Annotated in this window: 54 protein-coding genes and 1 riboswitch (2 of these 55 cut by a window edge); of the genes, 20 read left to right on the top strand and 34 right to left on the bottom strand. The window is 60.9% G+C overall.

Annotated features, from left to right (window positions below; all coding sequences use genetic code 11):
• Positions 1–591, bottom strand: the 5' end (the start) of a protein-coding gene (locus BG841_RS07255) for a substrate-binding domain-containing protein (protein ID WP_070057046.1). 618 nt of this gene lie to the left of the window's left edge; the window shows 591 of its 1,209 coding nt (coding positions 1–591); its start codon is at positions 589–591; the stop codon falls past the left edge of the window.
• Positions 592–877: 286 nt separating this feature from the next.
• Between BG841_RS07255 and BG841_RS07250 the strand changes: the two genes are divergently transcribed.
• The 6 genes from BG841_RS07250 to BG841_RS07225 are packed head-to-tail and all read left to right on the top strand — an operon-like array spanning position 878 to position 5,576.
• Positions 878–1,507 (top strand): TetR/AcrR family transcriptional regulator, encoded by a 630-nt coding sequence (locus BG841_RS07250; protein ID WP_070057045.1) that lies wholly within the window; start codon positions 878–880, stop codon positions 1,505–1,507.
• A gap of 17 nt (positions 1,508–1,524) precedes the next feature.
• Positions 1,525–2,292, top strand: a complete 768-nt coding sequence (locus BG841_RS07245) for an enoyl-CoA hydratase/isomerase family protein (protein ID WP_070057044.1) — start codon at positions 1,525–1,527, stop codon at positions 2,290–2,292.
• A gap of 51 nt (positions 2,293–2,343) precedes the next feature.
• The gene (locus tag BG841_RS07240; protein WP_198929168.1) at positions 2,344–3,852 is read left to right on the top strand and encodes an AMP-binding protein; all 1,509 of its coding nucleotides are present in this window, start codon (positions 2,344–2,346) and stop codon (positions 3,850–3,852) included.
• Position 3,853: 1 nt separating this feature from the next.
• Complete coding sequence (locus BG841_RS07235; protein ID WP_070057042.1) at positions 3,854–4,249, top strand: MaoC/PaaZ C-terminal domain-containing protein; 396 nt, start codon at positions 3,854–3,856, stop codon at positions 4,247–4,249.
• Complete coding sequence (locus BG841_RS07230) at positions 4,246–4,629, top strand: hypothetical protein (RefSeq protein ID WP_070057041.1); 384 nt, start codon at positions 4,246–4,248, stop codon at positions 4,627–4,629. Before BG841_RS07235 ends, BG841_RS07230 begins: the two co-directional genes overlap by 4 nt.
• On the top strand, positions 4,623–5,576 hold the full coding sequence (locus tag BG841_RS07225; protein WP_070057040.1) for an alpha/beta hydrolase: 954 nt from the start codon (positions 4,623–4,625) through the stop codon (positions 5,574–5,576). The genes BG841_RS07230 and BG841_RS07225 overlap by 7 nt, the downstream gene beginning before the upstream one ends.
• Before the next feature lie 372 nt (positions 5,577–5,948).
• On the opposite strand, the gene BG841_RS07220 is transcribed toward BG841_RS07225, so the two are convergent.
• From BG841_RS07220 to BG841_RS07170, 11 genes are all read right to left on the bottom strand, one after another.
• A complete protein-coding gene (locus tag BG841_RS07220; protein ID WP_070057039.1) occupies positions 5,949–6,899 on the bottom strand; it encodes an energy transducer TonB in 951 nt (316 codons plus the stop codon).
• Positions 6,896–7,321, bottom strand: a complete 426-nt coding sequence (locus BG841_RS07215) for an ExbD/TolR family protein (RefSeq protein WP_070057038.1) — start codon at positions 7,319–7,321, stop codon at positions 6,896–6,898. The genes BG841_RS07220 and BG841_RS07215 overlap by 4 nt, the downstream gene beginning before the upstream one ends.
• A complete protein-coding gene (locus BG841_RS07210) occupies positions 7,321–7,668 on the bottom strand; it encodes an ExbD/TolR family protein (protein WP_070057037.1) in 348 nt (115 codons plus the stop codon). Before BG841_RS07210 ends, BG841_RS07215 begins: the two co-directional genes overlap by 1 nt.
• Before the next feature lie 34 nt (positions 7,669–7,702).
• Entirely contained in the window at positions 7,703–8,353 is a 651-nt protein-coding gene (locus BG841_RS07205; protein ID WP_070057036.1) for a MotA/TolQ/ExbB proton channel family protein, read from the bottom strand.
• 223 nt (positions 8,354–8,576) lie between these two features.
• Complete coding sequence (locus tag BG841_RS07200) at positions 8,577–9,656, bottom strand: TRAP transporter substrate-binding protein (RefSeq protein ID WP_083260207.1); 1,080 nt, start codon at positions 9,654–9,656, stop codon at positions 8,577–8,579.
• Between the two features lie 112 nt (positions 9,657–9,768).
• Positions 9,769–11,451: a methyl-accepting chemotaxis protein gene (locus tag BG841_RS07195; RefSeq protein WP_070057034.1), complete on the bottom strand. Its 1,683-nt coding sequence runs from the start codon at positions 11,449–11,451 to the stop codon at positions 9,769–9,771.
• Positions 11,452–11,602: 151 nt separating this feature from the next.
• The gene (locus BG841_RS07190) at positions 11,603–12,979 is read right to left on the bottom strand and encodes a sigma-54-dependent transcriptional regulator (protein WP_070057033.1); all 1,377 of its coding nucleotides are present in this window, start codon (positions 12,977–12,979) and stop codon (positions 11,603–11,605) included.
• Positions 12,976–14,799, bottom strand: coding sequence for a sensor histidine kinase (locus tag BG841_RS07185; RefSeq protein WP_070057032.1), 1,824 nt, complete (start codon positions 14,797–14,799; stop codon positions 12,976–12,978). Before BG841_RS07185 ends, BG841_RS07190 begins: the two co-directional genes overlap by 4 nt.
• A 94-nt stretch (positions 14,800–14,893) precedes the next feature.
• A complete protein-coding gene (locus BG841_RS07180) occupies positions 14,894–17,032 on the bottom strand; it encodes a TRAP transporter permease (RefSeq protein ID WP_416202627.1) in 2,139 nt (712 codons plus the stop codon).
• A gap of 129 nt (positions 17,033–17,161) precedes the next feature.
• Entirely contained in the window at positions 17,162–18,136 is a 975-nt protein-coding gene (locus BG841_RS07175) for a TAXI family TRAP transporter solute-binding subunit (RefSeq protein ID WP_070058729.1), read from the bottom strand.
• Positions 18,137–18,408: 272 nt separating this feature from the next.
• Positions 18,409–20,649 (bottom strand): YgiQ family radical SAM protein, encoded by a 2,241-nt coding sequence (locus BG841_RS07170; protein ID WP_074454307.1) that lies wholly within the window; start codon positions 20,647–20,649, stop codon positions 18,409–18,411.
• A 193-nt stretch (positions 20,650–20,842) separates the two neighbouring features.
• Here BG841_RS07170 and BG841_RS07165 point away from each other — a divergent pair, with 193 nt between their 5' ends.
• Positions 20,843–21,250, top strand: coding sequence for a YkvA family protein (locus tag BG841_RS07165; RefSeq protein WP_070057030.1), 408 nt, complete (start codon positions 20,843–20,845; stop codon positions 21,248–21,250).
• 29 nt (positions 21,251–21,279) lie between these two features.
• Here BG841_RS07165 and BG841_RS07160 read toward each other — a convergent pair whose 3' ends face one another.
• The gene (locus tag BG841_RS07160; protein WP_070057029.1) at positions 21,280–21,939 is read right to left on the bottom strand and encodes an energy-coupling factor ABC transporter permease; all 660 of its coding nucleotides are present in this window, start codon (positions 21,937–21,939) and stop codon (positions 21,280–21,282) included.
• Positions 21,940–22,126: 187 nt separating this feature from the next.
• On the opposite strand from BG841_RS07160, the gene gdhA reads away from it, so the two are divergent.
• Positions 22,127–23,476: an NADP-specific glutamate dehydrogenase gene (gene gdhA, locus BG841_RS07155; protein ID WP_070057028.1), complete on the top strand. Its 1,350-nt coding sequence runs from the start codon at positions 22,127–22,129 to the stop codon at positions 23,474–23,476.
• A 60-nt stretch (positions 23,477–23,536) separates the two neighbouring features.
• Here gdhA and BG841_RS07150 read toward each other — a convergent pair whose 3' ends face one another.
• Entirely contained in the window at positions 23,537–25,240 is a 1,704-nt protein-coding gene (locus BG841_RS07150) for a SulP family inorganic anion transporter (protein ID WP_070057027.1), read from the bottom strand.
• Positions 25,241–25,265: 25 nt separating this feature from the next.
• Positions 25,266–26,138, bottom strand: a complete 873-nt coding sequence (locus BG841_RS07145) for an MBL fold metallo-hydrolase (RefSeq protein ID WP_070057026.1) — start codon at positions 26,136–26,138, stop codon at positions 25,266–25,268.
• A gap of 214 nt (positions 26,139–26,352) precedes the next feature.
• Between BG841_RS07145 and ehuC the strand changes: the two genes are divergently transcribed.
• From ehuC to ehuA, 3 genes are read left to right on the top strand one after another with little or no spacing between them, the layout of a single operon-like run.
• Positions 26,353–27,018, top strand: coding sequence for an ectoine/hydroxyectoine ABC transporter permease subunit EhuC (gene ehuC, locus BG841_RS07140; protein WP_070057025.1), 666 nt, complete (start codon positions 26,353–26,355; stop codon positions 27,016–27,018).
• Positions 27,019–27,021: 3 nt separating this feature from the next.
• Complete coding sequence (gene ehuD / locus BG841_RS07135; protein ID WP_070057024.1) at positions 27,022–27,693, top strand: ectoine/hydroxyectoine ABC transporter permease subunit EhuD; 672 nt, start codon at positions 27,022–27,024, stop codon at positions 27,691–27,693.
• Positions 27,694–27,701: 8 nt separating this feature from the next.
• Complete coding sequence (ehuA, locus tag BG841_RS07130) at positions 27,702–28,508, top strand: ectoine/hydroxyectoine ABC transporter ATP-binding protein EhuA (protein WP_228141619.1); 807 nt, start codon at positions 27,702–27,704, stop codon at positions 28,506–28,508.
• Positions 28,509–28,595: 87 nt separating this feature from the next.
• Here the strand turns inward: ehuA and BG841_RS07125 are convergent, their stop codons facing one another.
• The gene (locus tag BG841_RS07125; RefSeq protein WP_070057022.1) at positions 28,596–29,441 is read right to left on the bottom strand and encodes a transporter substrate-binding domain-containing protein; all 846 of its coding nucleotides are present in this window, start codon (positions 29,439–29,441) and stop codon (positions 28,596–28,598) included.
• Positions 29,442–29,621: 180 nt separating this feature from the next.
• On the opposite strand from BG841_RS07125, the gene cobS reads away from it, so the two are divergent.
• From cobS to BG841_RS07110, 3 genes are all read left to right on the top strand, one after another.
• Positions 29,622–30,392, top strand: a complete 771-nt coding sequence (gene cobS / locus BG841_RS07120) for an adenosylcobinamide-GDP ribazoletransferase (RefSeq protein WP_070057021.1) — start codon at positions 29,622–29,624, stop codon at positions 30,390–30,392.
• Between the two features lie 93 nt (positions 30,393–30,485).
• Positions 30,486–30,776, top strand: coding sequence for a type VI secretion system PAAR protein (locus BG841_RS07115; RefSeq protein WP_070057020.1), 291 nt, complete (start codon positions 30,486–30,488; stop codon positions 30,774–30,776).
• Positions 30,777–30,807: 31 nt separating this feature from the next.
• On the top strand, positions 30,808–31,086 hold the full coding sequence (locus BG841_RS07110; RefSeq protein ID WP_070057019.1) for an acylphosphatase: 279 nt from the start codon (positions 30,808–30,810) through the stop codon (positions 31,084–31,086).
• Between the two features lie 56 nt (positions 31,087–31,142).
• Here BG841_RS07110 and BG841_RS07105 read toward each other — a convergent pair whose 3' ends face one another.
• From BG841_RS07105 to cbiB, 11 genes are all read right to left on the bottom strand, one after another.
• Positions 31,143–31,703, bottom strand: a complete 561-nt coding sequence (locus BG841_RS07105) for a YSC84-related protein (RefSeq protein WP_070057018.1) — start codon at positions 31,701–31,703, stop codon at positions 31,143–31,145.
• Between the two features lie 103 nt (positions 31,704–31,806).
• Positions 31,807–32,475, bottom strand: a complete 669-nt coding sequence (locus BG841_RS07100) for a DNA-3-methyladenine glycosylase I (protein WP_070057017.1) — start codon at positions 32,473–32,475, stop codon at positions 31,807–31,809.
• A 27-nt stretch (positions 32,476–32,502) separates the two neighbouring features.
• Positions 32,503–33,201, bottom strand: a complete 699-nt coding sequence (bluB, locus tag BG841_RS07095) for a 5,6-dimethylbenzimidazole synthase (RefSeq protein ID WP_070057016.1) — start codon at positions 33,199–33,201, stop codon at positions 32,503–32,505.
• A 29-nt stretch (positions 33,202–33,230) separates the two neighbouring features.
• Positions 33,231–34,709 (bottom strand): cobyric acid synthase, encoded by a 1,479-nt coding sequence (locus BG841_RS07090; protein WP_070057015.1) that lies wholly within the window; start codon positions 34,707–34,709, stop codon positions 33,231–33,233.
• A gap of 5 nt (positions 34,710–34,714) precedes the next feature.
• Complete coding sequence (gene cobO, locus BG841_RS07085; RefSeq protein ID WP_070057014.1) at positions 34,715–35,326, bottom strand: cob(I)yrinic acid a,c-diamide adenosyltransferase; 612 nt, start codon at positions 35,324–35,326, stop codon at positions 34,715–34,717.
• 54 nt (positions 35,327–35,380) lie between these two features.
• On the bottom strand, positions 35,381–36,148 hold the full coding sequence (locus BG841_RS07080) for an ABC transporter ATP-binding protein (protein WP_070057013.1): 768 nt from the start codon (positions 36,146–36,148) through the stop codon (positions 35,381–35,383).
• Positions 36,145–37,107: a FecCD family ABC transporter permease gene (locus BG841_RS07075; RefSeq protein ID WP_070057012.1), complete on the bottom strand. Its 963-nt coding sequence runs from the start codon at positions 37,105–37,107 to the stop codon at positions 36,145–36,147. Before BG841_RS07075 ends, BG841_RS07080 begins: the two co-directional genes overlap by 4 nt.
• A gap of 33 nt (positions 37,108–37,140) precedes the next feature.
• A complete protein-coding gene (locus BG841_RS07070; protein WP_070057011.1) occupies positions 37,141–38,040 on the bottom strand; it encodes a cobalamin-binding protein in 900 nt (299 codons plus the stop codon).
• Positions 38,041–38,063: 23 nt separating this feature from the next.
• Positions 38,064–39,884 (bottom strand): TonB-dependent receptor domain-containing protein, encoded by a 1,821-nt coding sequence (locus BG841_RS07065; protein WP_070057010.1) that lies wholly within the window; start codon positions 39,882–39,884, stop codon positions 38,064–38,066.
• Positions 39,885–40,039: 155 nt separating this feature from the next.
• Positions 40,040–40,237: riboswitch (cobalamin riboswitch) on the bottom strand.
• 39 nt (positions 40,238–40,276) lie between these two features.
• The gene (cobD, locus tag BG841_RS07060; protein WP_070057009.1) at positions 40,277–41,299 is read right to left on the bottom strand and encodes a threonine-phosphate decarboxylase CobD; all 1,023 of its coding nucleotides are present in this window, start codon (positions 41,297–41,299) and stop codon (positions 40,277–40,279) included.
• Positions 41,296–42,246: an adenosylcobinamide-phosphate synthase CbiB gene (gene cbiB, locus BG841_RS07055; protein ID WP_228141618.1), complete on the bottom strand. Its 951-nt coding sequence runs from the start codon at positions 42,244–42,246 to the stop codon at positions 41,296–41,298. Before cbiB ends, cobD begins: the two co-directional genes overlap by 4 nt.
• 154 nt (positions 42,247–42,400) lie before the next feature.
• On the opposite strand from cbiB, the gene cobT reads away from it, so the two are divergent.
• Both cobT and BG841_RS07045 read left to right on the top strand, forming a co-directional pair.
• Positions 42,401–43,468 (top strand): nicotinate-nucleotide--dimethylbenzimidazole phosphoribosyltransferase, encoded by a 1,068-nt coding sequence (cobT, locus tag BG841_RS07050; RefSeq protein ID WP_070057008.1) that lies wholly within the window; start codon positions 42,401–42,403, stop codon positions 43,466–43,468.
• Entirely contained in the window at positions 43,458–44,078 is a 621-nt protein-coding gene (locus tag BG841_RS07045; protein ID WP_070057007.1) for a histidine phosphatase family protein, read from the top strand. Before cobT ends, BG841_RS07045 begins: the two co-directional genes overlap by 11 nt.
• Here the strand turns inward: BG841_RS07045 and BG841_RS07040 are convergent.
• Together BG841_RS07040 and cobU are read right to left on the bottom strand one after the other, a co-directional pair.
• A complete protein-coding gene (locus BG841_RS07040; RefSeq protein WP_070057006.1) occupies positions 44,075–46,759 on the bottom strand; it encodes a mechanosensitive ion channel domain-containing protein in 2,685 nt (894 codons plus the stop codon). The two genes, BG841_RS07045 and BG841_RS07040, sit on opposite strands and share 4 nt — an antisense overlap.
• Positions 46,760–46,827: 68 nt before the next feature.
• A complete protein-coding gene (gene cobU / locus BG841_RS07035) occupies positions 46,828–47,379 on the bottom strand; it encodes a bifunctional adenosylcobinamide kinase/adenosylcobinamide-phosphate guanylyltransferase (protein ID WP_070057005.1) in 552 nt (183 codons plus the stop codon).
• A 99-nt stretch (positions 47,380–47,478) separates the two neighbouring features.
• Between cobU and BG841_RS07030 the strand changes: the two genes are divergently transcribed.
• On the top strand, positions 47,479–49,356 hold the full coding sequence (locus tag BG841_RS07030) for a DUF294 nucleotidyltransferase-like domain-containing protein (RefSeq protein ID WP_070057004.1): 1,878 nt from the start codon (positions 47,479–47,481) through the stop codon (positions 49,354–49,356).
• A gap of 9 nt (positions 49,357–49,365) precedes the next feature.
• Entirely contained in the window at positions 49,366–50,106 is a 741-nt protein-coding gene (locus tag BG841_RS07025) for a 3'-5' exonuclease (RefSeq protein WP_070057003.1), read from the top strand.
• A gap of 13 nt (positions 50,107–50,119) precedes the next feature.
• Here BG841_RS07025 and msrB read toward each other — a convergent pair whose 3' ends face one another.
• Complete coding sequence (gene msrB / locus BG841_RS07020) at positions 50,120–51,280, bottom strand: peptide-methionine (R)-S-oxide reductase MsrB (RefSeq protein ID WP_070057002.1); 1,161 nt, start codon at positions 51,278–51,280, stop codon at positions 50,120–50,122.
• Between the two features lie 173 nt (positions 51,281–51,453).
• Between msrB and BG841_RS07015 the strand changes: the two genes are divergently transcribed.
• Positions 51,454–52,032: a hypothetical protein gene (locus tag BG841_RS07015; protein ID WP_070057001.1), complete on the top strand. Its 579-nt coding sequence runs from the start codon at positions 51,454–51,456 to the stop codon at positions 52,030–52,032.
• A gap of 51 nt (positions 52,033–52,083) precedes the next feature.
• Here the strand turns inward: BG841_RS07015 and BG841_RS07010 are convergent, their stop codons facing one another.
• The 4 genes from BG841_RS07010 to folE all read right to left on the bottom strand — a co-directional run bounded on the left by BG841_RS07010 (position 52,084) and on the right by folE (position 56,845).
• Positions 52,084–53,496: a sodium-dependent transporter gene (locus BG841_RS07010; protein WP_070057000.1), complete on the bottom strand. Its 1,413-nt coding sequence runs from the start codon at positions 53,494–53,496 to the stop codon at positions 52,084–52,086.
• A 160-nt stretch (positions 53,497–53,656) separates the two neighbouring features.
• Positions 53,657–55,228 (bottom strand): PAS domain-containing methyl-accepting chemotaxis protein, encoded by a 1,572-nt coding sequence (locus BG841_RS07005; RefSeq protein WP_070056999.1) that lies wholly within the window; start codon positions 55,226–55,228, stop codon positions 53,657–53,659.
• A 106-nt stretch (positions 55,229–55,334) separates the two neighbouring features.
• Complete coding sequence (locus BG841_RS07000) at positions 55,335–56,201, bottom strand: carboxylate/amino acid/amine transporter (protein ID WP_070056998.1); 867 nt, start codon at positions 56,199–56,201, stop codon at positions 55,335–55,337.
• Positions 56,202–56,206: 5 nt separating this feature from the next.
• Positions 56,207–56,845, bottom strand: a complete 639-nt coding sequence (gene folE, locus BG841_RS06995; protein ID WP_070058727.1) for a GTP cyclohydrolase I FolE — start codon at positions 56,843–56,845, stop codon at positions 56,207–56,209.
• Between the two features lie 178 nt (positions 56,846–57,023).
• On the opposite strand from folE, the gene BG841_RS06990 reads away from it, so the two are divergent.
• Positions 57,024–57,671 carry the start of an MATE family efflux transporter gene (locus BG841_RS06990; protein ID WP_070056997.1) on the top strand. The gene runs 792 nt beyond the window's last position, so the window shows 648 of its 1,440 coding nt (coding positions 1–648); the start codon lies at positions 57,024–57,026; the stop codon falls past the right edge of the window.

Here is a 57,671-nt window from a genome sequence, read left to right as displayed (position 1 = left end):
GGGCAGGTACTCTTCATGCACCACGCTGCCACCGGCAGCTTCCATGGACTCCCGATAGGCGGCAACGCCATCACGGCCGAAGGCATAATCCTGAGCGATGGTCGCCACGCAAATTCCCGGTTCACCCAGGGCAACCGCATTGGAGACCGCGTCCTGTGACGAATTGCGGCCAATCCGCACCACATAACGGTTCCAGCTGCTGCCGGTAATGGCATCGGCCACTCCTTCGGGAATGATGATGCGCTCGTATTCCTCTGCCAGCGGCAGTGTGGCCAGGGCTACGCCAGAGGACACCGGCCCCACAACTATGTGGGCGTCGTCCTCGCCATACGCTTCTTCCACCAGCGTGCGGGCCCGGGCGGGGTCCAGCTGTGAATCCTTGCGCGACATCTCGATCTGACGTCCGGAGACGGTCATGGTGCCGTCCGTTGCGTACTCAAACCCCAACTTCATGCCGATGTGCAACTGCTCCGCATAGGGGGCCAGCGCTCCGGTAAAATCGGTCACATGAGCGATACGCACGGTATCAGCGGCGTGTCCCGGGGACACCACCGCCAGCGAGATGGCGGCAGCAAAAAGTGCGCGTTTCATATGGGCATCACTCCCTTGTAGTTATTGTTGCAGGTATCAGGCGCTCCAGGCTTTCAGGTTGGCAGTGCCCAACAACTTGAATCAAAATATGACAACTGATTCAGGTTTCGTCAACTATCGCGACAAAAATAACGGGCCTATTGTTTGCTCAAACCACCTTTCGCTAACAAAATAGCAATAAAAACAGCAAATTAACCTCATTAAAGCGTCAAGACCGATTGATCTTGATCGCAATACAACTCAATTTAGTTGACAATCAGTTCATGTTTGAACTTAAATCGACAGCATGAACACAATCAAACACAACACCAAAAGCCCTGCCCGGGAGGCGCCCAAAACGGCGCGGGGCGCCCGGACCCGGGCCAAGATCCTGAAAGCCGCTGAAGACGCCTTTGGCAGCCTCGGCTATCACCAGGCCGGCGTTAGCGATATCACCCGGCTGGCCGGCGTTGCCCAGGGCACGTTCTACACCTATTTCGCAACCAAGGAAGACACCTTGCGGGAACTGGTGCGCGACATGGGGCATAAGGTTCGCGCCCACCTGGCCGCCGCAGTGAAAGATGCCGACGGTCGCCTTGCCGCAGAAACCCTGGGGCTGAAGGCATTTCTGCAATACGTGGCTGACAACCCCTCGCTGTATCGGGTACTGCAGGAAGCCCAGTTTGTTGATGAGTCCATCTACCGGGAATATTACGAAGCCTTCGGCCGCGGCTACTTGCGCATGCTGGCAGATGCCACCCGCAAAGGTGAGATTCGCCCGGGCAATGATGAAATACGCGTCTGGGCGCTGATGGGGCTGTCCAACTTTTTGGGTCTGCGATTCGCCCTGTGGGAACAGGATGTACCGGTGGACGACATAATCGCCACGGTATCGGATCTGCTGCAACACGGTTTGGCCCTGGACCCGAAGTCCTGACTGAACAAGGATCTGGCATGACCGACACATGCGTACGCTACCGCCTGGATGGCCAGGTTGCCCGTATTACGCTGGACCGTCCCGAGCGCCATAACGCGTTGACACCCGCGCTGCTGGGCCAGCTGCTCAGTGCGCTGGCTGCCTGCCGCCGCGCCAACCCACGGGCGCTGATCCTGGACGCCGAAGGAAGATCGTTTTCCTCCGGGGGTGATGTGAGCGCTTTCTTTGACACGCCACAGCGTGCGCGCCAGGCCTATGCCAGTGAGGTCGTCGGCCGCTTGAACCGGGTGATTTTGGCGCTGCTCGACCTGCCCTTCCCCACCGTTGCCGCAGTGCACGGTCTGGTCACCGGTGGCTCGGTGGGTCTGGTACTGGCGGCCGACATTGTGGTGGTTGCCGAGCAAGCGAGTTTCGCGCCCTGGTACACAGTGGTCGGTTTCAGCCCGGATGGTGGCTGGACCGGGCTCATGGGGCAAAAAATCGGCGCCTCCAGAGCGCTGGAGATGCAACTGACCAACCGCACCCTTACCGCTCAGAAAGCCGTGGATTACGGTCTGGCCCACTATCTGGTCGACAACGACCAGCTGCCGGCCAAAGTCGCCAACTTGTGTCAGACCCTGCTGCGTAAACAACCCGACAGTGTGCGCCGGACGTTAAGCCTGAACCGCCCCGATCTGGCGATCACCGCGCGCCAGCTCGACCAGGAATTCCGCCAATTCCTTGAGCAGATTCACTCCGACGAAGCGCACCAGGGCATGGCCGCGTTCTTGAAGCGGGCAACCTGACAATCCCTGGTAACTAAAGCAACAAAAACAACAGCGAGGTATTCCATGGAGATGTTCGATCTACTCGCGCAACGGGCACAGGCGACGCCGGAGCGCCCGGCGCTGGAAGACACGCACGATGGCGTCACCTACAACTATCGAGAGCTCAACGCCCGGGCTGCCCGCTTCGCCGCAGCAGCGCGTCAACATTGGCGGCTGGCTCCCGGCGACCGGGTCGCCTACCTGGGACACAACCGCGCCGAATTTTTTGTCATGTTGTTCGGCTGTGCCAAAGCCGGCCTGATTTTGGTGCCGCTGAATTGGCGTCTGGCACGACCGGAGCTGCAGATGCTGATGGCAGACGCGGAACCCGGTGCCCTGATTTACGGGGAGGAGTTTGCAGAAACAGCGCACCACCTGACCACTGCCGGTGTGCTGGGGATCGCTCTGGAAGATACCTGCATTGCCGACAACCACACTTGCTACCAACAGGATCTGGCCAACGCCACCCCTGACCTGAGCCCTCATCCGGTGCGCAGCCCGGATCGTCCCTGGTACCTTCTGTATACCTCCGGTACCACGGGACGCCCCAAGGGGGTGATTCAGACCTTCCGGATGATGGAATCCAACTATTTCAACATCGGCGTGGCCGTCGGCCTGACTCAGGACGACGTGTTGCTGAACGTACTCCCTCTGTTTCATACCGCTGGTATCAATCTTTACTCCAGCGCCGTGCTCCTGGCGGGCGGTTGTGTGCTGGTCTCCCGTACATTCGATGCAGGGCACACCCTGACACTATTGGCTGAGCGTGCCACGGTATTTTTTGCCGTGCCCGCAATCTACCAGGCTTTACGGGAGGTGCCTGCATTTGATGCCCGGACTCTGGCAAACGTCCGCTCCTGGGGATGTGGTGGGGCCCCACTGCCGCTTTCGGTAGCTAAACAGTACGCCGACGACGGCATTCGAATACGCACCGGCATGGGCATGACAGAGACCGGACCCACGGTGTTTTTACTGGATGAAGACGCGGTTCTCAACAAGCCCGGGTCTGTCGGCAAGCCTCAGCTGCTGGTGGAAGTGCGTATCGTGGATACCCATGGCAAAGATGTGGTCAGAGGCGCTGCCGGTGAATTACTGATACGAGGGCCTGGCGTTACACCAGGTTACTGGAATCGCCCGAAGGCAACGGCCGATGCCTTCAGTTCCGAGGGCTGGTTTCACAGCGGCGACGTAGCCCGCTGTGACAGCGACGGCTGCTATTACATTGTTGACCGCTGGAAAGACATGTTTATTTCCGGTGGTGAGAATGTCTATCCCGCCGAGGTTGAGAACGTTCTCCGGGAACACCCGGCGATTGCAGACGTTGCGGTTATTGGCATCGCCGACGATCACTGGGGAGAAGTGGGCAAGGCGTACTTTTCCCTCGCCGGCCAGACCCGGGCACCGGATACGGAAGAGCTAAAGGCCTTCTGCCGCGCACGCCTGGCCGGCTACAAGGTCCCCAGGGTCTTTGAGTGTCTGCAGCAACTTCCTCGTAACGCCGTGGGTAAAATCACCAAGCAATCATTGCGGAAGAGCTGACATGACCAATCTGACCCCGATCAAGGAAGCATTCCGGCTCAGCCAGGACGACTTCAACCGCTTTGCACATCTGAGCGGTGACCATAACCCGATTCACGTCGACCCGGACTTCTCCGCGCGGACTCGCTTCGGCGCCACGGTATCCCACGGCATGCTGCTGTTTACCGTGCTGCGAGGGTGCCTGCTGCGTACCTTCCCAACGTATACCCTGGCCACACAAGAACTGGTGTTCCCTGCCCCGGCATTCGCGGACGAAGCGTTGACACTGCGGATCGACGTGACCAGGGCGGCCAGCAGCTCAGCTCTTATCCTGAATACTCAGGTTCTCAAAAACGACGGCACCGCCTGCCTGCAAGGTCAATGCTATTTGGAACCGAACACGGGAACGGCATCATGAACCAGAACACCTTCCCCCGTTTTCAACAACTGGTTCTGAGCCAGCAAGCCAGTATCCGTCGCCGTTTCAGTCCCGACGACCTCGATTTATGGGGTCAACTGGCGCAGCTGGAGCAGCCGCCGACCAGCGTACCAGAGCCGTTGATCGCCGGTCTGTTTTCCTGCCTGTTGGGCATGGAGTTGCCGGGACATGGCACCAACTACCTGAAACAATGGCTGGCATTCGAGCAGCACGCCCGCGCCGATGAAGAACTCACCGCCACCGTCACCGTATCGCGGCTGCGGCCAGACAAGGCCCTGGTTAATCTCACCACCATCTGCACGGGCGAAGGTGATCGCTTCATCTGTCGCGGCGAAGCCCTGGTGCTGTTCCAATGCTGAGCACTGACAAGCTGGACCCCAAATTGGCGGAGTGGCTCGTGGCGGCGAATCAGCTGAGCTCACGGCAGCGCGCCAACAACACCCGGGTCACGCCCGAAATGATGCGCAGCGGCCTGGCCCGCATGACTGAGTCTTTCGTCACCAGGCAATCGCGAGTCGCCTCAATTACCGATACGGTGTTGACCAGCGAAAGCCACTCGGTCCCCCTGCGGGTTTACGACCCGGCGCCGGATCACCCCACGCCAGTGGTGCTGTTTATTCATGGTGGCGGCCACATGTGCGGCAGTATTTCGGTGTACGACCCCATCTGTCGCCGGCTTGCGGCTGCATCCGGCCAGCTGATCGTGGCAGTAGAGTACCGACTGGCACCGGAATGGCCGTATCCCGCCGCTCTGGAAGATTGTCTTGCCGTCATCCGCGGGCTTTGGTCGCGGCTGGATCAGCTGCCGCTGCGCTTTTTGCCGGCGTTAAGCCTGGTAGGGGATTCTGGCGGTGGCGCACTCTGCGCCACCCTCAGCGCCTTGAGCCAGCAGGACAACAGCTTACCGATCCAGCGCCAGGCGCTGATATACCCGAGTCTCGACTACACCCTGTCCTGCCCCTCGGTGAGGCAACGGGCTCGCGGTTACCTGCTGGAACAAGACCGTATCGAATGGTACTTCGATCACTACCTGCAACAGAACGAACCCCGCCGCGAGGTCTCACCCCTGTTTATGCCCATTTCCGCGCGACATCCGGCCACCTGGCTGGCTACCGCAGGGTTTTGTCCACTGCGGGATGAAGGGGTTGCGTACATCGATCGACTGCAGCGGGCTGGCGTAAACGCTCAACGCCATCACGAAGACACCATGATTCACGCCTACCTGAATCTGGAAGATCTGGCAGCGGACGCCTGCGCACGCACCTACCAAAGCCTCTCCCGTTTCCTCGCAGCAGTACTGTCCTGACGTGACAATTTTGCAGCAATCATCTACCAGGTGGCCCTATCCACATCGCTGTCACTGGTGTACCGACCACGTTCGGCCCGGGTCGGGCTTGTCACTCTTTTTATCTTCATTTACCGCTCGTTGGAGTCGCTTCCACGCCTTCAACAGGGAACGGGTAGAACCGGCCATCTGAACCGCTGAGTCACTCATGTTTGCCTCCGGGTTTATCACCTTGGTGTATCTGCGTTCGGTCCCGTCTGACTATGGTTCACCACTCGCACAAACGCAAACAATTCTCATTGCCATTCGCCCCCCCCCCTCCTCCCGGAGAGCCTCTCTTGCATCAGTTTTACTCACGATCAACGACAGCTGAGTGATTCTGACTGACGTTGGTCAGCGCCGGTCACTCAAGCGGAACGCCACCGGAATTGAGACGCTCAGAGTTTGCCCAGCGAGATCATCCGGGAACGGTGGTAGCGGGGCCGCGTTCTTCAGCATGCGCAGCACCGCCTTGTCCAACTCGGGATGGCCGGACGAGGTGGTAACGCTCGACTGCACAATACGCCCCTGGCGGTCCACCACAAAGCTGAGCTCGGTTACACCTTCCTGCCCGCGGCGGCGCGACATCATCGGATAGCGTTTATAACGCGCCAGTTTGGCCGCCACCCTTGTTAAATAGGAGCTGCGCGCACCCGGATGACCACCCGATGCATTCGACTGGCCGCTGCCCGTACTGGTCTTGCGGGCAGATTGGGGGTTGGTGCCCTGAGCAGCAGCGTCCACGGTGTTACTGGCGGCCTTGGCCGGTTCTGCGGTAACCTCTGGCTCCGGTTTTGGCTCCGGTTTTGGCTCCGGTTTTGGCTCCGGTTTTGGCTCCGGTTTTGGCTCCGGTTTTGGCTCCGGTTTTGGCTCCGGTTCTGGCTCCGGTTCTGGCTCCGGTTCTGGCTCCGGTTCTGGCTCCGGTTCTGGCTCAGGTTCTGGCTCAGGTTCTGGCTCAGGCTCCGGCTTCGGCTCTGGCGGGTCTTTCTTTACCCTCACTTCCGCTGTTTGTACCGGCGGTACCGGCTTGGCGATAACCGGGGCCGGCCTGGCGGGGGGTGTCTCGGGTTTCGGCGGCTCTGCCGATGCGGGCTCAACAACTTTCTGTGGCGCTGTTTTTACCTCGACGGTCTCGGCCTCGGTGCCCAAGTCGCCAAGCATGCCCAACCCGATCTCCACACCCTGTTGCCCCGGTGCTGCTGCGCCTTCTTGCTCATTGGCGGTGCGCGCCATGGCTGCAAACACCAGCGCGTGCAGCGCCAGTGCCATCACCCCCGCACTGAGCCAGTGGTGTTTGGCAATCATCCGGTATCACCCTGACGGGCAAGCAACGCGACCCGCAACAAGCCGGAGTTCCTGATATGGCGCAACACCTGGTGCAGCTCGTCCACCGGCAGTTCCGCGTCCGCCTTGACCAGCACTGAGACATCATCGGGGTCAGCGGCTGCATCCAGCCGAACACCCAGTGCTGACACCAGTTGCTCCGCGGTCACCTCATCATCATCCAGGTACATGGCACCCGTCGCAGTCACCAGGAGCGTCACCGGGTGCTCTTTCGCTTGGGCGGCTGTCAGGGATTCAGGCGGCTGAACCAGTGCCGCATCGGACGCGGTGATTTGTCCGGCCACCATGAAGAAAATCAGCATCAGAAATACGATATTGATCAACGGCACCAGGTTGTCATCCGCAGCCAGGTCTTTCTTCGGCGGCGTCGCGGAAAATCTCATTACGGCCCCTCCACCAGCGACACATGGGCTGCGCCGGCGTGTTTCAACCGGTCCAGCAAGCTGATAATGGCCTGGGTATGCAGCCGGCCATCCGCCTGGATGGCAAACACGGCCTCCGGCGCGGCGGCCACCAATGCAGCCAGGTCCTGGTCACTGGCCGGTGCATAGATGCGCCCGTCGTGTTCCAGGCGCCCCTGGTTCGAGGTCAGGCGAATAATCTGCACCTCTGCGGGGGAGTCGGCACTGGTCGTCGGCGACACCACCTCCAACTGCCGCCAGCTGACGAAGCTGGAGGTCAGCATGAAGAACAGCAACAAAATAAACACCACGTCAATCAATGGCGTCATGCTGATGCCCCTGGCGCGCCTTACCGGTGCGGCATCAAGCTGCACTCTGCAATGCCTCCGCAGACCCGGCGGCCTGCACGGACACCGGTGGGCAGGTAAATACCCGGGTCACGGCGTCACTCATGCTGGCGGACACCCGATCAACCTTGCGCTCCAGCCAGGCATGCGCCGCGACTACCGGAATGGCCACGGCCAACCCCACGGCGGTGGTCAACAGGGCCTGCCAGATCCCCCCGGACAGCACCGACGGATCCACCTGACTGCCGGCGGTTTCCATTTGCTGAAACGCAACAATCATCCCCATGACGGTACCCAGCAGGCCCAGCAGTGGACTCAATGAGCCAATGACTTCAAGCGGGCGGAAAAAGCTGCGCAACCCGTTCAGGTATCCGGTAGCGATGCGCTCAGTTTCTTCCCGCAGCAGGGCATCGTTGGCCGCCTCCAGGTGGCCCTGCATTGCATGCGCCACCACCGCAGAAACGGGACGCTGCGTATCCAGTGCCTTGACCGCATCGGCGCCCTTACCCTGGCGCCACATCGACAACGCCGCACTGACATCGGCGGTACTCTCGGCCCGTGCCTGAGAGAACTGCCATAATTTCACCAGAATAATGGTCAGGGCGACAACCGAAAATACCGCCAGAATCCAGACCACCGGGCCACCGGCAACCAATACCGTTTGCATCCGGTCAACTTTGGAAGTGACAGCGACAGAAAGAGCAGCGTCCACAAGAATCCCCACCAAATCAGCAGCAACAAGAATCGCAATGATAATTATTATCGTTTGATGAGGCAAGACTAATCTGGCGGTCTGCCTGATTTTGGAGTTAGTGAGGAAAGACGTGAGCGGGTTGGAGAGCGCTGGAGAGCCCGCCGCGGCGGTGCTCTCCAGACACAGGGAGTGGCGGTCAGTCTTCTTCGGGAGCCACCGTGTTCAGGTAGGCACGATCCGAAATATTGGTCCACTTCCGCACAATGTTCAGATAGTTCATGTGCGAATCAATGATCTCTTTCGCCAGAGCATTGTTTTCGGCTTCTTTCCGCAACAACCGTTCGTTGGCTTCCTGCAGAGCCTCAATCACCGCCGGCGGGAAGGTCTTGTGGGTGACGTTCGGATAATCTTCCTTCATTTTGTCCCAGGCCATACCGTTGGCGTGGGTGCTTTGACTGTACATGTCATAGGCCGCCGTGCGGATGGCCACGCGCAGAATTTCCTGCAGATCTTCCGGAAGTTTGTTCCAGGTTTTGAGGTTGATCAGGAACTGCACTTCAGCTCCGGGTTCCTGCCAGCCGGAATAGTAGTAATCGGCAATTTGGTGGAAGCCCATGGGCAGATCCAGCCCCGGAGACACCCACTCGAGGGCATCAATGGTGCCCCGCTCCAGCGAAGTGTACAACTCGCCTGGTGGGATGTTGGTCACCGCCACACCGAGTTCGGCCATCACTTCGCCGGCAAAGCCCGGAATCCGCATTTTCAACCCTTTCAGGTCGTCGACGCTTTCGATCTCTTTACGGAACCAGCCACCCATCTGGTTGCCGGTGTTACCACCCGGGAAGGACAACATTCCATGGGGCTCGTACACCTTCTGCATCAATTCCATGCCACCGCCGTGGTAAAACCAGGCGTACTGTTCCTGCGCCATCAGGCCGAACGGGATGGTGGTGAAATACATGGCGTTGGGGATTTTGCCTTTGTAATAGTAAGAAGCAGTGTGGCCCATGTCGTACTGGCCCGCTTTTACCATGTCAAAAATGCCGAACGGCGCTTTGTGCCGGTTGCTCGAATCAATGCGGATCTTCAGCCGGCCACCGGACATTTTTTCGGCCATGGCCGCCATGTTCTTGGTGGTATCCCCCAGAATCGGGTAATTTGGTCCCCAGGTTTCCGCCAGCTTCAGAGTGTAGGTTTTCTCTGCCAGGGCGGGGGCACTCGCCAGCGTCAACAACGCCAGCACACCCGCCGCGACCGTTAGTCGTAATGATTTCATATCAATCTAGCCATCCCTTTATTATCAATTATGTAACTGCATAACCGAGTTGTTACCCGAGCATCATAACCGCCCTCTGCAGCGATAAAAAGCCACGGGCCCGTTTTCCGGGTCAAACCTTGAACTGTCCCACCAGCGATCGCAAGCTTTCACCCAGCCGTGCCAGTTCCTGACTGGCGGCGGTGGTCTGGGATACCCCGGCGTCACTGCGCTGCGCGGCGTCCACAATGCCTACAATGTGCTGGTTGATTTCTTCCGCCACCTGACCTTGCTGCTCGGCGGCAGCGGCGATCTGGGTGACCTGCTCGTGAATATGGCCGACGGATGTTTCGATGGTGGTGAGTGCCCCGGTGGCGTGATCAATCCGCTCAACGGTTGCCCCCGAATGCTGCTGTGCGGCTTCCATACGGGCGACCGCGGTGCGGGATTCGGTCACGAAGCCATCGATCATCTCGCGAATCTGGTCGGCGGATTCGGCACTGCGGTGTGCCAACTGGCGCACCTCGTCGGCAACCACCGAGAACCCCCGGCCATGCTCACCGGCCCGGGCGGCTTCGATGGCGGCATTCAATGCCAGCAGGTTGGTCTGATCAGTAACCGAATGAATCACGTCCAGCACCTGCTGGATCGAGTCGGAACGCTCCGCCAATGAGGCGATGCTCTGCGCACTCTGTTCAATTTCAGCGGACAGCTGGTTCACCGCGGTCTGGGCGTTACCGATGGTTTCACCGCCCTCCCGGGCGAGGCGATCCGCGTCGGACGCGGCACTTTCCACGGAGTTGGCGTTGCCGGCAATTTGCTGAATGGTTGCGGCCATTTCGTTGATGGCCGACGCAATCTGGTCGGTTTGCGACCCTTGCTCCTGGACCGACTGGCTGGTTTCCACCGCCACGCTGCTGAGCTCTTCCGCAGCTGAAGCCAGCTGATGGGTGGTCGTGCCCACCTCCTGCATGGCGTGTTGTATCTTGCCGACAAAGGCGTTGAACCGGCGCCCCAGTTCGGCCAGCTCATCCGAGCCGCGATCCGGCAAGCGCTGGCGCAAGTCGCCGTCACCTTCGGCAATTTCCCGCATCAGGCCGGTCACACGATTCAGTGGTCGGGTCACCGTACGAATCACCAGACTGCCCACCACCAGCGAGGCGACCACCACCACCAGGGTCGCCATCAGAATAACACCGAGGGTGGACGCAATTTGCCGGTCGATATTGGCTGCCGCCTCCGCAACCACCGCATCAATGTCGGTAGTGTACACACCGGCCCCCAGCATCCAGTCCCATTTGTCGATGATCGCGGAGTAGGCGATTTTCGGCTCAACCTTACCCCCGGACGCCAGGTTGGCCCATTCGTAGGCGAGGGGCTCACCGCTTCTGGCGACACTGAACAGGTCGCGGATCAAATTCTGAACCTTGGGGTTGGTTACGATGGAGCCTTCACTGGCGGGATTGGTGCGCAGCGCCAGGGTGCGAAAATCACGCTCGTAGGCAAAGACGTAGTTGTTGTCGCCAAAATCGATTGCCCGGATCCGTCGCAGGGCTTCCTGCCTGGCCTCGGCATCGCTCAATGAGGGATCCTGACTCACCGCTTCGACCACGCTGCGCGCAGTTTCCACCACGTTCTTCAAGCCTTCCTGGCGGGCCCCCAGCAACGTTTCGTGCAGGCGCTGCAGTTCGGCGTCGCCGTTACTGCGGATTTCATTGACGGATACGGCCGCCCCGACCAGGGCCGTTAACGTCACCGGCACGAGAATCGCCAACAACAGCCGCATGCGAATACTTAATTGACTCAATACACTCACGATCCACCCTCCAAGCTGGCCAACAACGCCGGGGCAGGCTACCAAAACCGGCGCCTGCCGTTCGGTTCTGTAGGGGCTTAACGGCCGCGCAGTGGATTTCTTGAGCGGAACACCTTGCTGATGTGGGCGTCTGCGCGCCGGTGCGCTCAGGTCAGGGCTGATCGCCGTCTTTGAATTCGGCTTTGTCCAGACGGTAGCGTTTCATCTTGTCGTACAGGGTCTTCCGGGCCAGACCCAGCTCCACCATGGTGTCCTTGATGCTGCCACCACAGCGATGCAAGGCCGCGGCAATGGCCGATCGCTCAAACGCCTCCACCATCTCCGCCAGCGTCTGCCGACCGGCCGCCTTGGTCAGCGGACCGCCCGCGCCCCGGCTGTCATTGTCCATCAGCGTGGCAGGTCCCAGCAGCACATAGCGTTCAGCCAGATTGCGCAACTCCCGGACGTTACCGGGCCAGCTCTGCTGCATCAGATGCGCCGCCTGAGCGGCATTGAGGGGTATGCTTTCTCGGCCATAGCGGGCTGCGGCGATCAAGGCAAAGTGATGAAACAGGACCGGGATGTCTTCTTTGCGCTCCCGCAACGGAGGGATGCTGACGCCGACCACATTGAGCCGGTAATACAGATCGAGGCGAAACCGGCCTTCATCGCTCAGCGCCTTGAGATCCGCTTTGGTGGCCGCAATCACGCGCACATCCACCGCCTGCGGACTATTGCTGCCCAGCCGCTCGACACTGCGCTCTTCCAGCACCCGCAGCAGTTTGATCTGCAGCGCCAACGGCATGCTTTCCACTTCGTCCAGAAACAGGGTGCCCCCATGGGCGTGCTCGAATTTGCCGATCCGGCGCTGGTCGGCACCGGTGAAGGCCCCCGCTTCGTGGCCGAACAACTCCGATTCAATCAGGTTTTCCGGCACCGCACCGCAGTTGATGGCGACAAAATTATGGGCGTTGCGGGCACTGTTTTCATGAATATATCGGGCCACAGCGTCTTTGCCGACACCGGTTTCCCCCCACAACAGCACATTCGCCGGGATTTCTACTATGGGGTTGATGGTGGCGATCACTTTCTGCATGGCATCCGAACTGCCCAGCAATTTGGGACCGGGCCGGGCCAGCATCTTCACTTGCATTTTGAGCCGCCGGTTTTCCAGCTCCAGCTGACGCTTTTCCCGGGCGTGGCGCAACAACTCGATCAAGGCGTCGTGGTCGAACGGCTTTTCAATAAAATCGTAAGCGCCCTGATGCATGGCGGTCACCGCGGTACTGATATCACCTTCGCCGGTGAGCAGAATCACCGGAATGCCAGGGTCCATGGCCTGGATGGCGCCCAGTACCGCCAGGCCGTCCATTTCCGGCATGTTGTAATCGCACAACACCACGCCGGAGAAGGTTTCATCGAGGGTCGCCAGCGCGCTGGCGCCATCGGCAAAGCATGCCACGGAGATGTCATCCAGCATCAGCGTTTGCGCAATCACCTGGCGAATATCCGGGTCATCATCAATAAAAACGACCATGGGTTCTGTCATTCTGCGAGGTCCTTTTTTTGTAGCGTCAGCACAAAGCGGGCACCGGGGCCGTCATCCCGATTACACCCGGTGAGTTGTCCGCCCAATGCGTCCACAATCTGGCGAGAAATGGACAACCCCAACCCCAGCCCCTGCTTCACCGATTTGGTGGTAAAGAAGGGCTCGAAAATCTGTTCGGTATTGGCCGGAAGCCCCGGGCCATTGTCGGTAATCTGGCACTGCCATACCGCTCCCCGGTCAATGATCACAATGGTTATTTGCGGTTTATCGGTTTGTTCAACCGCCTGTCTGGCATTGCTTAACAGGTTAATAAGTACTTGCTCGATACGAATCAGATCACCGTGGCACCAGACCGGCTGCGTCGGTCGATCCCAATGCAAATCAATGTTGCGGGTGTCGTCACCCTGGGCCCACATGATCTTCAGCGCCGCATCCACCGCCATGCGCAGATCCACCGTCGCCGGCCGGCCCTCGGATTTGCGGGCAAACACTCTGAACTGCCGGGTAAGATCCGCCATTTTGTCACACAAGCTGATGATTTCCTTGAGATTGGCATCAACCATGGTGTGCTCGTTGCGCTGCAAGAACCGTTGGCTGTTCCGGGCGTACGACTGGATCGCGGTGAGTGGCTGGTTCATTTCGTGATTCAGCCCCGCCGACATTTGCCCCAGCACTGCCAGCTTGGCGGCCTGTATCAGTTCCTGCTGGGTTTCCCGCAACTCGGCCTCGGCCTGTTCCCGCTGATCGATCTCCGTCAGCAGCCGCTGGTTGGAGGCTTCCAGCGCCGCGGTGCGTTCCCGGACCCGTAACTCCAGCTGTTCGCCCCGTTGCGCCAGTTCGGCTTCGCGGCGATAACGCTCACGCAGATACAGCCAGGCCAGCACACACCCCAGAAACAACCCCGCCCCGGCCAGCACAAAGCGCAATCGGGTCCACAGTACCGCTTCGGTTGCCACCATCACCCGCAGCGACCAATCCAGTTGCGGCAGCGGCGTACGCACCGACAGGTATTCCCGGCTCTGATGCTGATCATCGGTTATCAGCAGACGCTGAGTGCGCGCCGACACCCCCCCGGGCCGCCCCAGGCGGGTAATGGAGATCGGCCGGGTATCCTGCCGGGGGTACCGCAGGCCGGTACGTGCGCGCTTGCCGTCATCCATCCGCCCGGCCTCAAAATCCCGGTACAACCATTGCGCCCGGCTCGCCATAAAACTGATGCCGTCTTCATCCAGCACCACCATTTCGGCGTTATTGAGAGACACGGGCCGACGCCACTGGGACTCCAGCCCTTCCACTTGTACTTTGACCGACAGCACTCCGAGGAGGTCGCCCACGTCGTTGTTGACCGGACTGGAAAAAAACAGCCCACGGACATTCGAAGCGGCGCCGAGGGCAAAGTAAAACGCTGAAGTGCCCGAGGCGATGACCTCGCTGAAGTAAGGCCGGTAGCTGAAGTTGCCGCCGATGAAACTGTCGGGCGACTGGTAGTTGCTGGCCCCGATGGTCAACCCCGTGCGATCCATCAGGTAGACGTCGGAACTGCCCACAATGTGCGCCATGCGCTTCATTTCGATGTTGGCCTGGAGCAGCAAAGAGGGGTCGGTGGGGGTTTCCAGCACCTGCAACATTAACGGGTGTTCGGCCATCAGTTCGGGAATGGCCCGATAGCGCTTCAGTTCGTTGGCTATCAGCTGGCTGTAGCGGAAAGAGTCTTCCAGACTCTCCCGCTCCACCTGCTGGTAACCGGCCCACCCCCCCAGCTGCCATGCCACTAGCAGGGTCAGCAGGAAGGCGGCACCGGCCCATAATCGATATATCATAGTGGTCGGGCTCGTGCAGACAGCCCTCAGACTAGTCACTGCAGTCGACCAGGACAACCCGCTCAGGGTTTTCAACGGGCTGTCCTGGCGATTATCAGGAGGCCGCCGGCTGCTGGCCACCAAACTGCTTTTGCAGCAAAAAGGCAACCACCGCGGCACCGATGCCCAACAGGTCGGTCATCAGGCCGCCCTCGATCATCAGCAGTGCAGACGCCAGCAACAACAGGCGTACCAGCACTCCGGCCAGACGATTCACAAACCAGCCCTGCACCGCGGCAGACAGCAGGTAGACCCCAAACAGAGCGGTTACCAGGGCCTGCACAATGGCTCCGGCGCCGGCTTCCATCAGCAAGGCTCCGTTGTAGAAGAACATAAAGGGCACGATGAACGCCGCCAGCCCCATGCGGAAGGAGGCCACCGAGGTTTCCATCGCATTGGCCCCCGAGATCCCCGCTGCGGCATACGACGCCAGTGCCACCGGAGGTGTTATCGCCGATACCACCGCGAAATAGAACACGAAAAAGTGCGCGGTCAGCGGATCAATGCCCAGCTTCACCAGCCCCGGTGCCACCACCGACGCCGCCACTGCATAGGCCGCTGTGGTGGGCATGCCCATGCCCAGCAGGATGGAGATCAGCATCGCGAATATCAGCGCCAGCAACTGGCTCGCTTCCGCCACGCCCAGCAGCAGGGATGAAAAGCGCGCGCCTACCCCGGTAAGCGATATCACCCCGACAATGACCCCGGCACAGGCACACACCACGATGATCTGAATCGACATGATGCTGGCCAGATTCAGCGCCCGGAGGATTGCGCGGAGGCCCATTTTGTGGGGCGACAACCAACTGACCACCACCGCCGAGACGGTCGCCAGGGTGCCGGCACGAATGACCGAATAGCCCATGAACAAGGCCACGATCAGGATCAGGATGGGGGCAAACAGATAGGCCTGCTTTACCAGTTTACGCAGCACCGGCAGCTCGTCCTTGCGCATGCCGCGCATACCGGTGCGCGCAGCTTCCAGGTCCACCATGAAGTAGATCGAGGCAAAGTAGAGAATCGCCGGAATGATGGCGGCGATGGCGATGTCGGTGTAGGGAATGCCGGTAATTTCCGCCATGATGAACGCGCCGGCCCCCATGATCGGAGGCATGATCTGGCCACCGGTGGAAGCCGCCGCTTCCACCGCACCCGCTGATTTGCGGCTGTAACCGACCCTGTTCATCAGCGGTATGGTGAGCGATCCGGTCGACACCACGTTACCGGCACTGGTGCCGTTGATCATACCCATGAGTCCGGACGCAAAGATGGAGACCTTGGCCGGTCCGCCCCGGGAGCGCCCCGCAGCCGCAAACGCAAAATTGACGAAGTAATCGCCGACTTTGGAGGCCTGCAAAAACGCGGCGAAGATAATGAACAGAATGATATAGGTTGAGGAGACCGCGGTGGTGGGCCCCAACACGCCCGCGTCGGTGTACACCTGACTGAAGAAGCGCTGCACCGACAACCCCGGGTATCCCAAAAAGCCCGGCAGGTAGGGTCCGAGGAATACGTAGGCCAGAAACACCAGAGAAATAACCACCAACGCCATGCCGGTCAGGCGGCGGGTCATTTCCATGATCAATGCGGTTCCCGCAACCGCGGCAAACGAAATGCCTACCGGCGCAAACGGGGTGCCCGTAGACATGCGCATGCTGGTGTTATAGACCACCAACAGATAGGCCGAGGCCGCCACCGAGCAGACAATCAATACCAGGTCCGGCAGGCTGAACACCGCACGGCCGCGGTGGTGAAACCAGCTCACCACGATGCCCGCACCGGTGGCCAACAACAGCGGCCAGCCAAACTGCCAGGTTTCCATTTCTGCCGGCAGGCGCATCGCACCGTCCAGCACCATCTGGTACATGATGCCCGTCTGCACCAGCGCATAGGCCGCCGGTATCAGCAGCAGCGCAGCCACCCAGGTGGTCCAGCCATGGCGGTGCTTGTCGGGGTTGTCGGCTTCAAAGTGGTTGCCGGCAAACAGGATGTAACCCAGTACCAGAGCACCACACACGTGCACAATCCGGAACGACCAGGTTTCCAGAGGGGCGATGTTAAGGGTGTAAAGGTGGAACACCGAATACGCAATGGCGAGCGTGGTGACGGCGCGCAGCAACCAGCCGTCGAACAACCGTCGGTTGGCTTCTATGGGCTCTTCATCCACTCCCTCAACAACGATAGGTGCGCCCATGAGCAACTCGGCAGCGGAATCTTTTTCATGCGGGGTGGTGGTCATAATGTCGTTAACTTTCCAGAAATACGAAGGCCAGTTGCACACTGGCCCATGGCCAAAAACAGCGGGGCCGAAGCCCCGCGCCCATTACTTGATCAGGTTGGCGTCGATGGTGTAGCCGTTTTCGTTAAACCAGCGAGCGGCGCCCGGATGCCAGGGAAGGAAGGTGTTCTTGGTGTAGTTCTCGGGCACACTGTTGGTAGCGGCCTTGTGAATGGACACCATCTTGTCGTTGTTCTCCATGGTCAGCTTGGTCATTTCGTAGACAAAGCTTTCAGACACATCGCAGCTGGCGATGGCGAAGTTCCACATGGACACCGCCCGTGCGTCCTCTTTCAAGGTGCTGTACGTGCTGGCCGGAATGGTAAAGGCCGAGACCGGGAACGCGTCGATCAGTTTCTGCTGTTCCTCTTCGGTGAACTCCAGAATGTTGACCGAGGTCTGCACCTCGAGCTGGCTGACCGCAGGAATGGGGATCCCCGCCGCGAACGCCACCACATCAATCAGGCCATCCTGCAGCTGCCCGCCCAGATCCGTCCAGCTGCCGTTACGACGCCGGTAATCAACACCCAAGGTGTCCATCATTTTCGGGAAATAGGTATCAGAAGTAGAGCCCGCGGGACCGAAACCGATGGTTGAGCCGGCCGGAATCTCGGAAATGTTGGTAATACCGCTGCTGCTCAGCGCAGTGACCGAAAACGGGGTCTCGTACATGGGGAACAACGCACACACGTTGTCCATTTTCATTCCCGGTGCCAGAGGACTGTTGCCGTCCAAGGACTCTCGGGCAGGCCCCAGAGTGGTCAGACCGAACTTCAGCTGACCGGTGTGGACCAGCGCCATGTTCTGGACCGGGCCACCGGTAATTTCGGCACCGCCGGACACGCCCAGATTTTCAGCAACGAAATTGGCCCAGCCAGATCCATAAGCGAAATAGGTGCCGCCCTGACTCGCTGTGCCTACGGTGAAGTTATCAGGCCAGTCTGACCGGTCCTGAGCGCTCGCCACGCCCGCCATCGTAAAGCTGGCCGCAGCGACCGCCATAACCAAAGAACGCTTGATGCTCATACTTGCTCCAGATTCATCGTCATTGTTTTCATGAAATCCGCTTGCCAAAGCTTGCCTCACAGGCGCTTTGAGCGCGCAACAGTATAACCGATGAAACTAGGCAAATAGCGAACCACATTAAAAAAACTTTAATGTTTTCTGTAAGATGCGGAGAAATGAGCGCGGAAAGCGTCAGGCGCGCGGTGAATTATGGGTGGAAAACGACACACAGGGCACGGACGATGGGGCATATTCTACCCATCGCCCGTGGCCACCAAAGCGTCATTTCAGTGTTTGACGCGCGCCCTGGCCCGGTCGGCCCCCCGGCGGGCGCCCGGCTTGGGGGCACCCCGATGCGCCGGCGGCCGGCGGCCGTCGGTGGACCGGGGCGGCAAGCCGGTGTGTTGGGTCAGTAGCGGTTTGCCGGCCTTGCGGGCGCCCGGAGCAGTGGAGTTTTTGCGACGGGCACTTTTGTACCCCTGCGCTACCGGCTGGTCTTTGGGAATCAACTGGTGTTTACCGGGGCCGATCAGATCGGCGCGCCCCATGCGCATTAACGCTTCCCGCAGCAGGGGCCAGTTATTGGCATCGTGGTAGCGCAAAAAGGCTTTGTGCAGGCGGCGTTGCTCCGGATCTTTCACCGTGCCCACCTTCTCGGTTTTATAGGTGACCTTGCTCAGCGGGTTACGCTCGGTGTGGTACATGGTGGTCGCCGTGGCCATCGGCGACGGGTAAAACGCCTGCACCTGATCGGCGCGGAAACCATTGCGCTTCAACCACAGGGCCAGATTCATCATGTCTTCATCGGTGGTCCCCGGGTGGGCGGCGATGAAGTAGGGAATCAGGTACTGCTCCTTGCCCGCTTCTTTGGTGAATTTTTCGAACATCCGCTTGAAGCGGTCGTAGGCACCGATACCCGGCTTCATCATTTTGTTGAGCGGGCCTTCTTCGGTGTGTTCCGGGGCAATTTTCAGATACCCCCCCACATGGTGGGTCACCAGCTCACGCACATATTCCGGCGAGCCCACGGCGAGATCGTAACGCAGCCCGGAGGCGATCAGCACTTTTTTGACGCCGGGCAACTCACGGGCGTTGCGATAGAGCTCAATCAGCGCCGAGTGATCGGTGTTGAGGTTGCTGCAGATGCCCGGGAACACGCAGGAGGGCAACCGGCAGGCTTTTTCGATCTCCGGGGATTTGCACGCCATGCGGTACATGTTGGCGGTGGGACCGCCCAGATCCGACACCACCCCGGTGAAGCCCGGCACCTTGTCGCGCATGGCCTCAATTTCCCGCAGGATGGAGTCTTGCGAGCGGTTCTGGATCACCCGGCCTTCGTGCTCGGTGATCGAGCAGAAGGTACAGCCCCCAAAGCAGCCGCGCATGATATTGACCGAAAAACGGATCATGTCATAGGCGGGAATTTTGGCGTCGCCGTAACTGGGGTGAGGCACCCGGGCAAACGGCTGATCAAACACGTAATCCATCTCTTCCGTGGTCAGCGGAATCGGCGGCGGGGTGAACCAGATATCGTGGTCACCGTGTTTCTGCACCAGCGCGCGGGCGTTGCCCGGGTTGGTTTCCTGATGCAGTACCCGGTTGGCGTGCGCATACAGGACCGGGTCGTTGCGTACCTTCTCAAAGGACGGCAGCCGCACCACGGTCTTGTCGCGACTGATGCGCGAACTGGGCAGCAGGTCGACCACCACCGTGGTATCTGTGTCCGCTTCCGGACCTTCGGCCTGGGTGGTCGCACAACTCTGCGTGTCCTGGGTATTGACGTAGGGGCTGATCAGTTTGTCGACCCGACCGGGGCGATCCACCCGGGTGGAGTCGAGCTCGTAATAGTCCGCCCCGCTGTCACGGCGAATAAAGGCGGTACCGCGGATATCCGTCATGGACGCCACGGTTTCACCGAACGACAGTCGCAGGGCCACCTCGGCGATGGCCCGCTCGGCGTTACCGTACAGCAGAATGTCCGCCCCCGAGTCCACCAGAATGGAACGGCGCACCGTGTCCTGCCAGTAATCGTAATGGGCAATCCGGCGCAGCGACGCTTCGATGCCCCCCAACACTACAGGCACATCCCTGTAGGCTTCTTTGCACCGGTGGGTGTACACCAGACTGGCCCGGTCCGGACGCTTGCCGCCGACGCCGCCGGCAGTGTAGGCATCGTCGGAGCGCACCTTGCGGTCAGCGGTGTAGCGGTTGATCATCGAATCCATGTTGCCGGCGGCCACCCCGAAAAACAGATTGGGCCGCCCCAGCTTCATGAAGTCGTCTTTGCTGTGCCAGTCGGGTTGCGCAATGATGCCCACCCGAAACCCCTGGGCTTCCAGCAGCCGGCCAATGACCGCCATGCCAAAGGAGGGGTGATCCACGTAGGCGTCACCGGTGACGATGATCACATCGCAGGAATCCCACCCCAACTGGTCCATTTCTTCCCGGCACATCGGCAGGAACGGCGACGGACCGAAGCACTCGGCCCAGAATTTGGGGTAATCAAACAGAAGTCTTGCGGGTTGCATAGAATGGCGACCAGGGTATTGGATGGAATATTCATAAAAAGGGGAAGGATACTAGCACACTTTTTGACCAAAACCCATGCGCCGGGGGCGTTACCGCCGCCCGAGGCGTACATTCCGTTGGTACCGGTCATTGGCAACCCCGCCCGTTTCAGCGATGATGACCCCCAGGCTCTGAAAGCGAGGAATGCTCCCCATGCGCCCCTTCACCACCAAGCAGGCCACAGACGAATTGCACGCCAGCGCCAACCGGGTGACCGGTGCCGATCTGGAAGCGCTGCTGGCCCGGCAGCACCGCATTGAAGAACGGGTCAAAAACAGTGGCCGCCTGGCGCGCTTTGGCACCGATATCCAGTTGATGTTTGCCCTGCTGCGTGACTACTGGCACGGCCATTACCGCACCGTTCCCTGGAAGGCCATCGCTGCGGTGGCCGGCGCGTTACTGTACCTGCTCAACCCGCTCGACCTGATTCCCGATCTCATTCCCGGTTTTGGACTGCTGGATGACGCCGGGGTGGTGGCGGTGTGCCTCACCCTGGTGGAAGCCGACCTGTTTCGCTACGCCGCCTGGCGTGAGCAGCGGGGGCTCGACCCGACCCCCTGAATCCGCCGCACCGGGTGCGGGCGGCGCGGTCAGCGATAACGGCGCACATCGAGGGTCAGCAGGCGCTCGGGATGAAACACCATCAACCCGGTCACCACGGTGCCATTCACAAACCCCTCCGGCGCCATGATCAACGGCAGGTAACGCAGGTATTCACTGACCAGCTCGCTCCAGGGGTAAACCCCGGCCAACCACAGCAGCACCACCATGGTTACCCCCGCGGCGGCCACCGCAAGGGCGGCACCAAAAAAGCCACAGACAAAAATATAGGCAAAGAAATTCCGAAACCCCCGGCGCCGCTCCCACAACATGATGCGATGGCTCACCAGCGCCGGGATGATTACGGTGATCAGCCCGTTGGCGGCAAACATGATGGCGGGTTCGCGTCCGGTGATGACCACCAATACCAGCGCCAGCAACCCGGCAATAACCGCCAACCCCCACCCCAGCATCAGCACCACCGCGGTGATGCCGAAAATGTGAATGGACAACCCCGGTGCCAGCCCCGCCCGCATGTGCCACAGGAGTGCCAACACCACCGCAGCGCCGAAAAAACTGTGCTGCAGTGCCTGATTTTTGCGCAACTGGGCCCAATTGACGCTAAGAACCGCTCGAAAAGTGATGAAAAAAAACAAAATAGCGGTTATTATCCATTGACTAACAGGCAAAAGGTTTTCAGTCATTCCCATCGTAATACCTCGTCATCATCCGTATGATGGGGCTCCCGCGACACCGCTGAACACCCGTATACACATATTAATCCCGTCTGGAGTTGATAGCTAAGCGCGCCAGACCGGTGTAATTGTCCCTTTTTTACACCTACGCGCCGTTCAAGATTTACTACGTGACCAGATTTCACAACTCAGGAGACTCAATATGGTGGCAAGACTTGACGAAAAACTGGAACCTATCTTCCAGGATGTGCTCCACCGCAATCCGGGTGAAAGCGAGTTTCACCAAGCCGTGCACGAGGTTCTTGAAACCCTCGGGCCGGTACTGACCAAATACCCTAATCTGGTTGACAGCAAAATCATTCAGCGCATCTGTGAGCCGGAGCGTCAGATCATTTTCCGGGTGCCCTGGCAGGACGATAAGGGTGAAATTCACATCAACCGGGCCTTCCGGGTTGAGTTCAACAGTGCTCTGGGGCCTTACAAGGGCGGGATGCGCTTTCACCCCTCCGTGTACCTGGGCATCATCAAATTTCTGGGCTTTGAACAGATCTTCAAAAATGCCCTGACCGGCATGCCCATCGGCGGCGGCAAGGGCGGCAGCGATTTCTGCCCGAAAGGCAAATCGGACAATGAAATCATGCGGTTCTGCCAGAGCCTGATGACCGAGCTGTACCGGCATCTGGGCGAATACACCGACGTACCTGCGGGCGACATCGGCGTGGGCCAGCGTGAGCTGGGGTACATGTTCGGTCAATACAAGCGCATCACCAATCGCTACGAGTCGGGCGTACTGACCGGCAAAGGCCTGGGGTGGGGCGGCAGCCGTGCGCGCACCGAAGCCACCGGCTACGGCACCGTGTACTTTGTGCAGGAAATGCTGAAAGCGCGCAACGACTCTCTGGATGGCAAAACCGTGGTCGTATCCGGATCGGGCAACGTCGCCATCTACGCCATGGAAAAAGCCATGCAGTTCGGCGCCAAAATCATTGCCTGCTCGGATTCCAGTGGCATTCTGGTGGACGAAGCCGGTATTGATCTGCAGCTGGTCAAGCGCATCAAGGAAGTTGAGCGTCGCCGCATCAGCACCTACGCCGACGAGAAACCGGGCTCACGCTACGTGAAAGCCGGCAATCTGTGGAGTGTTCCCTGTGACGTGGCCCTGCCCTGCGCGACTCAGAACGAGCTCAACGGCAGCGACGCCAAGACCCTGATCGAGAACGGCTGCATCGCCGTGGCCGAAGGGGCCAACATGCCCTGCACCACCGAAGCGGCGCAGATGTTCCAGGCCGCCGACATCGCATACGGCCCCGGCAAAGCAGCCAACGCCGGTGGTGTGGCCACCAGTGCGCTGGAAATGCAGCAAAATGCCAGCCGCGATTCCTGGACCTTCGAGCACACCGAGCAGCGTCTGGAGGACATCATGATCAACATCCACCGCAATTGCTTCGAGACCGCGGCCGAGTTCGGCTCACCGGGTAACTATGTGGTCGGCGCCAATATCACCGGCTTTCTGAAAGTCGCCCGTGCCATGGACGCCATGGGACTGATCTGATCCGTCCCCATGGCTGACCCCTGACGCCAGGCCCGGCTCACCCCCGGGCCTGGCGTCGTTTCAGCCCAGCTCACACCAGGCCTGAAAGGTACTCAGGTAGACCCGCCCGCTCAGCTTCTCGAGAAACTCGGTTCTCTGCAGACGATCCATCACCGGCCCTTTCACCTCAGACAGGTGCAACTTGATACTGGCATCCGCCAGCCGTTCATGAATACCTTCCAGACTAGCCAGCGCGGAGGCGTCAATCAGGTTCGCCCCCGAACACACCAGCACCAGATCGGTCATCTCCGGGTAGCGACTCACCAGTTCCAGCACCGCTTCTTCCAGAAACCGCGAGTTGGCAAAATACAGACTTTCATCGACCCGCAACATGCCCAGGGTAGGACGGGTTTCTACCTGGTGGCGCAGCACGTTGCGAAAATGTTCGGTACCCGGCACCCGCCCTACCAAAGCCACATGGGGGCGCGAGGTACGGTATAAATACAGCGCCAGCGACAGCCCCACGCCCGCCACCAACCCCGCGTCCAGACTGTGCCCGAGGGTCAGGACTATGGTGGCCAGCATGGCCACAAAATCAGCCTTGGCGTAATGCCAGGTGCGCACCAGCGCGGGCACGTCCACCAGGGTGGCCGCCGCAATCATGATGATCGCCGCCAGGGTGGCGACCGGCAAAAAAGCGAGGGCCTGCGTCAGGGTGAGCGTCACCAGTGCCAGCCCCGCCGCCGTGAACACACCGCTGGCGGGTGTTTCCGCGCCCGAGTCGTAACTGACCACGGTACGCGACATGCCGCCGGTCACCGGCATACCACCGGAAAACCCGGCACCCAGGTTGGCCGCTCCCAGCGCAATCAGTTCCTGATCCGGATCAATCCGCTGGCGACGTTTGGCGGCAAAAGTTTGCGCCACGGACACCGACGAGATAAAGCTGACCACACTGATCAGCAGTGCCGACAAGGCCATATTTTTCCAGTGCTGGGGATCCAGCGATGGCAGGGTCAGCCCGGGCAGCCCGGTGGGGACGCTGCCCACCAGCACCACGCCGGCATCCGCCAACTGCCAGGTCAGGGCCAGCGCAGTGGTAATCGCCACCGCCACCACCGGGGCCACCCGCACCAGCATGCCCGCCAGCGCCGGAGCCAGCCCCATGGCCACCAATAAAGGCTTCAGGCGGGTACGGGTGAACATCAGAAACGCCAGCACCCCGGCCCCCAGCACCAGCGTAGGCAGGTTGAGGGTCGCCCAGCCGGCGATCAGCGAGCCTCCCAGGGTCAGCAGGTTATGCCCGGAAGTGGCAATACCGGTCAAACTGCCCAACTGGGACGCGACAATCAGAATGCCCGAAGCACTGACAAACCCGGACACCACCGGATGACTCAGAAAATTGGCGACAAACCCCAGCCGCAGCAACCCCATCACTAACAGCATCAACCCGGACATCACCGCCAACAACAGGGCGGCGGCCATGTATTCCGGACTGCCCGGCGCCACCACGCCGCCCAGGGCAGCGGCGGTCATCAGGGCGGTCACCGCCACCGGACCGACCGCCAGGGTTCGGCTGGTGCCGAAGAACGCGTACAGGATCGGCGGGAAGATACTGGCGTACAGCCCGACGTGTGCCGGCAGTCCTGCCAGCATGGCGTAGGCCAGCGATTGGGGAATCAGCACCACGGTCATGATCACGCCGGCCAGCAGATCGTTGGCAAAGGTACTGCGCTGATAATCCGACAACCATTGCAGGGCCGGCAGGTATCGCTTCAAGTTCATAAGCACTCTGTCATACGGACCGGGTTCAGAACCGGTTAACTGGAATTTTAAGGTAACGCTGGTGGTTGTCTTCAGCCGGCGGCAGGGCACCGGCACGCATGTTCACCTGCACCGAGGGAAGCAGCAGCCGGGGCATTGCCAGGGTGGCATCCCGCGCTTCCCGTAAGCGCACGAATGCCTCTTCGGTCACCCCGTCCCGTACATGCACGTTGCTGTCGCGCTGCGCCTGTACCGTGGTTTGCCACTGATAGGTGTCGCGCCCCGGAGCCTTGTAGTCGTGGCACAGAAAAATGCGGGTGGCGGGCGGCAGGGCCAGCACTTTGCGGATTGAGCGGTACAGGGTGCGCGCATCGCCACCGGGAAAATCACACCGGGCAGTCCCGTAATCCGGCATGAACAGGGTGTCCCCCACAAATGCCGCGTCACCCACCACATAAGTCAGACAGGCAGGCGTATGCCCCGGGGTATGCAACACAGCAACGTTCAGGTCGCCGATGCGGAATTCGTCCCCTTCATCGAACAGCACGTCAAACTGGCTGCCGTCCCGGGCAAAGCTGTCGCCGGCATTGAACGCGTCGCCAAAAATGCGCTGGACGTCGCTGATGCGCGCGCCGATCGCGGTTTTGCCGCCGAGATTGTCACGCAGATAGGGCGCCGCTGACAAGTGGTCCGCATGCACGTGGGTTTCCAGAATCCACGCCACCGTCAGGTCGTGGCGGCGCACATAGGCAATAATCTCATCAGCAGAATGCACACCGGTGCGACCGGAGGCGTAGTCGAAATCCAGGACCGGGTCGACGATCGCGCAAGTGCGGCTGGCAGGGTCCTGAATCACGTAACTGAAGGTGTGGCTGGGTTCATCAAAAAAGTGCTGAACGATCGGATTCGTCGCGCTCATAACGCCATCTCCCGGCAAACTCGCAAGTATGGCATAAGCATATAGCAAAATAGAATATTGAGTGAAGTGCTGTTTTCTTCTAAGGGCTGCGTCCGACCAGAGCGCCAGGGCCGGTCGCCTTCGGACCGAGCGATCAAATGTTTAGAGCTGCAACCAATTCGGTCATTTTTATGTCATAATTGCGGGCTGCTCTCATAAGGCTTAAAAAATAACGATGTCCTATGTTGAATTCCTTGTTACCTACAGTGGCCGCTTTCTTGACGGCACCCTGATCACTCTGGCGCAGTTCGGGCTCGCCGTGCTGGTGGCGACTGTCGCCGCCCTCATCTCGGGATTGATGAAACTGGCGCGCTCCCGGGCCGTGCGCACCCTGGCCACCGCCTATATCGAGTTGTTCCGCGGAACCTCACTGCTGGTGCAGCTGTATTGGTTTTACTTTGTACTGCCGTTGTTCGGATTCACCATGGAAAAATTTACCGCGGGCTTTGTCACCGTCGGTCTGTGCTATGGCGCCTACGGTGCCGAACTGGTCCGCGGGGCGATCCAGGCCGTTCCCCGCGGCCAGTGGGAAGCAGCGCTGGCGCTGAACATGTCCCCGACCCAGCGCATGCGGCGGATCATATTGCCCCAGGCGCTGGTCACCATACTGCCCCCCTGGGGTAATTTGATGGTCGAGATCCTCAAAGGCACCGCCCTGGTGGCCCTGATTTCGGTCGCTGATCTGATGTTTGAAACCCGTCAGATCAACAACAACACCTACCTGTCAGCCCAGGCGTTCGGTACCGCGCTTGTCATCTACTACCTGTTTGCGCGTTTTATGGTGACCCCGGTGATGCGCTGGCTGGAACGGGTCATGGCTCGCAAAATCGGACGAACTTAACCCATGCTTGACTGGAAACTGGACTTTACCTGGCAAATCTTGCCCCGCCTGATCGCCGCGACGGGCAATACCCTGATGGCGGCCGGGGGCGGTTACCTTGTGGCGGTGGCCCTCGGGCTGGTGTTTGCCCTGGCGCAGCGCACCCCGTCCCGCCCCCTGACCTTTGTGGTGCGCGAACTGGTGGAATTCATTCGCTCCACCCCCCTGCTGTTGCAGATTTTCTTTATCTATTACGTCGGTCCCCAGTTCGGGCTGCGCCTGTCACCCTGGGCGGCCGGACTGATTGCCATCGGTCTGCATTACGCCGCCTATCTTTCCGAGGTGTATCGGGGCGGGATCGAAAATGTGCCCAAGGGTCAGTGGGAGGCCGCCCGGGCCATCAATCTGTCAACCGCCCAGACCTATCGCCGCATCATCATTCCGCAGGCGCTGCCGCCAGCGCTGGCGGGCATGGGCAATTATCTGGTGGGTATCTTCAAGGACACCCCGATGCTGTCGGTTATCGGTGTGGCCGAGCTGATGCATACCGCCAATTCAATCGGCGCCGACAACTTCCGCTATCTGGAGCCGTATACCCTTGTTGGCCTTATCTTTCTGGCCATATCGCTGCCCACCGCCTGGCTTCTGCGCCGCTTCGAAACGGCCTTGCGCCGCAAAATGGGACTGACTGGATGACACACGACATGAGCCAATACCCACTGCGCCTGGAGGGCGACAACGTGCCCATGGTGCGGTTTCAGAACGTGACCAAGAAATATGGCCCGCTGACCGTACTCGACGGCCTCAATCTGGATGTCGCCGAGGGTGAAATGGTGACCATCATCGGGCCTTCGGGCTCGGGCAAGACCACCGTGCTGCGGATGTTGATGACCCTCGAAACCATCGACAGCGGCGTAATCTATGTTGACGGCGAGCCCCTGACCCATATGGAAAAAAACGGCCGCCTGGTGCGCGCCGACGCGGCGCATCTGCGCAGGATGCGCGCCAAAATCGGCATGTGTTTTCAGCACTTCAATCTGTTCCCGCACATGACCGCGCTGGGCAACTGCATGGAAGGTCCGATACAGGTTCTGGGGCTGTCCAAAGACGAGGCCGAAGGGCGTGCCCTGGAGCTTCTGGACATGGTGGGTATGGCGGAAAAACGCGACCAGCACCCGTCCCGCCTGTCGGGCGGCCAGCAGCAGCGGGTCGCCATCGCCCGGGCACTGGCCATGCGGCCCAAGGTGATGCTGTTTGACGAAGTGACTTCGGCACTGGACCCGGAGGTCATCAGCGAGGTCACCAACGTCATCCGCAGCCTGGTCGATCAACACAATCTGACCATGCTGATGGTGACCCACCAGATCGGATTTGCCCGGGAGATCTCGGATCGGGTCTGTTTCTTTTACGCAGGCAGGATCGAAGAACAGGGCGCTCCGGCCGTATTGCTCGATAACCCGCAGAATGACCGCACCCAGCAATTTCTGAGCGCGGTCATGGACGCCAACTAGCCCCCATTATCCTCTGCCTTGCCAGCTCAACGACCGGAACAGGGGCCTTGGACTGGCAAGGTGCCGGATCCGGGGTGCGCCCCCGGTTCAATCAGCCTTACAGGCTGCTTCCGTGGTCAGGTCACCCGGCAAAAACGCTTCGATATAATCATCGGGGGCAACCGTCGCCATCATCGCTTCGGAGCCGATATAATCCTTCAGGGCCTTGTTGAACGCCTCGCGAAACGCGCTGTCTTCCGGGCGGAAGCCGATCCCCACCACCTGCTTGTCCCGCCCCACGAAGGCCTGCGGGTCAGAGATCTCAAACGCATCATCCATATCGGCGGCATGCTTGGCTTCCAGTACGTTGGTGGCGACCGCATCGGTCCGGCCCGTGCGCAAGGCGGCGAGGGCCTCAGTGGTACCGGGGACTTCCGTGATGTTGCCCGGGGGAACACCTGCCTCTCTCGCATCCGCCAGGGTGTTGTAACCCGACGGTGCCACCATGGTCAGATTCTGGTCAATCAGATCCTGGTAGGTTTGCAGATTGTTCGGATTACCCTTGGGCACCACAAAGGTGTCGCCAAACGCACCGATCGGGTCGGAGAAGTCCATGTTTTCACAGCGCGCCTTGACCACGTACATCCCGCCCGTGACTATGTCTACGCGGCCTGCTTTCAGACTCGGAATCAAGCTGGACCAGTCGGTCAACACGGGTTCAATGTTGGTGTGCCCCATACGCTCGAGCACATCGATGGCGATGCCATTGACAAACCCTTTGGCGGAACCATCGTTACCGGCATAAGCCCAGGGCGGAGCTGCGGCAAACCCCAGCCTGATGGTCTCCCCCGCGTGGATCCGGTCTTCCAGCGTTCCGGCCTGCACGGCGGCACTGGCCGCAAACATGGCGCCCAGGGCCAGCGCTTTAATCCCTGTAGCTTTTAACAGTCTCATCACTTACCTCGTTGTTATCGTTTCACATGAGCCCGCCCATTATGACATAGCTTTCGGCTCTAACTTTTATTGTTGTAAGTAATTTTGCGATAAAAACCCATTTAACCGGCGCCGCCGGACAAACACTCTGGCGATCTATATACTTGGGCCTTTTTTCAACGCCCGACAGGAGCGCCCTGCATGAGCAAACACTCCGGCCGCATCACTGGCTCCCGTGAATGGCAGGCGTTCTGGTTGGCACTGGGGTTTCTGACCCGCATTCCCATACCGGTGCGCATAGATTATTCCCAGCAACTGATGAACCAGTGCAGCCTGTATTTTCCGCTGGTAGGGCTGTTGCTGGGAGCCCTGTACGCCGGTCTGTTTGCCTTGCTGAGTCTGGCCTGGAGTCCGCTGGTGTGCGTGTTGCTGGTGCTGTGCTTTCACCTGTTCATCACCGGGGCGTTTCACGAAGACGGTCTGGCGGACAGTGTGGATGCGCTGGGCGGAGGCTATACCGTCGCCAAACGGCTGGCCATCATGAAGGACAGCCGCATCGGAACTTATGGCACCGTCGCGCTGGTGCTGGCCCTGGCGCTCAAAGCCGCTCTGTTGCTGGACGCCGGCAGCATCGGCCTGGCCCTGCTGACCGCCCCCGCCATCAGCCGGCTGCCACCGCTGTTGTTGATGGCATTCCTGCCCTACGTCAGCGACCCGGAAACCAGTAAAAGCAAGCCGGTGGCGGAAGGGTTTTCGCGCCCGCGGTTGATGGTCGCAGTGACGTTCACCGCCCTGGTGGGCCTTGTTGGCAGCCTGTGGTTGCCGGGATTGTGGCTCACTGCCGCAACCGCCATTGTGATGGTCACTTGGCTCTGGGGCTGGTATTTGCGGCGCCAGCTGGGCGGTTACACCGGCGACGCCCTGGGGGCCAGCGTGGTGCTGTGCGAGCTGGTGCTGTTGCTGGGGTTCTGAGACCGCGTCCAATTGACGGGCGTTGCGGCCCTGTTAGACTGGACGTTGGTCACGACGGATCCGTGAGCCAACACAGTCTGCAAGGAGCATCTTATGAGCGGTAAAAACGTCGTCCTGTTGGGCGACCTGGGTTCTGACCACCAGGGGTTTCCCCCCACCCCGGTTATTTCCGGCTCCCCCGACGTCCTGATCGACGGTAAACCCGTCGCCCGCGTTGGCGATGCCCTGGCGCCCCATGCCAAACGCAAACACCCTCCCCATCCGCGTGCCATTGCAAGCGGTTCGGCAACGGTGCTGATCAACGGCAGACCTGCGGCGGTTACCGGTAGCGCTATTGATTGCGGGGGCGTTACCATTGGCAGTGGGTCGGTTATTGTCGGATGAGCGCTGACGCAAATAACAAGAGAGGTGCAACATGACGGTACAACGCTGGAAACTGATCGTTACAGGTCGGGTTCAGGGGGTTTACTACCGCGCGTCGGCGGTGGCGCAGGCCAACGACCTTGGTCTGCACGGCTACGCCCGAAATCTCCCGGACGGCTGTGTGGAAATTATTGCTGAAGGCACCGAGGAGCAGCTCGACAAGCTGGCAGCCTGGTGCCGGGAAGGCCCGCCCGCAGCGCGTGTGCACTCGGTGAATGTGGACAAGCAGGACGCGACCGGAGAGTTCAGCGAGTTCGGAATTTTACGTTAACTGCCCACCAGCGCGGGCGGAAACCACACCAGCCATGCGCTCCGGCCATTTTCGATTCAACGATTAATGCGGGTAATTTTTGCCCCCTCAATGCTGAGCCCGGCCATCAACCCCTGCTGTCCGAAGATAAACGCGTAGGCACCACTCTTGAGTGAGGTGCTGGACAGGTTTTTCGCCACACCTTCATCCACCACGACTACCGTCGGGCCGACGCCAATTTCCCAGCCTTTTGTTTTCCGGAGGTAAGACACGGCCTCGTCGGTCATCAGAAACACGGCATAGGAGTAGGATTGTGCACCGGCTTGCAGCCCCCAGGAGCCGGTAACGGAGTTGTAGTAGTCAACCGCTTCACCGCCTTTGAGTAAAACGCCCTCCCCGTAGCTGCCGCCAAATACCAGCCCGGCTTTGACGATATTCGGGAACACCAGCACCGCCTTGGCGTCTTTGGACAGTGTTTCGGCAACCGGTTGTGATTTGTACAGCCGCTCCAGTGCCTGTTTGGCGTCGCGGCTGAGGTCTTCAGCGCTTGCCGCCACAGCCTGGCTGGTGCCGGCGATCAGGGTGATGGATGCCAGTGCCAGTAAAACCCCGCACAATCTGTCGCGCAGTGCGTTCATGACAACGCCCTCATGATGGTTCATCAATCTGTTTGTTCTCACCCACTATAGTTCAACTGGCTGAACACCATCCATTACGGCAGCGACATGCCGCAGTCACGCGTCAACTGTCCAGTGAGCAGGCCACAATCCGCGACAGGTGGCTGTAGGGTATGCCGGTTTGCTGATGCCAGTGGTTAAACGCGGTTTGGGCCTGCTGCAGGCCTTTCTTGCTGGTAGGCGATGCATCCAACAGGTTGGCCTGACGCAACACCGTCACCACGTCGTGAGACAGGATAAACCCGTCCCAACCCACAACACGCAAAAAGTATTGCGCACTGTTACCCCCCAGGCGGGAGCCGTGGCGCTTGAGCCACAACAACAGCCCCACCTGATCCTCGCAGGGCCACTGGCGCAGAAACGCGCCGAAACTGCCGTGCTCGTAGACCGCGTCCATAATCATGCGGGCATTGTCCGGCACGGTGCGGATTTTTTGCATGTTGCGCACAATGCGCTCGTCGCGGGCCAGGTCTTCGAGCACGTCCGGCGAGACCTGCTGCCAGTAGGCCGGCACAAAGCCGTGAAAAGCGGCCTCAAACCCCGGCCACTTGTTGTCGATCACCCGCCACACAAAGCCCGCTTTGAACACACAGCGGGTGATTTCGGCAAGGTAGCGATCATCGCCCAGTTTTTCCAGCTCACTGGCCGGAAACACACTGGGCAACAAAGCGTTCAACTGCTTCACACCACCTTTGCGGGCGATGGCACGTTCATGAATGTCTGAAAACTCCATAACAACCCCATCCGAAGCGACGGCCGCTTACTGTTTCAGCTGCTCCAGCAACGCCTCATCGTCCACCCCGCTGCCCCAGCCATTACGATGCAGCAGATCTTCCAGGGGCAAGCGCGACCGCCAGCCTTTGGCTTGCAGCTCGGGCTGGTCCAGAAACTCGTTGACGTAGCCCAGGCACAAATAAGCCAGCGGGTAGACGTTATCCGGCAGGTTCAGGATACCGGCCAGTTTGGTTTGATCAAGAATGCTGACCCAACCAACACCAATGGCTTCCGTCCGCGCCGCCAGCCACAAGTTTTGCACGGCCAGGCAGGTGCTGAACAGGTCCATGTCCACAATGGAGTTGCGCCCCAACACATGGGTGCCGCCACGGCTGCGGTCGCAGGTGATGCACAGGTTCAGCGGGCTGTCGACAATGCCCTGCAGTTTCAGGCTGCGGTAGGTTTGCTGGCGCTCACCGGTGTAGTTTTGTGCGGCCTTGGCGTTCTCTTCGTTAAAACTGGCCAGTACCTGCTGACGCACCTCGGGGCTGTCGATCAGAATAAAGTCCCAGGGCTGCATAAACCCTACAGAGGGCGCATGGTGTGCCGATTTCAGCAACCGCGCCAGCACGGGCCGGGGGATGGGGTCGGGCAGGAATTGGGAGCGGACATCGCGGCGCTCGTAAATGGCGCGGTAGAGGCCGGCGCGTTCTTCGTCGCTGAAGGGGCGATTGGGGTCACTCATGGCGGTTGGGTCCCTGTGGGGAATGTCGTTCATAAATTCAGCAACTTGCGCAGCCAATCGGTGTCGAGCTGCTGCTCCACCTGATCCGCCAGCCGGTCGAGCTGGGTCAGGCGATGCTGCTGATAGTCCACCGCTGCGCCGGCCCCCGTATGCCCGGCCCATTGCAGTAAAGACTCACAGGCGGAGGGCTGATCAAAGATGCCGTGTACATAGGTGCCAGCCACCTGGCCATCGGCACTGAGGGCGCCGTCGTTGTGGCCATTCATTGTTACCAGTGGCCGCGCCAGAGCCGCACCTTTGCTGACACCATTGTGCATTTCATAGCCGCTGAAGGTCGCACCCATCGCAGCGTTGCCGACCGGCAGATTCAGGGTACCACGCACCTCTTTCAACTGTTTGCCGGCCACCATGGTGGTGGTCATGGCCAGCAAACCCAAGCCGTCGGTGCTGCCGGCGTTGCCTTCCAGCCCGTCCGGGTCGTCCACCCGTTGGCCGAGCATCTGAAAACCGCCGCAAAGGCCCAACACCTTACCGCCGTAGCGCAAGTGTTTGTGGATGGCCTGTGTCCAGCCCTGAGTGTGCAGCCAGGCGAGATCGGTGCGGGTGCTTTTGCTGCCGGGCAGAATAATCAAATCCGCCGCCGGAATGGCCTGATCCGGGCCGATGAATTGCAGATTGACGGCGGGGTGCAGGCGCAGGGGATCAAAATCGTTGTGATTGCTGATGCGCGGCAATACCGGCACGATCACCTTGAGGGCGCCGGCTTCGCTGGTGCCCGCGGTGCCGATGCTGTCCTCGGAATCCACAATCAAGCCGTGCAGGTAAGGCAAGACGCCCAGCACCGGTTTGCCGGTGCGCTCCGTCAGCCACTCCAGACCCGGTTCCAGCAACCCGAGATCACCGCGAAAACGATTGATGATAAAGCCTTTGGTGCGGGCCTGCTCGCTTACGGAGATCAACGCCAGGGTGCCCACCAGCTGGGCGAACACCCCGCCGCGATCAATGTCACCCACCAGCAACACCGGACAGTCGGCGGCTTCGGCAAAGCCCATATTGGCGATGTCATTGGCCCGCAGGTTGACCTCGGCCGGGCTGCCGGCCCCTTCGGCGATGATCACATCGTAGCGTTGACGGAGTGCGCGCCAGGCCGTCATCACCGCGTGCCGGGCTTCGGCTTTGTAGGCGTGGTAATCCAGCGCATCCATATTGCCGTACACCCGGCCCCGCAGAATCACCTGCGCCCCGCAATCACTGTGCGGCTTCAGCAACACCGGATTCATGTCGCTGTGGGGCTCAATGCCACAGGCCAGCGCCTGCAGCGCGGTGGAGCGGCCGATTTCACCACCGTCTGCGGTGACCGCACTGTTCAGCGCCATGTTCTGGGGTTTGAACGGTGCCACCGACACTCCCTGACGCGCGAGCCAGCGGCACAGGGCGGCGACCAGGGTGGTTTTGCCGGCGTCCGAGGTGGTGCCCTGGATCATCAGGGTGGAGGCGGTTTTGGTCATAGGGGTTACAGTTCGATGCCCTTCTGGGCCTTGATGCCCTGATCTTTGAAGGCGTGCTTGACGACCCCCATATCGGTGACGGTATCGGCGATGTCGATCAGCTCCTGCGGGGCGTAGCGGCCGGTGATTACCACGTGCTGCATGTCAGGCCGCGCCTGCAGATCGTCCAGCACCCGGTCCAGATCCAGATAGTCGTACCTGAGCGCAATGTTGAGCTCGTCCAGCAAGATCAAATCATAGCTGTCATCCTGCAGCATGGCGGCGACTATGTCCCAGGCGGCCCTGGCGGCGGCCACATCCTGCTCCCGGTCCTGGGTGTCCCAGGTGTAGCCCTCGCCCATGACGTGATAATCCACATTGGGCAGGTCGCGGAAAAAAGCGTGTTCCCCGGTGCTGAACGCGCCTTTGATGAACTGCACGATGCCCACCTTCATGCCGTGCCCCAGCGAGCGGGCCACCATGCCAAAACCGGAGCTGCTCTTGCCTTTACCGGGGCCGGTCAGTACCAGCAGCACCCCCTGTTCTTTCTGCGCGCCGGCGATGCGTTCCTGCATGATTTTCTGTTTGGCGGCCATGCGTTTGGCGTGGCGTTCCGGGTCTTTAGCGCGTTCTTTCATAGCGAGATTCCTGTGTAGTGACCAAGATCCGGTCAGATAAGACGAATACCTGTTTTAGCGCACCGGCACAAACACCGGTGCGCCATCCACGGCAACGGTCAACAGACGCTGACCGTAGAGACGCTCCAGCGCGGCCGGCACCAGCATGTCCGCCGCCGGGCCCCAACAGGCTTCGCCGTCCGGGTACAGCAACAACACGTGGCTGCACCAGCGCGCCGCCAGATTCAGATCGTGCAGGCACATAATTACCGCGCGGCCACTGGCGGCCTGATTTGCCAGCAGATTCATCACCGCCACTTGATGGTGCAAATCAAGGTGGTTGGTGGGCTCGTCCACCAGCCAGGTCTGCGGCGCCTGGGTCAGGGTGGTGGCGATGGCCACCCGTTGCCGCTCACCACCGGACAGGGTGCTGACCAGCCGGTCTTGCAGCTCCAGCACATCCAGCTGCTGCAACGCCTGGTGCGCCAGCGCAAGATCATCCGCGCCTTCCATCTGCCAGGGGGACAGCCAGGGGTGACGGCCAATCAGGGCGGTTTCCAGCACCGTAGCGGGAAAGCCGTCCTGACGTTCCTGAAACACCAGCCCCAATTGCTGCGCCACCCGTTTCCGTTTGAGCCGGGTCAACGCCTGACCGTCCAGCCGCACCGCGCCCGAACGGGGGGCGCGCAGCCCTGCCAGGGTGTGCAGCAAGGTCGATTTGCCGGCGCCGTTGGGGCCCAGCACCCCCCACACCTGCCCCGCTTCCACCGCAAAATCCAGCGCCTGACCGGACGGTCGCCCGGGGATGTCGATCACCAGCTGATCGGCCTGCAAGGTTTTCATCCACGGCTCCGGTGCAGCAGGTAGAGGAAGGTAGGCACCCCCAGCAAGGCGGTAATCACACCGACCGGCAATTGTTCGGGGGCTATCACCGTGCGCGCCAGGGTATCCGCCAACACCAGCAAGGTGCCCCCCGCCAGCGCACTGGCCGGCAGAATAATGCGTTGATCGTTGCCCAACACCAGCCGCAGCATGTGGGGCACAATCAGGCCCACAAAGCCGACACTGCCCGCGGTGGTCACGGCAGTCGCGGTCAGCACGCTGGCAAGCAGATAGATGGTCCATTCCAGCGGCCGCACCGAGACACCCAGTGCAGCCGCCTGCATGGGGCCACGGGCCAGCACATTCAGATTGCGCGCCAGGGGCAGAATCACCACCACGGCCAGTACCAGCACCCCCAGCGCCAGCCAGGGGGTGCGGGCGTAGGACACATCCCCCATCAGCCAGTACAGCATACCGGGCAGCTTGTAGGAGGGAGTAAGCGCCAGCATCAGAGTGATCACCGCGCCCCAACCCGCCGCCACCACCACCCCGGTCAACAGCAGTCGGGAAGATGTCCAGCTACCCGTGCCATGGGCGAGGCCGAACACCAGCAGGGTAGCCAGCATGGCCCCGGTAAAGGCCGAACCCGATATCAGCAGCGTGCCCAGGCCGGCTAACATGGCCAGCAGTGCGCCCACCGCGGCACCGCCAGACAGCCCCAACACATAAGGATCGGCCAAAGGGTTGCGCAACAAAATTTGCATCAGAGCGCCGGCCACCGCCAGCAGACCACCGGTGGCAAACGCGGCCAGTGTGCGAGGCAGGCGCAAGTCGATCAGCAGGGTGCGACTCAGGACACTGCCCTCGCCGCGCATAACCTGCCAGAGTTCCAGCGGGGGAATGTTGACACTGCCCAAGGCCAACGCCAGCAACATGGCAAGCAGGGCCACGGCGCCAAGGCCGAGCAATGGGCGAATCATTGCTCAGGAAACCGTATTGTTGCTGGTGCGTGGTTAACGCTCACGGGCACGGTCCAGTTGTTGGCAAATGAACTCGGTAACTTCAAGCAACCTGGGAGTGGGTCTGGAAATCGGCGAGGCCGGCACAAATATCAGGTTGCCCCGGGCAACTGCACCCAGCTCGGCGTAGCCTTTCCAGACATCGAGCTGGTCATCGCTAAGCCCCTCTTCACTGCCGGTAAGAATAGCTTGCGGGTTGGCCGCCAGCACCACTTCCGGGCTGATCCGGGGCACCAATCGCGGCATATCGCCAAACACATTCACACCACCACACAATTGCAGCACTTTGCCAATCAAATGGTCGTTGTTGATGGTCATCAGGGGTTGTTCCCAGACTTGATAAAACACCCGTATGGGTTCCGCATTACGATACTGTTCAGCCAGGGCCGCCATGCCCGTACGGAAACGCTGCGCTTCCGCAAAGCCTTCCTGCTCCGTTCCTGCCAGAATGGCAAGCCGCTCAATTGCGCTGGAAACCCCCTCGAAAGTGCGCGGCTCAATGGCAAACAGGGGCAAGCCCAGCGCCTGCAGCATCTCGACCTGCGCGGGTGGGTTGCCTGTTAGCCAGGTAATTATCAGATCCGGCTGCAGTGCCAGCAAGGCTTCCAGGTCTATGCGGGTGTGGGTGCCCACCTGTGGAAGCTTCAGGGCGGCGGGCGGGTAATCGCTGTAGTTGACCCCCGCAATCACCTGGTCACCCGCCCCTGCGGCGAAGGTCAGCTCGGTGGCGCCCGGCGACAGGGTGGCGATGCGCAGCGCCGGCGCGGAGAGACACAGTTTTGCGCCCCCATCGTCAGTGGCACAACGCTGAGCCTCGCCGGCCGCTAACGGTTGCACCTGGAGTGCCAGAAGCACCCCCAGGGCAAATTTCAAAATCAGTCGGCGAGAGTTCACGTTTTAGCCCCTGTCCTTACGACTTAGTGAATATCGTAGCGCACCGACAACATCGCGTTCCGGCCCGCCGCGATGTAATTACGACCATCCCAAACCTTCGCTGTTGAGTATTCCTTGTCGAGCACGTTGGCCACGGTCAAACGGCTGCTCCAGTTGGGTGCGAAATACCAACCAGCGCGCAGGTCGATCGTGGCGAATCCCGGCAGGCGATCATTATTGGCGGCATCGTCATAGCGATGGCCTTCAGCAATCACCGACCCGCCAAGCGTAAAGCCGCCGAACGCTTTATCCAGGTCAACTCGGGCGGTCTGACGGGTAAGACGTCGTAGCTGGTTACCGGTTTCCCGGTCTTCCGGGTTCATATAGGCCAGAGCAATCGCCGTCCGCCAACCGCCGGAGGCATAACCACCGGAAAGTTCCGTACCACGAATGCGGGCCTCATTGACGTTTACCCGGGTGTCAACACCGCCGATCTGTCCGGAACCGATCAGATTTTCGATATCCATCTGATAAACCGCCAGGTCCCAGAACCATCGATTATAGTTTCCGCTGGCACCCAGTTCGTAGTTTTCTGACTCTTCGGGTTTCAGGTTCGGGTTCCCCTGATAATTAAATGCCAATGGCCAGTAGAGATCATTGAACGTGGGGGCCCGGAAAGCGGTACCGTAGCTGGCGCGAACGCGATGGGAACCGTCGATGCTGTAACCCAGAGCCACGCCTCCGGTTTCTTTGGTTCCATAGGCTTCATTGTCGTCGGTACGCAGGCTCAAGTGGGCATCGGCCGGGCCGAAACTCAGGCGCAACTGACTGAAGGCGGCCGTATTGGTGCGACTGGTTTCGGAGTACTGCTCGGTGCTGCTGACCTCATCCTGTTGCAGTTCAGTGCCGACAATCAGATCGTGGCCGCTATACGAGAAGGTGTTCTCCCATCGGGCCTGGCGCAGGCGGGTGTTATGGGTGGAGTCGCCCCAATCTTCAAACGAATCCGATTCATCCCGTGATTCAGAAAACTGAATCCCCGTTTGCCAGTAGGCATTCAGGGGCACCGTCATCCCAAGGCCAATGGTACGAACCGTGAAATCGGTATTTCCGCCCTCGTATTCGGTGTTTCCTTCCGACTGTAAGACCAAAATGCTGGCTTCACCCCCGTTATCAAAATCATGGACAACCCGGCCAAGTCCGGCGGTGTTGCGAAACCCCTGATCATCGCCATTTTCAATGACTGCCGTGCCGTCGGTGTCTTTGTGCAGCCCACTCAGGCTATAACGGGTGTTGCCCGTCGAACCGGAAACGCCGGCACTCACCTTCTGGGTGTTAAAGTTTCCCGCGCCCGCTTCAACCCAGCCCCGCTGCCCATACTTCGGGTCCAGCGTAAAGGCCTGCACTACGCCGCCCATGGCATCGGCGCCATACAGCGAACTGCGGGGACCGCGCACCACTTCCACCCGCTGGACCAGTTCTGTGGGGATGAACTGCCAGGGAGCCCCCCCGGCAGTTGCCGAGTGCACTTTCACCCCATCAAGCAAAAACACTGTACCGGCATTCTTGACGCCACGAATATTTACACTCGTTGATTTGCCGAAGGAGCCGTTGCCCGTGACGTTAATGCCTGGCTGACTGCGCAAGAGGTCAGAAAATTCAGCCGGTGCTTTGGTGCGAATCTCTTCTTCGTCCAGTACGGTAACGGATGACAGACTCTCACCGACCGTCTTGGGGCCGTAAGTGCCGGTAACAACGATGAGGTTGGTCGGTGAGTCCTGGCTTTCCTGAGCCACAGCCAGAGACAGGGGGTTCAGGGCAAAAGGAATCAACAAACTGCTGGCGAACAGCCGGGAAAACTTCATTAAATGCACTCTCGAATACACCACACGCACCCGTATGGCGGGTTATTAAGGTGCTGCACAGAAGGGTAGGCGGTCAGGGACGACCAGAAGATTACAGCGGATGGGGACACTCCGAAACACGGGCCGGCGCTTACCCACCGCAACTGCCCTCCGCAGCGTTCGGTGTGTTTACAGGCCGGTCTCCGGACTCGTGAGCTGAAACTGCTGACCGGCGCACGCCTTCCCATGCTGTTGCACAGTGGCATCCATCGTCGCTGGTCACTCACTTACCGTTGCGGGGGCAGTGCCGGACTTTAACCGGCTTCCCGTTTCACTGTTATGGCGAAGATGGAGCCATAACAACACCTGCAAACGCGGCGCAAGGCTAACAATGCGTTAATCTCCGGTCAAGGCTATTCACGATTCCAACCGCGCAACGCCCGCGCCAGCCGCTGCCACTGCTCTTCGTCCGCCGCCAGACCAAAGCGAACCATCCCCGGGTTGTGGAAGACCCTGAGCAGAATTCCCTGGGCGGCCAACCGGTCGGCCAACGCCCCGGGCATCTCAAGGCTGACCGTTTGGAACAAGAAGCTACCGCCTCTCAGGGTGAGCCCGGCGGCCTGTAACAGATCCGCCAATCTTCGTGAGTCCCGTTGCAGACGCCCCCGGGCCTGCTCCTGCCAGGATCTGTCCGTCAGCGCGTGGGCCATCACATAGCGGGCCGGGCCGTTCAAAGTCCAGGGGCCGAGCAGCTTTCGCAAGAGGGTGAGCACTGCGGGCTCCGCGAACACGGCCCCGGCGCGCACCCCCGCCAGACCGTAAAACTTGCCCAGCGAGCGCAGAATGATCAACCCCGACCGTCCTGCGTGGGCGCACAGGCTGAATTCCGGCGTCGCATCCATAAAGGCCTCATCGACGACCAACCAGCCGCCCCGTTGTTGCAAGCGCCGGTGCCAGCGCAACAGGGTCGCGGGCGGAATGAGGTCGCCGGTGGGGTTGTTGGGGTTGATCCACACCAGCACGTCCAGTGCATCCAGCCAGCGGTCGTCGCCACCGCCAGCAGCGCCGTTGGTCTGTCCTGACCCTATGGGCACGATCCGGTGACCAGCGCTGCGCCAGCTGTATTCGTGTTCGCGATAGCCGGGCATGGGTATACCCACCCGGCAGGGTCTGCGTAACCGGGGTAACGCCATAATGGCGGCCTGGCTACCGGCCACGGGCTCACAGTCAGCCGCCGCCGGTACTGCGGCCCAGTCCCGGATCACCTCGGCGAGACCGTCGTCCGGTTCCGGGAGCCTGTGCCACAGCTCTGCGGGAATATCGGGCACCGGCCAGCCCACTGGATTGATGCCGGTGGACAGATCCAGCCAGTGCCCCCGGGGAATCCCCCAACGCTGCGCTGCTTCGTTCAGACGTCCGCCATGCTCCGGCCTCATTGGTGGTACCCCATGGCAGCCAGGAGCGCGGTCACCGCCAACAGGACGCCCAGCCACAGCCAGACGCCCCGGAGCACCAGCCGTATGGCCGCCCCGATACTGGCGGCGTCGGCTACCCGGGTCCCCCCCAGCAGCGGGCGCGGCTTGATCCCGCCGGGATAAGGCGATGGGCCGCCGAGCCGCACGTTCAGTGCCCCCGCTCCAGCCGCCATTACCGGGCCGGCATTGGGGCTGTCCCAGCGCGGTGCCTGATGCCGCCAACACCGAGCGGCCAGTTTTTGATTGCCCAGCAAGCTGTAGGTGAGCGCCGTCAAACGGGCCGGCAGCCAGCCCATCACGTCGTCCAGGCGCGCTGCGGCCCGGCCAAAATACAGGAACCGAGGGCTACGATAGCCCCACATGGCATCCAGGGTGTTCACCATGCGGTGCAGCACCACCCCGGGGATGCCGGCGACCAGCACCCAGAACAGACTGGCGAACACCGCATCTGCGCCGTTCTCCAGTATCGATTCAGTTGCCGCTGCGGCGACGCCCTGCTCATCCAAAGCGCTCGCCTGACGGCTGACAATGCGGCTGACCTGCGCACGGGCGGCTTCCAGCTCACCCGCCTGTAATGGTTCGGCAACGGCTCGGCCATGTTCGGTCAGTCCCCGGAGTGACACAGCCAGCCAGAGCGCAACAACCTGGGCGGCTATCAGCCCCGGCCCTTCGAGTGCGACCGTCACCCAGACTGCCAGTGCCAGGACAGGCACCATCAGCAACAGCAGGGCGGCCCCACCGGCCAGCAGGCTTGGCAGCGGGCGCTCCGGGCTGGTGTTCAGTCGCTTTTCTACGGCGATGGCCAGGCGGCCAAAGCCCACCAGCGGGTGCAGTCGGCGCGGTTCACCCAGCGCGTGATCAACCATCAGTGCAAGTGTGCAGACAATGAAGGGGACGAATAACACCACAGGTTTTCCCTGACAGACCAGATGATAATGCGGCCAAGCCTACCTGATTGCGCCCCGCCGGCGTATGATTTTACACCCTGGCAGCGCCTCTGCGCCCGACACGCCGCCACAAGCGGAAGTTTTTGCGGTTTATCCATGTACGAAGGTCTCTGTAATGTCCAATTCCCCTGACTGGCCCGGCTCGTTTCCGGCACCAGACGTCCCCTGTTCGGAACAGGCCGCGCAACAACAGCATGCGCTCACCAAGCCCCCCGGCTCCCTTGGCCGGCTGGAAACCCTGGCCATTACCCTGTGCGGCCAGCAAGCCACCACCACCCCGGCGGTGGATCGGGTGGCCATCTGCGTGTTTGCGGCGGACCATGGCGTCTGTGCCGAAGGCATCTCGGCGTTTCCCCAAGCGGTCACCGGGCAGATGGTGGTCAACTTTGCCCGGGGCGGTGCCGCCATCTGTGTGCTGGCCCGAGAATTGGGTGCTACGCTTGAGGTAGTGAATCTGGGGACGGTAGCGCCATTGCCCGAATTACCCGGGGTGCTGGATCACACCATCGCCGCCGGCACCGCCAATCTGGCGGTTCGCGACGCCATGTCGCCGGAGCAGGCCGCGCAAGCCATGCACGAGGGTGAGCAGGCAGCCCAAAGGGCGCTGGAACAGGAGGCGCACTTGTTTATTGGCGGTGACATGGGCATTGGCAACACCACCAGCGCAGCAGCCCTGGCCTGTGCCTTGCTGGGGGCCCGCCCCGACGAACTGGCGGGCCCGGGCACCGGGCTGGACCCTGCCGGGGTCGGTCACAAGGCCCAGGTGATCTCCCGGGCCCTGCACCGCCACCAGACGCACCATGGCGTGGATGCCACGAACCCGTTGGTGGCGCTGGCGTCGCTCGGCGGATTCGAGATTGCCGCGTTAACCGGGGCCATCCTTGGCTGTGCGGCACGTCGTATCCCGGTCCTGGTGGATGGCTATATGGTGTCGGTGGCCGCCCTGGTCGCGGTGCGGCAGCAACCGGCGGTGGGCGCCTGGCTGCACTTCTCACACCGCTCGGCCGAACCCGGACACACCCTGGTATTGAACGCTCTGGACGCGCGGCCTTTGCTGGACCTGGGCATGCGTCTGGGGGAAGGTAGCGGCGCCGCCGTGGCGGTGCCTTTACTGAGGGCCGCCTGTGCGCTGCACAATGGCATGGCCAGTTTTGCCGATGCAGGAGTCAGTGATGGACAATGAAGCCACCACCACCCGGATCGACGTGTTACGCCATGGTGAACCCGAAGGGGGCCCCATGTTTCGCGGCAGCCAGGACGACCCGCTCAGCGAGCTGGGCTGGCAACAAATGCGCGAGGCCATCAGCCCGCAAGACCGCTGGGATGCGGTGATCACCTCACCCATGCTCCGCTGCGCGCCCTTTGCCCAGTATTACGCCAATCAGCAGCAACTGCCGCTGTACAGCGACGACCGGCTGCGGGAAATCAGTTTTGGCCGCTGGGAAGGGCAGACCGCGGCCACCATCATGGCCACCGAGCATGAAGCACTTTCCCGTTTCTGGAGGGATCCGGAACAGTACCCGCCGCCGGAGGGGGAGCCGGTGACCGCGTTCTACCAACGGGTGCAACAGGCCTGGCAACACTGGACCACCGAACTGGCGGGGCAACGGCTGCTGATGGTCTGCCACGGCGGGGTCATCCGCATGATCCTGGCGGAAGTGCTGGGAGCGCCCCTGGGGCGGGCGTTCTCAGCCATCGCGGTACCCTACGCCTGCCGCAGCCAGATCCAGATCGAGCGCTCGGCCTATGGGGTCATGAGCTGCCTCAATGACCACAACCCCTCACGGCTTTAACCGTCTTTGGCGGCGTCAGGCCCCTGATGCGGCTCGTACACCGGCAACGGGGTGCGCACATGGATGTCCCGCTGGGGGAACGGAATCTCAATGCCGGCGGCGGCCAGCGCTGGGGGGATAGCGGCCCGCAACTCGTGGGCCAATGGCATGATGTCCAGCATGTGGGTGACAAAGACGCGCAACTCGAATTCGATCTGGCTGTCGTCCAGGCCGACGCAGAACACCGCCGGTTCAGGGTCGCGGGTCACCCGGTCGTTGGCGTAGACCAGCTCCAGCAACAACGCCTGCACCTGATCAATGTCGGTGCCATAAGCCACCCCGACCCGCACGATCACCCGGGTGATGGAATCGGTCAGGGTCCAGTTGGTCAGGTCCTGGGTGACAAAGGTTTTATTGGGAATGACCTGTTCCTTGCGATCCCAGTCCACCAGGGTAGTGGCGCGGGTGCGGATGCGCGCCACGGTGCCGGTGATGCCGTCGATGGTGACCGTATCACCGACCCGGATGGGGCGCTCAAACAACAGAATGATGCCCGACACAAAGTTGGCGACGATTTCCTGCAACCCGAACCCCAGACCCACGCCCAGGGCGGCCACCAGCCACTGCAGCTTCGACCACTGCGCCCCGATCATGGTGAGGGCCACCACACTGCCGACAATAACAATCACGTAGGTCACCACGGTGGTGATGGCGTAACCGCTGCCCGGGGCCAGCTCCATCCGGCTCAGCAGGGTCACCTCCAGTGCCCCCGGCAGATTGCGGGCGGCGTACACCGTGGCCATCACCACCAGCAGGGTCAGCCCCAGATCCGCCAGGGTAATCGGCAGTTCGTCCGCCCCCTCCATGACGGTCCACAGGGTGATGTCGTCCAGCACATTCAGCGCCGGGAACACCGGTGCCCACAGGAACCACAGCCCGCCCACGGCCAGGGCAACAATAACCACACCCAGCAACGCCTTGCTCTGGTTACTGATGTCATGCAGATCCAGCTCCGGCAATTCCAGTTTGGCGGTGCGCCCCTCGCCGGACGATCCGGCCGCTTCCAGCATGGCTTCGCGCTCGTGTTCGGCCGCCCGCTGGACCCGCAGCCGCTCCAAAGTGAGGCGCCGCTCCCGCACCGACAGGGCGCGCAGGCAAAGGTAGCGCAGCAATGTCAGCAGCACCAGCCAGCACACACTGATAAACAGAGTGCCTTCCAGCTGAATGGCGGTGTAGTGGTAACCAAACAGCGACACCCCCGCAAACACCACCGGGGCAAGCACCGCCAGCAGATGCATCACCATCAGTGCAAATGACCTCCGCCGGTCGCCCCGCTGGCTGCGGAAGGCGGTGAACAAGCGGTGGGCGAACACCGCCAGCGCCACCGAGGCGATGGCAAACACCAGCCGCCCCAGGCTGCTGGCGTAGGCCTCGCCCACCGGGGCTTCGGTGACCGGCACCAACACCGCCGCCGGCAAGAGCACCCACAACAGCCGTGCCGTACCGCGCCTTACCGCATGCAGCGTTTGCGGATGCCAGTTGAAGTGGCGCTGTCCCAGTCCGTCCGGACGGGCCACCTGTTGCACCAGCCCCAACAGGAACAGCAGCAAGGCTGCATTCACCAGCCCGTTGCCGAGGGCCACCCCGAACGCACCCGCCGCAGTCAGCGTCTGCGCCAGCAACAACAGCGCCACCACCCCGGACAAAGCCAGAAACACGCTGTAACCCAGCGCTCTGATGGTCGCGCCCATGGTATCCTGGTGCACATTGCCGAGGTGTCGGGCGGTGGCCAGCAGAGCGGCTTTTGCCCGGCGCCGGCCCAGCAACAGGATGCCCAGTAACACTGCCAGGCCCAGCACCCATCGCCAGCGCGCGCGCAGCGAAGCCCCCACCGAAGTGGCGATCTGCTGCCAATGACTGCCCTCGAAGAACCAACCCGCCGCCTGATACAACTCTTCCACACTCTGCCAGCTCACCGGCGCAGTGCTCGGCAGCCAGAACAGCCGTTCCCGCACCAGTGCCTGGTAATCCCTGATCTGCTCCTCCAGCTGGCGAATGGTTTCATAATAGGTGTTCAGCTCTTCAATGTGCTGGCCCACCGCCTCACTCAGATTGGTCAGTAACGCCGCCCGCTGCTCGAGCAACCGGGTGCTGCCCGTTTCCCCCAACACCGCATCAAATTCCTCCAGCTGAAACTGCTCGATGCGGGCGGCCTCGAGCTGCTCCTTGATGGCCGGAGCCAGGTTATCGGCGAGATGTTTTTGTTTCAGGCGCTCCAGGCGCTGACGCAGCAAATTGGCGTAGTTTTTGGTCAGATCCAGCCCCACTGCGTCCAGACGCTGTTGCAAGCTGGTGAACTCAGCCGCCAACCGGCTCAGCCGGACTTCAGCCACTTCCTGGCGCTGCCGGGTTTGCGCCAGAGCCTCACGGCGTTCCCTGAGTGCGCGGGTGAAGGATTGCAGTTCCTGGCGGATTTCGGCGGCGGATTCACTGGGGGTTTCGATCGGTAAAGGAGCGGGGGTCTCCGATTCCTCCGGGGCCTCGATCACCGGGATTTTCTGCTCCGGGGAAGCGGTTTTATCGGCTTGCTCCAAAGCATGGATCTGCACCTGGGCGAAGCCGCTTGTGCTGCCCAGCACGCCCAACAGCAACAGCCCCAAAACGGCGAGAAGGTGAGGTTGGCGGAGTGTCGGTCGAATCATGTCGGTGCAGCTTTTGTGTCCATTCCCGCCACAGTATGGATCATTCCTCCGCCCTGCGCCGGCCGACGCTAGCGATGTCCGGCAGCGGCCTGATCCTTCAGCACCAGCGGCAACCCGGCCACCGCCATCAGCACCCGGTCACAGCGCTGCGCCAGCATCTGATTGAGCCAGCCCATTTCATCGCAAAACCGTCGGGTCAGGGGGTCCATACCGACGGTTCCCAGGCCGGTTTCATTGCTGACCACCACCAATGGCCCCGGATAGGCTTCGATTTGCTGCAGAAAGTCGTCGCGCTGGTGCCGGAACAGCTCGTCACCGGCGTGCAGCAGGTTACTCACCCACAGGCTCATGCAGTCAATCAACAGGCAGGGAGCCGGACTGTGTCGTCCCTGGTGCCACAACACCTGGCCCAGGTGCAGCGGTTCTTCCACCAGTCCCCAGTCCCCGGGCCGGGACGCCTGGTGCCGGCTGATCCGGCTGGCCATCTCCACGTCGCCGGCGGTGGCGGTGGCCAGGTAAACCACCGGCCGGGGCTGAGCCAGCGCCTGCGCTTCCGCCAATCCGGTTTTACCGGAACGTATGCCGCCCAGCACCAAAGTGTGGCAGGTTGTTGTTTCCATTCGCGACTCCAGGGCGTTGACTGCTATGCTGTTACGACGCCGCCAGCTTGGACCGGCAGCCTTGTGTAATCAGCCATTGAACCGAAGCGGACCCATTGCATGCAAGCAGAATTGATTGAAATCCGAAATCATCTGAGCCAATTTCCTCCGTTTAACGAACTGCCCGAAGAAACTCTGGTCTATGTGGTCAACAACATAGAAGTGGCCTACTTTCGCGCGGGGACGGACATTTTAACACTGGGCGAACCGAACAATTATCTGCACTACATCCGCAGTGGCGCGGTGGAGGTCTACCGACGTACCGGCATTCTTTTCAACCGCATCACCGAGGGGGCGGTGTTCGGTCAATTCGGTCTGATGCTCAACAAGAGCGTACGTTTCCCGGCCAAAGCGCTGGAAGACACCCTGATATACCTGATCCCCGAGCCGGTGTTTCGGCACCTGTGGGAAACCGACGACAATTTTGCCGATTTTGTTGAGCTGGAAGACCATACCCGGCTGCGCACTGCCGTTTCGCGCCGGGAGAGTTCCAACAAACTGATGACCGCCCGAATTTCCCGGCTGATCTCCAGGGCGCCGGTCACCGCACCCACCACCATGCGTCTGCAGGAAGCGGCCCGCATGATGGCGGAGGAGAGCGTGTCCTCCCTGCTGTTGATGGATGAGAGCGTTGAGCCCCCCAAAATGGCGGGCATTGTCACCAACCGGGACATGCGCACCCGGGCCCTGGCCGAGGCGCTGCCGTCGGAAACCCCGATCGGTGACATCATGTCCACGGGGCTGATTACCATACCGGCCCACGCCTTTATTTTTGAGGCATTGCTCAGCATGCTGCACAACAACGTCCACCATCTGCCGGTGGTCGAACACGGTGAGCCCCGCGGGGTGATTTCCCTGTCTGACATCATCAGACACGATACCCAGAGCAGTGTGTTTGTGGTCAGCCATATCTTCCATCAGGACACGGTGGAAGGGCTCAAGAAAGTCAGCCGCGATGTGCCCGACACCTTTGTGCGTATGGTCAACGAAGACGCCAATTCCCACATGATTGGCAGCGCTCTGGCGGGGATCGGCCGCAGTTTTACCCAACGGCTGCTGGAACTGGGCGAAGCCAAGCTGGGTCCGCCGCCGGTGCCCTACTGCTTTATGGCGCTGGGTTCCATGGCACGGGACGAACAACTGGTGGTCACCGACCAGGACAACGCCATGGTGCTGGATGACAGCTTTGATCCGGAGCAACACGACGAGTATTTTCTGGCGCTGGCCAAATTCGTCAGTGACGGTCTGGCGGAGTGCGGCTACAGCTACTGCGCCGGGGACATCATGGCCACCAACCCCAAATGGCGTCAGCCGCTGCGGGTGTGGAAAGAGTACTTCACCGACTGGATTCTCAACCCGAAGGCGGAAGCCTTGCTGCACAGCAGTATTTTCTTTGATCTGGACGGCATCTACGGGGAAACCGAATTCGCCGAGATCCTGAAGAAACTGGTGGCCGAGAAAGCCAGTCGCAGCCAGCGTTTTCTCGCGTATATGGCGCGCAACGCCCTCAACCGTACGCCACCACTGGGTTTCTTCCGTACCTTTGTGATGGAAACCGACGGCAAACAGAACAAGACCTTCAACCTCAAGCGACGGGGCACAGCGCCGGTGTCCGATCTGATCCGCATTCACTCACTGGCCTGCGGCTCCCTGGCCCAGAATTCCTTTTTGCGCCTGCGGGCCATCGCCAAAACCAATCTGTTACCGGAAGACGGCGTCAATAACCTGCGGGATGCCCTCGAGTTCATTGCCATCGTCCGCATCCGCCATCAGGCGCTGGCTATTGAGGCCGGGCGGGAGCCGGACAATAACGTGCGCCCGGAAGATCTGTCACCGTTCGAGCGCAGTCACCTGAAAGATGCGTTCCAGGTGGTCAGCAACGCCCAGCGATTTCTGAGGTACCGCTACCACGCCCCGGCGGGCCGCAATATTTCCTGAGGCCTGGTCATGCTGTATTCACGCACACGACATTTGAAATCCGGGGCGGCCCGCAAGCTGAGCTGGCCCGAGCGGTTGCGCAAGCTGCAAGCCGAAACCGTGGACCCCCGTTTGCAAGCCTTTTATCAGGCGGGCTGGCCGGATCCGGAAACGCCGATGGCTGAAGTGCCGATGGTGGCGATGGATTTCGAGACCACGGGGCTGAGCCCGGTGGACGATTCCATTGTCAGCATTGGCCTGCTGCCATTTGAGCTGGCACGGATACGGGTCGCCGGGGCGCACCACTGGCTGTTGCGCCCCCAGGTACCCCTGCACCCGACCTCCGTCACCATCCACGGGATTACCCACTCGGATATCGAGGATGCTCCGGATATTGACGAGGTTCTGGACGAGATCCTGAGTGTCATGGCCGGACGTATCGCGGTGGTGCACTACCGTCACATCGAGCGGCCGTTTCTGGATGTTGCCCTGCAGGCCCGGCTGGGGGAGGGTATCCAGTTCCCGGTGATTGATACCATCGCCATCGAGTCTTACCTGCACCCGAAACGCAGCCCCGGTTGGTGGGCCCAGTGGGTGCAAGGCAAAAAACCGATATCGGTGCGCTTGCCGGACTGCCGGGTGCGCTACCGCCTGCCCCACTACCCCCCGCACAACGCCCTCACCGACGCCCTGGCGACGGCTGAACTGTTGCAAGCCCAGATTCAGCATCACTTCAGCCCGGAGACGCCGCTGGCGGATCTGTGGCTCTGAGCCGGACGGGGTACTAATTTCCGGCCACCTGGTCGAGGTATTCACCGTACCCGGCCGCCGCCATCTGCTCCAGAGGAATAAACCGCAGCGCCGCCGAATTCATGCAATAACGCAGACCGGCGGGGGCCGGACCGTCGTCAAAGACGTGACCCAGGTGGGAATCGGCCACCCGGCTGCGGATTTCAGTGCGCACTCCGAACCAGGAGCGGTCTTCTTTTTCCACTACCGCATCGGGTCTGATGGGGCGGGTAAAGCTGGGCCAACCGGTGCCCGAGCGGTATTTGTCCGCGGAGGAAAACAACGGTTCACCGGAGACCACGTCCACGTATATGCCGGCCCGGGTGTTGTCCCAGTAGGGGTTGGCAAAGGCGCGTTCGGTGGCGTCGTTCTGGGTGACTTGATACTGGAGCGGGGTCAGCCGCCGCTTGAGCTCGCGATCGGCGGGCTTGACGAAGCTGTGCTCATCGAAGCCCTGCGGCTCCGGCTCGGCGACCCCGTCAGCCTCCGTGGTCGGCCGATACTGGGAGAAATCGACGTGGCGTTGTTCCCCCCACACCTTGTCCACAAACTGGTAGCGACCGGAATTGAAGGTATAGAACTTGTAACGTACCGGGTTCTTTTTGTAATAATCCTGGTGGTACTCCTCCGCCGCATAGAAGCGCGTCAGCGGCACGATTTCAATCACCACCGGTTGTTCGTACACCCCCGAAGCGTCAAGCGCGGCCTTGGCCTCAGTGGCCAGACGCCGTTCCCTGTCGTTCTGGTAGAACACCGCCGGCCGGTACTGCTGCCCCCGGTCAACAAACTGGCCGTTGGCATCCGTCGGATCCATCATGCGCCACAACCCCTGCAGTAACCCTTCATAGGTGATCACCTTGGGGTCGTAATACACCTGCACCGCCTCGGTGTGCCCGGTCGCCCCGGACGACACGGTCTTATAGGTCGGATCCGGCTCGTCACCGCCGCTGTACCCGGACACCGCTTCAACCACCCCTGGAATTTTTTCGAATCCGGCCTCCACACACCAGAAGCACCCCCCGGCAAAGGTCGCGACCGCCAGCCCCGGTTCGTCAGGCGCATAGCGGGATGCCCCGGTGGAGTCCGCTGCATTCACCTGAAAGCCGAGCAACCCGGCCATCAGGGCGAGAATGAAATACCGCAATATATGTTTCATGGTCTTCTCCTGCCTTGGTGTATAGACGCCCGTGCAGGGGGAAAGGTTCACCGCCGGCGCAAAAAATATCCGCGACCCCGGCATACCGCCACTTGCCGAAACCGCCAAAACCGGCCTATGTTGTAGCCATCCCCGGGTTTGTTTGAGCCCTTAAATCATAAGGAGTGTGTGCCATGAATGCGATAAACCTCGTCCGAGCCCTGGTGATCACCACCCTGCTGGTCGCCACCTACAGCCACGCTGACACGCTCAGCGACCGGACGATCACCAATTTCATTGCCAGCCTGGAGGAGCTGAGCACCATGGAGGATGAATTCGAGGCGCTGACCGAGGATCTCGACGCCAGCGAGGCAGCGGATTTGTCCATGCCGGATATGGAACACGTTTTCTCCAAATCCCTGCAGAGCATCAAGGGACATTCGGTCTACGACAAACTCGCCGGCGTGGTGAAACGCCACGGATTCGCCAACCCGGATCAATGGGCCCAGACCGGAGACCGTATATTCCACGCCTGGATGGCATTAGAAATGGAGAATCAGGACCCGCGCATGGCGCAGGAAATGGAGAACGCCCTGGCCGAACTGGACAACAACCCCAACCTGACGGCGGCGCAAAAGGAGCAATTCAAAGCCATGATGGGCGGGGCCATGTCGGCCATGGCGCAGGCGGGCAACGCCCCTGCAGATGACGTCCGGGCGGTCAAACCGCACCTGGAGGCACTGCGGGCCGCTACTGACCCGGAAGATGATTAATCCCCACCCGGGGCTGCTCACCATGACCGGAGCCACGGTGAGCAGGGTCCGTCAGCCGAACAACTGGTCGCCGAACAGGGTATAAACGAACACCAGGATAACCGCCACGGGGGTGATGAAGCGCAGCAGGTTGATCCACAGGGTGAAGGCGGACGCCGACAACGCCAGGTCTTGCTGAATGGACTCTTTGGCGACAAACCAGCCGACAAATATGGCGGTCAGCAGACCGGAGATGGGCAACATGAAGTTGGCGGTGAAGTAATCCAGCAAATCGAAAATGGTCATGCCTTCAAAGGCGGCAAACATCCCCAATGGGGCAAACCCGGACCATTCATTTAAGGACAGCACCGAAGCGATACCCAGCAACCAGCAGGCAAAGCCCATCGCCACCGCGCTGCCCCGCCGGGTCATGCTGAATTTTTCTTCAGCCCACTCCACCACCGGCTCCAGCAGGGAAATTCCCGAGGTCCAGGCGGCGAACACCAGCAGCACGAAGAACAGGGTTCCGAACAGACTGCCCATGGGCATCTGGCCGAAAGCCAGCGGCAGGGTTTGGAAAATGAGCCCCGGTCCGGCACCCGCCTCCAAGCCGTTGGCAAACACAATCGGGAATATCGCCAGCCCGGCCAGTAACGCCACCACTGTGTCCAGCAGGGAGATGGTGATGGCCGTGCGCCCCACGTTGATGTCGCGCCCGAGGTAGGAGCCGTAAGCCATCATGATTGCCATTCCCAGACTCAGAGTAAAAAAGGCGTGCCCCAATGCGGTCAGCACCCCACCGATGGTCAGCGCGCCGAAATCGGGTTTGAACAGAAACGACGCCGCGGCCCCAAAATGCCCGGTAGTGGCGGCGTAGCCGACGGTGATCAGCAGCAGGACCAGCAAAGCCGGCATGAGAATGGTGACCGCTTTTTCCAGGCCCGACTTGAGCCCCCGGGCCACCACCACGGTCACCAGAATCATGAACAGACTGTGCCAGACCATCAGCATCACCGGACTGGCCAGCAACCCGGAGAAGATACCGCCGATGGCCTCGGCGTCCTTGCCGGTGAAGTCGCCCATCGCCGCATGCCCGACAAAGGAGGCGGCCCAGCCCCCGATCACCGAGTAAAATGACAGAATCACGAACGCGGCGATCACCCCGACAACGGCCGAAATACGCCAGTGCGGTGAATTGAGGTTGCGCTCGGCCACCAGCCGCATGCTGGACACCGGATCATGACGGCCACTGCGGCCGATGAAGATCTCGGCCATCATGATCGGCACGCCGATGACAGCAATGCACGCCAGATACACCAGCACGAAGGCACCACCCCCGTTTTCTCCGGTGATGTACGGGAATTTCCACACGTTGCCCAGGCCGACGGCCGAACCGGTCGCCGCAAGAATAAAAGCCATGCGGGACGACCACAGGCCACGTCCTGGCTGTACAGAGTCACCCGCCGGGCGGTTGGAACTTGTCATTATTAAAATCCTGTCTTTGTATGAGTATCTTCACAGAACGCGGGGGGGGCCGCCGCTAAAACGACGGCCGTTGTTGCAGAATTTTGCCAGCAGTGGGTTCGGGTTACCAGCCGAAGCTGCACCGGGGCGGCCACCCGCCCGGTTAGCGCTCAATTAACCATCAGTTTTTATTGATAAAACGGACCACCAGATCTTTCAGCCCCTGGGACATTTCGCTGGTTTCTTCACTGGTTCTGCGGGCCGCACCCGCTTTCTCGGTGCTGCTATCCGCCAGTTCGGCGATCTCCACCACCTGCCGGTTGATGCCATCAGCCACTTGGCTCTGCTCTTCGAAGGCGGCGGACATGCTGATGAAACTGTCGGAGATACGGTCGATGGACGCCATCACCTCCTGCAGGGATTGTTCTGCGGCGCGGACCCTGTCGAGCCCTGCAATGGCGACACTTTCCCCTTCCCGGGTGGCCTGCACCGCCACTTCCACCTGCTGGCGGAAATCGTCAATCACCTGCTGGATTCTGCTGGTGGAATCGCGGGTGCGGGCGGCCAGCGAACGCACCTCGTCCGCCACCACCGCAAAGCCCCGTCCCTGTTCGCCGGCGCGGGCGGCTTCAATAGCGGCGTTCAGCGCCAGCAGGTTGGTCTGCTCGGCGATGTCGGAGATCAGTTGTGCGGCCTCACCGATGCTGTGCGTCGACTCCCCCAGTTTGCCAATTGCCCCGCCAATGCCGTTGACCTCCTCGACCAGTTGTTCGATGGAGGCCAGGGCCTGGGCGCTGACCTCGCCACCGCTGGCTGCGAGCCGGCTCACCTGTTCCGCTTCCCGGGCGTTGTGGCTCACACTTTCGGTGACCTCCTGAATGGACGCGGTCATTTCGTTCATCGCCGACGCCGTTTGATCGGTCTCACTGCGCTGCAGGGCGATGGCTTCAGCCCCTTCCCGGATCAGGCGCATGCTGTCGTGGGCTTTGGCCTGCAGGATCTCGGCCTGATCTTCGACCCGTGCCAGCGCCGTACGGATGCGCGCGTCCTCACTCAGCAGCACCATGGACAGGCGTGCAAACAACCCCTGCTCCGCGGTGTAGGTGAGTGCCACCAACGGGTCGGTAAACGCATCCGGCCGCAGATCAATCACCCGCTGCAGGCGCGCGGCCAGCACCCGGTGAAACGCCACCCCGCCAATGACATGGGCGATGATCAGGGTCGTCACCATGGCGCCGGTATGACTGAGCCCGAGCGCAGCCAGACTGATCAGCAGCGACAGCAGCAAGGGCCAGGAGGAGCGGGCCACCAGCAGCGCCCGGCCAGCCTTGCCCACCACCGACCCGCCGGCGTTCAGTTTTTGGTAGACGCTGGCGGCACGGGCGACCTGCTCTCGGCTCGGTTCGACGCGCACCGACTCGTAGCCCACCATCTGCCCGCGTTCCCAGATAGGGGTGACGTAGGCGCTGACCCAGTAAAAATCACCGTTTTTGGCGCGGTTTTTTACGATCCCCATCCACGGTTTGCCCGCCCGGATGGTCTCCCACATACCCTTGAACACCGCCGGCGGCATATCCGGGTGGCGGATGATGTTGTGAGCCTGACCAATCAGCTCTTCGGGGCGGAACCCGCTGATCTCGGCAAATTCATCATTACAGTACGTGATCACACCTTTGAGATTGGTGGTGGTAATCAAACGTCCGCCCTCGCGCATGCGGGCTTCGGTTTGCGTAACCGGGAGATTCTTCCTCATTGCAGTCTGATTCCTGTCAGCAGCCGGGGCCCGCAGCGGGGCCCCGGATCTGCAGTGGCTTTACGGTGAAACGGCGAACCTGCCCGCCGGCGTGTAGCGGCGGAGATCACACCGCCAGTCTGGCCCGGGGGTGGTAACGGGCGTTCAGGACCAGCGACAGCACGATCACACTGCCGCCTACCCCCAGCCGCAACAGGTCGGCATCCCGGTTCCAGATCACCAGATTGACCAGCAAGCCGGCCGGTACCAACATATTGTTCATGATCCCCAGCGTACCCGCATCGACCAGGCAGGCGCCCCGGTTCCACAGGTACATGCCCAGCCCGGACGCGGCCAGCCCCAACCACACCAGTATGCCCCACTGAGTGCCGGTGGTCGGCATGCGGGTGGGGTCACCGAAGATCAGAAACGAAGGGCCGGCAATCACCAGGGCTCCGAAAAAGAAATACCCGAAAGTGCGGTAGGCGGGCAGTGTCAGGGGGTTGTCGCGCATCAGGTGCTTATACCCGACCTGGCCGGCGGCAAAGGTGAAGTTGGCCAGCTGCAACAGCAAAAAGCCGGTGATGAAACTGTCACTTAACCCGTCGTACCGGATGATGCCCGCGCCCAGGGTCGCCACGGCGGCCGCCAGCAGGGCTACCGGTGAAAAGCGTCGGTTGAAGGCGTCGTCGATCAGGGTGACGTACAGCGGGGTAAAGATGGTGAACAGCAGCACCTCTGGCACCGTCAGATAACTGAAGGAACGGTACAGGCACAGGTAAGTTACCCCGAATTGCAACGCACCGGTGACCATAATGCCCAGCTGCAGGCGCCCGGGCACTCCCCGCCAGCGGGTCAGCGGCAAAAACGCCAGCGCCCCCAGCACGACGCGACTGAGCACGGCAAAATCACTGTCCACCTGACCGGCCAGATATTCGCCGATCAGGCTGAACGAAAACGCCCACAACACGGTGACAAAAACCAGTAACGCCATAGCAATCAGTCCAGAAATTCACGCCGGCGGGCGGGATCGGTTTTGAATACACCACCCAGGGCGAGGGTTTCGGTTTCCGAGTTGGCGTCGGCTACGCCCCGCGCCTTCACACAATAATGGGTCGCCTGGATGTGCACCGCGACGTCCTCGGTTTCGAGCAAGGTTTGCAGGGCGACCAGCACCTGCTGAGTGAGTCGTTCCTGCACCTGGGGACGCTGGGCAAAAAAGCGCACGATGCGATTGATCTTGGACAGGCCGATCACCTTGGCAGCGGGCAGATACGCCACCTTGGCGAAGCCATCAATGATGACGAAGTGGTGTTCACAGGTGCTCAACACCGCCACGTCGCGCACCCGGATCATTTCATCCACGCCCATTTTGTTGTCAATGCGCGACATTTTCGGGAACTGCCGGTAGTCGAGGCCGGAAAACACCTCGTCCACGTACATCCGTGCGATCCGCGCCGGTGTCTCGGTCAGGCTGTCATCGTTCAGATCCAGCCCCAGGGTGGCGACGACTTCCGCCATCAGGCCCTGAATGCGCTCGACTTTCTGATCACGGGTCAGCACATTTTCGTTCAGGGGTGTTTCCAGTCCACGCTCGATCAGGGCGGTCTGCACCGCCAGGGCTTCAGGGCTCAACATGTTGGGTTCCGATTTTGGCATCAGTTCACTGCAGCTACTTCAAGAATGTTACTCCGGCATACGGAGAACAGGCCATTATCCACAAGCACCTTCCCTTATGCACGTCACAATGACGTTTCCGGTAACATTTCATCCGAACGTCCCAGCTGCGGACCCACGCCATCGCAAGGTCTTGATCATGGACCAGACACACCAACCCATCCCTGAAAACCGGCAGCCGCTGTTGCAGCGGACCCTGAGCGAGTGGAATGTGCTGGCCACGCTCGGGGGACCGATCCTGATTGCCCAGCTTGCTCAAATGGGCAACGGGGTCATTGATACGGTGATGGCCGGCCACGCCAGCGCCGAAGATCTGGCCGGGGTCGGTATCGGCAGCAGCTTGTGGATGCCGCTGTTTTTGCTGTTCATGGGCACACTGAGTGCGCTGCAGCCGATCATCTCCGGTTTTCGTGGGGCCAGAACCTTCAGCCAGATCATGCCGGTCACCTGGCAGGGCATCTACATCGCCGGTGCGGGGGCACTGATTATGATCCTGCTGCTGACCAGCGTGCACCCGGTGTTGGAAGTGCTGCGGCTGGAATCCGGTACCGCCCGCATCACCCAGGGGTACCTGCGAGCGTTTGCCTGGGGCATTCCGGCGTTGTTGCTGATCACCGCGCTGCGGGGGCTGACCGATGGGCTGGGGCGCACCCAGGTGATCATGGCGTTTTCCATGCTGGGCATGCTGATCAATTTGCCGCTTAATTACATTTTCATCTACGGCAAGCTCGGGCTGCCGGCGATGGGCGGTATCGGCTGTGGCTGGGCCACCTCCATTTCCAACGGC

The organism is Marinobacter sp. X15-166B (assembly GCF_001752365.1).
GTDB lineage: Bacteria > Pseudomonadota > Gammaproteobacteria > Pseudomonadales > Oleiphilaceae > Marinobacter.
The sequence above is the reverse complement of the archived record's forward strand: the minus strand, read 5'-3'. Positions and strand labels throughout refer to the sequence as shown.

Coding starts and splice junctions, on each gene's coding strand:
- BG841_RS07250 (WP_070057045.1), top strand. CDS start 878: ATGAACACAATCAAACACAACACCAAAAGCCCTGCCCGGGAGGCGCCC.
- BG841_RS07245 (WP_070057044.1), top strand. CDS start 1,525: ATGACCGACACATGCGTACGCTACCGCCTGGATGGCCAGGTTGCCCGT.
- BG841_RS07240 (WP_198929168.1), top strand. CDS start 2,344: ATGTTCGATCTACTCGCGCAACGGGCACAGGCGACGCCGGAGCGCCCG.
- BG841_RS07235 (WP_070057042.1), top strand. CDS start 3,854: ATGACCAATCTGACCCCGATCAAGGAAGCATTCCGGCTCAGCCAGGAC.
- BG841_RS07230 (WP_070057041.1), top strand. CDS start 4,246: ATGAACCAGAACACCTTCCCCCGTTTTCAACAACTGGTTCTGAGCCAG.
- BG841_RS07225 (WP_070057040.1), top strand. CDS start 4,623: ATGCTGAGCACTGACAAGCTGGACCCCAAATTGGCGGAGTGGCTCGTG.
- BG841_RS07220 (WP_070057039.1), bottom strand. CDS start 6,899: ATGATTGCCAAACACCACTGGCTCAGTGCGGGGGTGATGGCACTGGCG.
- BG841_RS07215 (WP_070057038.1), bottom strand. CDS start 7,321: ATGAGATTTTCCGCGACGCCGCCGAAGAAAGACCTGGCTGCGGATGAC.
- BG841_RS07210 (WP_070057037.1), bottom strand. CDS start 7,668: ATGACGCCATTGATTGACGTGGTGTTTATTTTGTTGCTGTTCTTCATG.
- BG841_RS07205 (WP_070057036.1), bottom strand. CDS start 8,353: ATGCAAACGGTATTGGTTGCCGGTGGCCCGGTGGTCTGGATTCTGGCG.
- BG841_RS07200 (WP_083260207.1), bottom strand. CDS start 9,656: ATGAAATCATTACGACTAACGGTCGCGGCGGGTGTGCTGGCGTTGTTG.
- BG841_RS07190 (WP_070057033.1), bottom strand. CDS start 12,979: ATGACAGAACCCATGGTCGTTTTTATTGATGATGACCCGGATATTCGC.
- BG841_RS07185 (WP_070057032.1), bottom strand. CDS start 14,799: ATGATATATCGATTATGGGCCGGTGCCGCCTTCCTGCTGACCCTGCTA.
- BG841_RS07180 (WP_416202627.1), bottom strand. CDS start 17,032: ATGGGCGCACCTATCGTTGTTGAGGGAGTGGATGAAGAGCCCATAGAA.
- BG841_RS07170 (WP_074454307.1), bottom strand. CDS start 20,649: ATGCAACCCGCAAGACTTCTGTTTGATTACCCCAAATTCTGGGCCGAG.
- BG841_RS07165 (WP_070057030.1), top strand. CDS start 20,843: ATGCGCCCCTTCACCACCAAGCAGGCCACAGACGAATTGCACGCCAGC.
- BG841_RS07160 (WP_070057029.1), bottom strand. CDS start 21,939: ATGGGAATGACTGAAAACCTTTTGCCTGTTAGTCAATGGATAATAACC.
- gdhA (WP_070057028.1), top strand. CDS start 22,127: ATGGTGGCAAGACTTGACGAAAAACTGGAACCTATCTTCCAGGATGTG.
- BG841_RS07150 (WP_070057027.1), bottom strand. CDS start 25,240: ATGAACTTGAAGCGATACCTGCCGGCCCTGCAATGGTTGTCGGATTAT.
- BG841_RS07145 (WP_070057026.1), bottom strand. CDS start 26,138: ATGAGCGCGACGAATCCGATCGTTCAGCACTTTTTTGATGAACCCAGC.
- ehuC (WP_070057025.1), top strand. CDS start 26,353: ATGTCCTATGTTGAATTCCTTGTTACCTACAGTGGCCGCTTTCTTGAC.
- ehuD (WP_070057024.1), top strand. CDS start 27,022: ATGCTTGACTGGAAACTGGACTTTACCTGGCAAATCTTGCCCCGCCTG.
- ehuA (WP_228141619.1), top strand. CDS start 27,702: ATGAGCCAATACCCACTGCGCCTGGAGGGCGACAACGTGCCCATGGTG.
- BG841_RS07125 (WP_070057022.1), bottom strand. CDS start 29,441: ATGAGACTGTTAAAAGCTACAGGGATTAAAGCGCTGGCCCTGGGCGCC.
- cobS (WP_070057021.1), top strand. CDS start 29,622: ATGAGCAAACACTCCGGCCGCATCACTGGCTCCCGTGAATGGCAGGCG.
- BG841_RS07115 (WP_070057020.1), top strand. CDS start 30,486: ATGAGCGGTAAAAACGTCGTCCTGTTGGGCGACCTGGGTTCTGACCAC.
- BG841_RS07110 (WP_070057019.1), top strand. CDS start 30,808: ATGACGGTACAACGCTGGAAACTGATCGTTACAGGTCGGGTTCAGGGG.
- BG841_RS07105 (WP_070057018.1), bottom strand. CDS start 31,703: ATGAACGCACTGCGCGACAGATTGTGCGGGGTTTTACTGGCACTGGCA.
- BG841_RS07100 (WP_070057017.1), bottom strand. CDS start 32,475: ATGGAGTTTTCAGACATTCATGAACGTGCCATCGCCCGCAAAGGTGGT.
- bluB (WP_070057016.1), bottom strand. CDS start 33,201: ATGAGTGACCCCAATCGCCCCTTCAGCGACGAAGAACGCGCCGGCCTC.
- BG841_RS07090 (WP_070057015.1), bottom strand. CDS start 34,709: ATGACCAAAACCGCCTCCACCCTGATGATCCAGGGCACCACCTCGGAC.
- cobO (WP_070057014.1), bottom strand. CDS start 35,326: ATGAAAGAACGCGCTAAAGACCCGGAACGCCACGCCAAACGCATGGCC.
- BG841_RS07080 (WP_070057013.1), bottom strand. CDS start 36,148: ATGAAAACCTTGCAGGCCGATCAGCTGGTGATCGACATCCCCGGGCGA.
- BG841_RS07075 (WP_070057012.1), bottom strand. CDS start 37,107: ATGATTCGCCCATTGCTCGGCCTTGGCGCCGTGGCCCTGCTTGCCATG.
- BG841_RS07065 (WP_070057010.1), bottom strand. CDS start 39,884: ATGAAGTTTTCCCGGCTGTTCGCCAGCAGTTTGTTGATTCCTTTTGCC.
- cobD (WP_070057009.1), bottom strand. CDS start 41,299: ATGAGGCCGGAGCATGGCGGACGTCTGAACGAAGCAGCGCAGCGTTGG.
- cobT (WP_070057008.1), top strand. CDS start 42,401: ATGTCCAATTCCCCTGACTGGCCCGGCTCGTTTCCGGCACCAGACGTC.
- BG841_RS07045 (WP_070057007.1), top strand. CDS start 43,458: ATGGACAATGAAGCCACCACCACCCGGATCGACGTGTTACGCCATGGT.
- BG841_RS07040 (WP_070057006.1), bottom strand. CDS start 46,759: ATGATTCGACCGACACTCCGCCAACCTCACCTTCTCGCCGTTTTGGGG.
- cobU (WP_070057005.1), bottom strand. CDS start 47,379: ATGGAAACAACAACCTGCCACACTTTGGTGCTGGGCGGCATACGTTCC.
- BG841_RS07030 (WP_070057004.1), top strand. CDS start 47,479: ATGCAAGCAGAATTGATTGAAATCCGAAATCATCTGAGCCAATTTCCT.
- BG841_RS07025 (WP_070057003.1), top strand. CDS start 49,366: ATGCTGTATTCACGCACACGACATTTGAAATCCGGGGCGGCCCGCAAG.
- msrB (WP_070057002.1), bottom strand. CDS start 51,280: ATGAAACATATATTGCGGTATTTCATTCTCGCCCTGATGGCCGGGTTG.
- BG841_RS07015 (WP_070057001.1), top strand. CDS start 51,454: ATGAATGCGATAAACCTCGTCCGAGCCCTGGTGATCACCACCCTGCTG.
- BG841_RS07010 (WP_070057000.1), bottom strand. CDS start 53,496: ATGACAAGTTCCAACCGCCCGGCGGGTGACTCTGTACAGCCAGGACGT.
- BG841_RS07005 (WP_070056999.1), bottom strand. CDS start 55,228: ATGAGGAAGAATCTCCCGGTTACGCAAACCGAAGCCCGCATGCGCGAG.
- BG841_RS07000 (WP_070056998.1), bottom strand. CDS start 56,201: ATGGCGTTACTGGTTTTTGTCACCGTGTTGTGGGCGTTTTCGTTCAGC.
- folE (WP_070058727.1), bottom strand. CDS start 56,845: ATGTTGAGCCCTGAAGCCCTGGCGGTGCAGACCGCCCTGATCGAGCGT.